Origin of the sequence: Algibacter pectinivorans, from assembly GCF_900112595.1 — a bacterium.
Classification (GTDB): Bacteria; Bacteroidota; Bacteroidia; order Flavobacteriales; family Flavobacteriaceae; genus Algibacter_B; species Algibacter_B pectinivorans.
Genome location: NZ_FOMI01000007.1, coordinates 187,091 through 238,293 on the forward strand (window position 1 = coordinate 187,091; position 51,203 = coordinate 238,293).

General features: G+C 33.2%; 48 protein-coding genes and 1 tRNA gene (1 of these 49 cut by a window edge). 30 read left to right on the forward strand and 19 right to left on the reverse strand.

The window, feature by feature from the left end; translation table 11 throughout:
* From dnaN to BMY96_RS11740, 3 genes are all read left to right on the forward strand, one after another.
* Positions 1-628: the 3' portion of a DNA polymerase III subunit beta gene (gene dnaN, locus BMY96_RS11730; protein ID WP_092852374.1), read on the forward strand. Its footprint begins 491 nt before the window's first position; only the last 628 of its 1,119 coding nucleotides appear in the window; its start codon lies beyond the left edge, outside the window; it ends in the stop codon at positions 626-628.
* Positions 629-1,027: 399 nt separating this feature from the next.
* Positions 1,028-4,873 (forward strand): Eco57I restriction-modification methylase domain-containing protein, encoded by a 3,846-nt coding sequence (locus BMY96_RS11735; RefSeq protein WP_092852376.1) that lies wholly within the window; start codon positions 1,028-1,030, stop codon positions 4,871-4,873.
* A gap of 228 nt (positions 4,874-5,101) precedes the next feature.
* Entirely contained in the window at positions 5,102-6,013 is a 912-nt protein-coding gene (locus BMY96_RS11740) for an Abi family protein (RefSeq protein ID WP_092852378.1), read from the forward strand.
* A 217-nt stretch (positions 6,014-6,230) separates the two neighbouring features.
* Here the strand turns inward: BMY96_RS11740 and BMY96_RS11745 are convergent, their stop codons facing one another.
* Positions 6,231-6,569: a DUF4870 domain-containing protein gene (locus tag BMY96_RS11745; RefSeq protein WP_092852380.1), complete on the reverse strand. Its 339-nt coding sequence runs from the start codon at positions 6,567-6,569 to the stop codon at positions 6,231-6,233.
* Between the two features lie 99 nt (positions 6,570-6,668).
* On the reverse strand, positions 6,669-7,511 hold the full coding sequence (locus tag BMY96_RS11750) for a universal stress protein (RefSeq protein ID WP_092852382.1): 843 nt from the start codon (positions 7,509-7,511) through the stop codon (positions 6,669-6,671).
* Between the two features lie 167 nt (positions 7,512-7,678).
* Here BMY96_RS11750 and BMY96_RS11755 point away from each other — a divergent pair, with 167 nt between their 5' ends.
* The 4 genes from BMY96_RS11755 (at position 7,679) to BMY96_RS11770 (ending at position 11,067) form a co-directional block, all read left to right on the forward strand.
* Complete coding sequence (locus BMY96_RS11755; RefSeq protein ID WP_092852384.1) at positions 7,679-8,434, forward strand: DUF3108 domain-containing protein; 756 nt, start codon at positions 7,679-7,681, stop codon at positions 8,432-8,434.
* A 10-nt stretch (positions 8,435-8,444) separates the two neighbouring features.
* Positions 8,445-8,807 (forward strand): FUSC family protein, encoded by a 363-nt coding sequence (locus BMY96_RS11760; RefSeq protein ID WP_092852386.1) that lies wholly within the window; start codon positions 8,445-8,447, stop codon positions 8,805-8,807.
* A 128-nt stretch (positions 8,808-8,935) separates the two neighbouring features.
* Positions 8,936-9,988, forward strand: coding sequence for a M28 family peptidase (locus BMY96_RS11765; protein WP_092852388.1), 1,053 nt, complete (start codon positions 8,936-8,938; stop codon positions 9,986-9,988).
* A gap of 62 nt (positions 9,989-10,050) precedes the next feature.
* The gene (locus BMY96_RS11770) at positions 10,051-11,067 is read left to right on the forward strand and encodes a M28 family metallopeptidase (protein ID WP_092852390.1); all 1,017 of its coding nucleotides are present in this window, start codon (positions 10,051-10,053) and stop codon (positions 11,065-11,067) included.
* Positions 11,068-11,122: 55 nt separating this feature from the next.
* Here the strand turns inward: BMY96_RS11770 and BMY96_RS11775 are convergent.
* A tRNA-His gene (locus tag BMY96_RS11775) sits at positions 11,123-11,198 on the reverse strand.
* Positions 11,199-11,384: 186 nt separating this feature from the next.
* Entirely contained in the window at positions 11,385-12,101 is a 717-nt protein-coding gene (gene bshB1 / locus BMY96_RS11780; protein ID WP_092852392.1) for a bacillithiol biosynthesis deacetylase BshB1, read from the reverse strand.
* Positions 12,102-12,459: 358 nt separating this feature from the next.
* On the opposite strand from bshB1, the gene BMY96_RS11785 reads away from it, so the two are divergent.
* The 3 genes from BMY96_RS11785 to BMY96_RS11795 all read left to right on the forward strand — a co-directional run bounded on the left by BMY96_RS11785 (position 12,460) and on the right by BMY96_RS11795 (position 16,736).
* The gene (locus tag BMY96_RS11785) at positions 12,460-14,301 is read left to right on the forward strand and encodes an SLC13 family permease (protein WP_245750623.1); all 1,842 of its coding nucleotides are present in this window, start codon (positions 12,460-12,462) and stop codon (positions 14,299-14,301) included.
* 38 nt (positions 14,302-14,339) lie between these two features.
* Positions 14,340-15,965 (forward strand): phosphoenolpyruvate carboxykinase (ATP), encoded by a 1,626-nt coding sequence (gene pckA, locus BMY96_RS11790; RefSeq protein ID WP_092852396.1) that lies wholly within the window; start codon positions 14,340-14,342, stop codon positions 15,963-15,965.
* Positions 15,966-16,061: 96 nt separating this feature from the next.
* Positions 16,062-16,736, forward strand: coding sequence for a DUF2490 domain-containing protein (locus tag BMY96_RS11795; protein ID WP_092852398.1), 675 nt, complete (start codon positions 16,062-16,064; stop codon positions 16,734-16,736).
* Between the two features lie 47 nt (positions 16,737-16,783).
* On the opposite strand, the gene rlmF is transcribed toward BMY96_RS11795, so the two are convergent.
* From rlmF to BMY96_RS11815, 4 genes are read right to left on the reverse strand one after another with little or no spacing between them, the layout of a single operon-like run.
* Positions 16,784-17,722 carry a 23S rRNA (adenine(1618)-N(6))-methyltransferase RlmF gene (gene rlmF, locus BMY96_RS11800; RefSeq protein ID WP_349267212.1) on the reverse strand — a complete coding sequence of 313 codons (939 nt, stop codon included), beginning with the start codon at positions 17,720-17,722 and terminating at the stop codon, positions 16,784-16,786.
* Positions 17,723-17,770: 48 nt separating this feature from the next.
* The gene (locus BMY96_RS11805) at positions 17,771-19,636 is read right to left on the reverse strand and encodes a YfiR/HmsC family protein (protein ID WP_092852402.1); all 1,866 of its coding nucleotides are present in this window, start codon (positions 19,634-19,636) and stop codon (positions 17,771-17,773) included.
* A 44-nt stretch (positions 19,637-19,680) separates the two neighbouring features.
* Positions 19,681-20,055, reverse strand: a complete 375-nt coding sequence (locus BMY96_RS11810) for a response regulator (RefSeq protein WP_092852404.1) — start codon at positions 20,053-20,055, stop codon at positions 19,681-19,683.
* Between the two features lie 11 nt (positions 20,056-20,066).
* Positions 20,067-20,471, reverse strand: a complete 405-nt coding sequence (locus tag BMY96_RS11815) for a response regulator (protein WP_092852406.1) — start codon at positions 20,469-20,471, stop codon at positions 20,067-20,069.
* A gap of 196 nt (positions 20,472-20,667) precedes the next feature.
* Here BMY96_RS11815 and BMY96_RS11820 point away from each other — a divergent pair, with 196 nt between their 5' ends.
* Positions 20,668-21,327 carry an HAD family hydrolase gene (locus tag BMY96_RS11820; protein WP_092852408.1) on the forward strand — a complete coding sequence of 220 codons (660 nt, stop codon included), beginning with the start codon at positions 20,668-20,670 and terminating at the stop codon, positions 21,325-21,327.
* Between the two features lie 51 nt (positions 21,328-21,378).
* On the opposite strand, the gene BMY96_RS11825 is transcribed toward BMY96_RS11820, so the two are convergent.
* The 3 genes from BMY96_RS11825 to mscL are packed head-to-tail and all read right to left on the reverse strand — an operon-like array spanning position 21,379 to position 22,973.
* Complete coding sequence (locus BMY96_RS11825) at positions 21,379-22,272, reverse strand: DUF2167 domain-containing protein (RefSeq protein ID WP_092852410.1); 894 nt, start codon at positions 22,270-22,272, stop codon at positions 21,379-21,381.
* A 42-nt stretch (positions 22,273-22,314) separates the two neighbouring features.
* Positions 22,315-22,476, reverse strand: coding sequence for a hypothetical protein (locus BMY96_RS16015; RefSeq protein ID WP_175473563.1), 162 nt, complete (start codon positions 22,474-22,476; stop codon positions 22,315-22,317).
* A 44-nt stretch (positions 22,477-22,520) separates the two neighbouring features.
* Positions 22,521-22,973: a large conductance mechanosensitive channel protein MscL gene (gene mscL, locus BMY96_RS11830; RefSeq protein ID WP_092852412.1), complete on the reverse strand. Its 453-nt coding sequence runs from the start codon at positions 22,971-22,973 to the stop codon at positions 22,521-22,523.
* Positions 22,974-23,222: 249 nt separating this feature from the next.
* On the opposite strand from mscL, the gene BMY96_RS11835 reads away from it, so the two are divergent.
* From BMY96_RS11835 to BMY96_RS11845, 3 genes are all read left to right on the forward strand, one after another.
* Positions 23,223-23,825 (forward strand): transcriptional regulator, encoded by a 603-nt coding sequence (locus BMY96_RS11835; RefSeq protein WP_092852414.1) that lies wholly within the window; start codon positions 23,223-23,225, stop codon positions 23,823-23,825.
* Positions 23,819-24,541 (forward strand): DUF3307 domain-containing protein, encoded by a 723-nt coding sequence (locus BMY96_RS11840; RefSeq protein ID WP_092852416.1) that lies wholly within the window; start codon positions 23,819-23,821, stop codon positions 24,539-24,541. Before BMY96_RS11835 ends, BMY96_RS11840 begins: the two co-directional genes overlap by 7 nt.
* Positions 24,542-24,863: 322 nt before the next feature.
* Positions 24,864-25,859 (forward strand): methyltransferase domain-containing protein, encoded by a 996-nt coding sequence (locus BMY96_RS11845; RefSeq protein WP_092852418.1) that lies wholly within the window; start codon positions 24,864-24,866, stop codon positions 25,857-25,859.
* Positions 25,860-26,213: 354 nt separating this feature from the next.
* Here the strand turns inward: BMY96_RS11845 and BMY96_RS11850 are convergent, their stop codons facing one another.
* Together BMY96_RS11850 and BMY96_RS11855 are read right to left on the reverse strand one after the other, a co-directional pair.
* The gene (locus BMY96_RS11850; RefSeq protein ID WP_092852420.1) at positions 26,214-29,486 is read right to left on the reverse strand and encodes a cytochrome c biogenesis protein CcsA; all 3,273 of its coding nucleotides are present in this window, start codon (positions 29,484-29,486) and stop codon (positions 26,214-26,216) included.
* Between the two features lie 267 nt (positions 29,487-29,753).
* Positions 29,754-30,152 carry a group III truncated hemoglobin gene (locus tag BMY96_RS11855; RefSeq protein ID WP_092852422.1) on the reverse strand — a complete coding sequence of 133 codons (399 nt, stop codon included), beginning with the start codon at positions 30,150-30,152 and terminating at the stop codon, positions 29,754-29,756.
* 258 nt (positions 30,153-30,410) lie between these two features.
* On the opposite strand from BMY96_RS11855, the gene BMY96_RS11860 reads away from it, so the two are divergent.
* From BMY96_RS11860 to BMY96_RS11900, 9 genes are all read left to right on the forward strand, one after another.
* Positions 30,411-31,178, forward strand: coding sequence for a Rossmann-like and DUF2520 domain-containing protein (locus tag BMY96_RS11860; protein ID WP_092852424.1), 768 nt, complete (start codon positions 30,411-30,413; stop codon positions 31,176-31,178).
* Complete coding sequence (locus BMY96_RS11865; RefSeq protein WP_092852426.1) at positions 31,159-31,689, forward strand: KdsC family phosphatase; 531 nt, start codon at positions 31,159-31,161, stop codon at positions 31,687-31,689. Before BMY96_RS11860 ends, BMY96_RS11865 begins: the two co-directional genes overlap by 20 nt.
* Positions 31,690-31,697: 8 nt before the next feature.
* Entirely contained in the window at positions 31,698-32,015 is a 318-nt protein-coding gene (locus BMY96_RS11870) for a hypothetical protein (protein WP_092852428.1), read from the forward strand.
* A gap of 3 nt (positions 32,016-32,018) precedes the next feature.
* Complete coding sequence (locus tag BMY96_RS11875) at positions 32,019-32,930, forward strand: geranylgeranylglycerol-phosphate geranylgeranyltransferase (protein WP_092852430.1); 912 nt, start codon at positions 32,019-32,021, stop codon at positions 32,928-32,930.
* Positions 32,931-33,087: 157 nt separating this feature from the next.
* Positions 33,088-33,681 (forward strand): Maf family nucleotide pyrophosphatase, encoded by a 594-nt coding sequence (locus BMY96_RS11880; protein WP_092852432.1) that lies wholly within the window; start codon positions 33,088-33,090, stop codon positions 33,679-33,681.
* An 18-nt stretch (positions 33,682-33,699) separates the two neighbouring features.
* The gene (locus BMY96_RS11885) at positions 33,700-34,662 is read left to right on the forward strand and encodes a septum formation inhibitor Maf (protein ID WP_092852434.1); all 963 of its coding nucleotides are present in this window, start codon (positions 33,700-33,702) and stop codon (positions 34,660-34,662) included.
* Between the two features lie 94 nt (positions 34,663-34,756).
* The gene (locus tag BMY96_RS11890) at positions 34,757-35,305 is read left to right on the forward strand and encodes a mechanosensitive ion channel domain-containing protein (protein WP_092852436.1); all 549 of its coding nucleotides are present in this window, start codon (positions 34,757-34,759) and stop codon (positions 35,303-35,305) included.
* A gap of 18 nt (positions 35,306-35,323) precedes the next feature.
* Positions 35,324-36,403, forward strand: coding sequence for a magnesium/cobalt transporter CorA (corA, locus tag BMY96_RS11895; RefSeq protein ID WP_092852438.1), 1,080 nt, complete (start codon positions 35,324-35,326; stop codon positions 36,401-36,403).
* A gap of 269 nt (positions 36,404-36,672) precedes the next feature.
* The gene (locus tag BMY96_RS11900) at positions 36,673-39,285 is read left to right on the forward strand and encodes a reprolysin-like metallopeptidase (protein WP_092852440.1); all 2,613 of its coding nucleotides are present in this window, start codon (positions 36,673-36,675) and stop codon (positions 39,283-39,285) included.
* A gap of 263 nt (positions 39,286-39,548) precedes the next feature.
* On the opposite strand, the gene BMY96_RS11905 is transcribed toward BMY96_RS11900, so the two are convergent.
* On the reverse strand, positions 39,549-40,445 hold the full coding sequence (locus BMY96_RS11905; protein WP_092852442.1) for a hypothetical protein: 897 nt from the start codon (positions 40,443-40,445) through the stop codon (positions 39,549-39,551).
* Between the two features lie 797 nt (positions 40,446-41,242).
* Between BMY96_RS11905 and BMY96_RS11910 the strand changes: the two genes are divergently transcribed.
* Positions 41,243-43,063, forward strand: coding sequence for a DEAD/DEAH box helicase (locus BMY96_RS11910; protein WP_092852444.1), 1,821 nt, complete (start codon positions 41,243-41,245; stop codon positions 43,061-43,063).
* Positions 43,064-43,219: 156 nt separating this feature from the next.
* Positions 43,220-43,996 carry a carboxypeptidase-like regulatory domain-containing protein gene (locus BMY96_RS11915; protein WP_092852480.1) on the forward strand — a complete coding sequence of 259 codons (777 nt, stop codon included), beginning with the start codon at positions 43,220-43,222 and terminating at the stop codon, positions 43,994-43,996.
* Positions 43,997-44,157: 161 nt separating this feature from the next.
* Here BMY96_RS11915 and BMY96_RS11920 read toward each other — a convergent pair whose 3' ends face one another.
* Together BMY96_RS11920 and BMY96_RS11925 are read right to left on the reverse strand one after the other, a co-directional pair.
* Positions 44,158-44,532: a VOC family protein gene (locus tag BMY96_RS11920; protein WP_092852446.1), complete on the reverse strand. Its 375-nt coding sequence runs from the start codon at positions 44,530-44,532 to the stop codon at positions 44,158-44,160.
* A gap of 38 nt (positions 44,533-44,570) precedes the next feature.
* Positions 44,571-45,230, reverse strand: a complete 660-nt coding sequence (locus BMY96_RS11925) for a TrmH family RNA methyltransferase (protein WP_092852448.1) — start codon at positions 45,228-45,230, stop codon at positions 44,571-44,573.
* A gap of 99 nt (positions 45,231-45,329) precedes the next feature.
* On the opposite strand from BMY96_RS11925, the gene BMY96_RS11930 reads away from it, so the two are divergent.
* Both BMY96_RS11930 and BMY96_RS11935 read left to right on the forward strand, forming a co-directional pair.
* Entirely contained in the window at positions 45,330-46,013 is a 684-nt protein-coding gene (locus tag BMY96_RS11930) for an SIR2 family NAD-dependent protein deacylase (RefSeq protein ID WP_092852450.1), read from the forward strand.
* Positions 46,014-46,119: 106 nt separating this feature from the next.
* Positions 46,120-46,566 (forward strand): KTSC domain-containing protein, encoded by a 447-nt coding sequence (locus BMY96_RS11935; protein ID WP_092852452.1) that lies wholly within the window; start codon positions 46,120-46,122, stop codon positions 46,564-46,566.
* On the opposite strand, the gene BMY96_RS11940 is transcribed toward BMY96_RS11935, so the two are convergent.
* Entirely contained in the window at positions 46,563-47,798 is a 1,236-nt protein-coding gene (locus BMY96_RS11940; protein WP_092852454.1) for a glycosyltransferase, read from the reverse strand. The two genes, BMY96_RS11935 and BMY96_RS11940, sit on opposite strands and share 4 nt — an antisense overlap.
* Before the next feature lie 149 nt (positions 47,799-47,947).
* Positions 47,948-48,421 carry a heme-binding domain-containing protein gene (locus BMY96_RS11945; protein WP_092852456.1) on the reverse strand — a complete coding sequence of 158 codons (474 nt, stop codon included), beginning with the start codon at positions 48,419-48,421 and terminating at the stop codon, positions 47,948-47,950.
* A gap of 37 nt (positions 48,422-48,458) precedes the next feature.
* Between BMY96_RS11945 and BMY96_RS11950 the strand changes: the two genes are divergently transcribed.
* The 3 genes from BMY96_RS11950 (at position 48,459) to BMY96_RS16020 (ending at position 50,817) form a co-directional block, all read left to right on the forward strand.
* Positions 48,459-49,031: an adenylosuccinate lyase gene (locus BMY96_RS11950; RefSeq protein WP_092852458.1), complete on the forward strand. Its 573-nt coding sequence runs from the start codon at positions 48,459-48,461 to the stop codon at positions 49,029-49,031.
* Between the two features lie 256 nt (positions 49,032-49,287).
* Entirely contained in the window at positions 49,288-50,631 is a 1,344-nt protein-coding gene (purB, locus tag BMY96_RS11955; protein WP_092852460.1) for an adenylosuccinate lyase, read from the forward strand.
* Between the two features lie 9 nt (positions 50,632-50,640).
* Complete coding sequence (locus tag BMY96_RS16020) at positions 50,641-50,817, forward strand: hypothetical protein (RefSeq protein ID WP_175473564.1); 177 nt, start codon at positions 50,641-50,643, stop codon at positions 50,815-50,817.
* 38 nt (positions 50,818-50,855) lie between these two features.
* On the opposite strand, the gene BMY96_RS11960 is transcribed toward BMY96_RS16020, so the two are convergent.
* Positions 50,856-51,203: integrase core domain-containing protein (locus BMY96_RS11960; RefSeq protein ID WP_139205251.1), on the reverse strand; the 348-nt coding region annotated here is incomplete at its 5' end.

Consider the following 51,203-nt stretch of genomic DNA (forward strand, 5'->3'; position numbering starts at 1 on the left):
GGGTTTAACCTTTGTTGCTACCGATGCGCATAAATTAGTAAAATACACACGTGGCGATATTAAAGCCAACCAAGTAGCAGAATTCATTATGCCTAAAAAACCTTTAAATCTTTTAAAAGGAATTTTAGCAGCTAGCGAAGATGATGTAACTATAGAGTACAACGAGAGTAATGCAAAATTCACTTTTGAAAACTCCGAGTTAATTTGTCGTTTAATTGATGGAAAGTACCCAAATTACGAAGCCGTAATCCCAAAAGAAAACCCAAATAAATTAGTAATAGACAGAAACCAGTTTTTAAACTCTGTGCGTCGTGTTAGCATATTCTCTAACAAAACCACACACCAAATACGTTTAAAAATTGCAGGAGCAGAATTAAATATATCTGCCGAAGATATTGATTACAGCAACAAAGCAGAAGAGCGTTTAACTTGCGATTACCAAGGCGACGATATGCAAATTGGTTTTAACTCGCGTTTTTTAACCGAGATGTTAAACAACCTAAATGCAGATAATGTACAACTAGAAATGAGTATGCCAAATCGCGCAGGTATTTTAACACCTGTTGATGGATTGGATGAAGGAGAACACATTACCATGCTAGTTATGCCAGTTATGTTAAATAGCTAAATTCCAGATAACTCAGGAAACTCATAATACAAAGCAGCAATCTTAATTAGTTTGCTGCTTTTTTTTGTCCCGCAAACCGCCACTGCAAACTACAAACTAAATAATTTGGGCGTTACCTAAAGGTCGGGCTTTCCACTATATCTTTTTTAAGTCGCATAGCAAGAACAAAACACATGGCTATCAATTAAATGCGTGTTTAAAGTAAAAATTAGTCTATATAACTCTTAAAAAAGGATGCCGTTTCAATCCCTAACGCGGGTAAATCCGCTAAAGTCGATTACAAAACTATATAGTAGTTATTCTAACTTGGCAAGTTTTATAAATTAACTTTTAAATATTACTAATTCCTACAAAAAGATTTCTATTTTTAGGGGTTCATAAATAACGTCAACTACCTTTATGCCATTATATCAGTCTTCAGTATTAAAACAACACATCACTTTACAAGACAAAGACCTAGTCGATAAAGCTTATAAAAAATACACTAAGTATTTCCTTAGTCCAACCATTCAAGACAATATACGTAGCTCTAAAGAAGAAGAGTATCAAGGCATATTTTTAACCGAGTTATTTGTAAACATTTTAGACTACACCTTAAAACCCAATGCTAATTTTAATTTAGTAGCCGAATATAAAAACCAAAACAACGCACGTAAAGCAGATGGTGCCATCTTAAATAACGATGTTGCCATTGCAGTAATAGAACTAAAAGGCACAAACACCAAAGATTTAGAGAGCATACGCAAACAAGCATTCGATTATAAAGCCAACCAAAAAGGCTGTGTTTATGTAGTAACTTCAAATTTCGAAAAACTAAGATTCTATATAAACGATGCTACCGAGTTTGAAGAATTTAACCTATTCCAACTGTCGCCCGAACGCTTTGCATTATTATACTTATGCTTACAAAAGGAAAACATTATTAATAATGTACCCCTAAAAATAAAAGAAGCCTCGGTAGTTGAAGAAGAACAGATAACAAAACAATTTTATAAAGACTACTCACTGTTTAAACGCGAGTTATATCGCGATTTAGTAAAACGCAATGCTAAAACCTTAAAAAACCAAGCATCATTACGAGCAGAAACCAAGCAATTGCTAGAAGAATTATCAGAAGACGAAAAAGCAGAACAGCTTAAACTGGAAAAAAACGTAAAGCTAACCCTCTTTAAAAAATCGCAAAAACTAATAGACCGTTACCTATTTATTTTCTTTGCCGAAGATAGAGGTTTGCTTCCACCAAACAGCACACAACAAATATTAGACAAATGGCATGACGATGTCGATTTTGGCGACGACAGGCCGCTTTACACACTCTTTAAGCAATATTTTAACTTCCTAGACCAAGGACGTGCAGGTACCGCTAAACGTGCCGAAATTTACGCCTACAACGGTGGTTTATTTAAAGAAGACAAAACACTAGACAGTTTAGAAATAGATAGTCATTTACTGTACAAACACACCAGTAAACTAGCAGCCTACGATTTTGAAAGTCAAGTAGATGTAAACATCTTAGGGCATATTTTTGAAAACTCACTAAACGAAATTGAAAGTGTAAATGCCGAAATTGAAGGAGCCGATTTCGATAAGCAAAAATCTAAACGTAAAAAAGACGGTGTTTTCTACACACCAAAATACATTACCAAATACATCGTAGAAAATACTATTGGTAAATTATGTAACGAAAAGAAAACCCAACTCGGTTTTAAAGAAGAAGAGTATTTTAAAGGCCGAAAAATTAAGGGTAAAAACAGACCCGAAGCCACCATTAAAAAATTAGTTAATATTCTAGACGATTATAGAAATTGGCTATTACAACTCACCATTTGCGACCCTGCTTGTGGCTCTGGCGCTTTCCTTAATCAAGCTTTAGATTTTTTAATAAAAGAGCACACCTATATAGACGAGCTTAAAACCAAGGTATTAGGTGGCGGTTTTCAGTTTCCAGATATAGAAAACACCATTTTAGAGAATAATATTTACGGCGTCGATTTAAACGAGGAGTCTATAGAAATCGCAAAACTATCCCTTTGGTTACGTACGGCACAACCACGCCGAAAATTAAACGATTTAAGCAGCAATATTAAATGCGGAAACTCATTAATAGACAGTAAAGCCGTTGCAGGCGATAAGGCATTTAACTGGCAAGAGCAATTTCCTAAAGTATTTAAAAAAACAGATAAAAAAATATACCACGTAACAACAGCCATTCATGATAGTAGAACCTCTAAAAGAATGGAAAAATATAAAGTACGCGAACGCAGAGATATGGGTACAAACCCGTACCCAAATGTTATTTACTTTACACCAGAAGACGATTTTTTAATAAGTAAAACCATTGCCAGCATTGTAAAAGAAGACGATTTAAAGGTACTAGCCTATAATATTTGTGCAGACCATATTCATTTATTACTGGCATGCGACCTAGAGGAAATACCAGCAATAATGCAAAAAATAAAAGGGCGCACGTCCTTTGAGCGTAACAAGTTTTACAAGGAGAATTACAAGGGGCTTAAGCCCCTTGCGGAAGATAAAGAGGCAAAAAACAAACCCTTATGGCAACAAAAATACAGTGCGCCAAAAGAGGTTACCACAACCCAGCAATTATACAACACCATAACATACATACAAACCAACAGAGCTAAACACGAGTTACCAGAACACAACAGCGATGTACAAAACATAATAGATACTTTAACCTGTACTGAAGAAGAAGCCTTTAAAACCGAACACAAAGGTGGTTTTGATGTGGTTATTGGAAATCCGCCGTATGTAAGGCAAGAATTATTTAAAGAGATAAAACCATATTTAGAAAAAAATTATAAATGCTATAATAGTGTAGCAGATTTATACACCTATTTTATTGAAAAAGGAATCAAATTAATGAACGAAAAAGGATTGTTTTCTTTTATTCTACCTAATAAATTTCTAAAAGCAACTTATGGTAAAAACATAAGAATAGTAATGAAAGAAGATGCAAACTTAGAATTGCTATTAGATTTTGACGATTATCCTGTTTTTACTGATGCCACAACCTATCCAATTATTTATGTTTTAAATAAAAACCCAAATTATAAAGCCAAAACTTTTTTGTATTCTGAAATTAATAAAAGAGAAAACACAAATGATCCAATAACAATTTTAAAATCTAAAATGTTCGAAATATATAATTCTAGTTTGGAGTCAAATGGGGTTTGGAACTTTATATCTAAAAATGAATTTGAGTTATTCGAAAAACTTCATAAACATAAAAACTTAGCTGATTATGTTAACAATAAAGTGTTTTTAGGTATTAAGACAGGAAAAAATGAAGCGTTTATTATTGATGAAAATACTAAAAACAAAATAAAAACCGAGAATGAAAATGCTACAAAATTAATTAAAAAAGTAGCTACAGGAAAAGAGGTATATAGATATAGATTAGTCGATTCTGATAAGTATATGTTGTTTACACAATATGATATTGATATTCCAAATAAGTTTCCATCAATACACAATTGGTTGAAAACTTTTGAAAAGGATTTACAAAAGAGAGGTGATAAAGGAAAAAACTGGTGGAATTTAAGACCTTGTGACTATTATAAAGAGATTCAAAACCCCAAAATTATTTGGAGAAGTATTACTAATGAATGTGGTTTTTATTTAGATAGAAAGGGTGATTTATTACTCACTAATAACAACTATTTTATTGCAAATTCAACAAAAGGGTTAATAGCTTTGTTAAACTCTAAAGTTTCTTTTTTTATCCTAAAAAACATTTGTACTTCTTTACAAGGTGGCTTCTATGATTTTAGAAGAGATAAAGTTATGACTCTTCCAATCCCAAATACTATTATTGAAAATGAAAGCTCTTTTGAAAGTGAAGTTAACAGAATTTTAGATTTTAATGAAAGTAAAACACGATTAAATGATAAATTTCAAAACTACCTCACACAAAAATTCCAACTAGAAAAACTATCCAAAAAACTCCAAAACTGGCATGAGTTAGAGTTTGGCGAGTTTATAAAAGAGCTTAACAAAGCCATAAAAGCCAATAACAAACTACGTGTTAAAAAAGGTTTGGAGGAAGTACCAGTATTAACCAAAAAAGATGAGTTTGAGTGGCTAGACCTTTTTGAGGACAACAAACAAAAAGCACAAGCCTTACAAACCCAAATTAACCAAACCGATAAAGAGATAGACCAAATGGTTTACGAGTTATATGGCTTAACTGATGATGAAATACAAATAGTAGAAAACTCTTGAGATTAACGTCAATCTGCCTAAAAAATAAAAATAGGTGAGCCAAACGGGTATTATTAAGCATAGTTAAAACGTATAAACATGTTAAATTATAGTAGAAATATGGTAAATTATAGTACTTTTGCACCAACAGTACACACCACGCTACCCTTAAGAACAGCGTCCCAGGGTGTGTCTTTTGCTTTATATAGGTTTTTCTCCTCGTTAAATTATATGTTTAAATTTTAATATATGTTTGACAAAACACCTTTTACACTTACCCAACAAGTAGCACAACTTAAACAAAGAGGCTTAATAATTAAGCACCCGCGTATTGCTGAAAAATACCTTATTAATATTAGCTATTATAGATTAGGTGAGTATTGGTATGTCATGCAATCGGATAAAGAAAACCATACATTTAAACCCAACAGCAAATTCGAAGACGTTATAGCTTTATACAATTTTGATGCAGAATTACGATTATTACTTTTTGATGTTATTGAAAAAATAGAAATTAGTTTACGTACAAAATTGATTTATCATCTATCTCATGAGATTGACCCTTGGTGGTTTCAGAATTTCGATTTATTTAACGATAGTAAAGCCTTAGTTAAAACATTATCTAATTTAGAAAATGAAATAACACGAACTAAAGATGAATCTATAAAAAACCATATTAAAAAATATAAAGATGATAAAAGGTTTCCTCCTGCATGGAAATCTTTAGAACAAACAAGTTTTGGAGGATTATCAAAATTGTATGGAAATTTAAAACATACTGTAAACTCGAAAGATGTTATAGCTGTAGAGTTTGGAGCTGTTAATCATACGTATTTACCTAGTTGGCTGCAATCTATTGCGGTTATTCGCAACTATTGCGCACATCATTCTCGTTTGTGGAACAGAAACATACCAGGTACGGTTAAATTACTATCAAAACCACCAAATCCTTGGATAACAGAGCCTAATAACGTACCAAAACAACATGAGTTTTCAAAACTTTATGTACATATGTGTTTAATGCGCTATATGCTAAACACAATTCTTCCAAGAAATGAGTTTGCATCTAGATTAAATAACCTATTTGAAAAATACCCTAATGTAGACCCGAATGCCTTAGGAATGAAACCTAAATGGCAAGAAGAACCATTATGGAAATAATTAACCCACTCCCAAACCCTAGCAAGCACACCCGCGTTAAGGATTGAACGGCATGTTTGAGCTCCCGACAAAGGAGGAGCGAGTAGTGAAAGCCTGCCCCCTTTTTTGGGGTAACCTGCCTACCGGCAGGCAGGCGCCCAAATAATTATTAAACTAAAAAACGCCCACTAAAAAGTGAGCGTTCTACTTATCTCGTTCAAAATACTAACTAATAAAATTAAGAGATAAAAGTAAATGTTAATGGATAATGTACTGCTTCGCCTCTACTTGCTCTTACTGCATTAACTATTGGGAAAATTATAGATACAATACCTAAAACTGCAAAGCCTAACAGACCTAAACCAAATAATAAAATTAACGGTACGCAGATTATGCACCAAACTATTAAACTTAATTGAAAGTTTAGGATGTTTTTACCATGAGTATCCATGTGGTACACTTTGTCTTTTTGTGTAAGCCACAGCACTAACGGTAATAGTAAACTACCAAAACCGGTTATTAAGGTTATTAACTGACTTAAATGTGTAATGACTAAAAGTTGATTGTCTTGTTTCATGATGATTAATTATTGATTGATACTTATATGACGACGAAAACCAAAAATTGTTACAGCATGAATGCATAAAACAGAAAACAGCCTATTTTTAGAGCTACTTTAGTCTTTATGTTGCAGTACTAAAAGGGGAATATCTATTTTAAAGGCGAGCCTCTCCACGGTATGGGTGGTAAATAAACGTTCTAAAAAGGAGTGTTTTTTATTAACTATAGCAAGAATATCTATATGGTCTGCTTTTATAAATGTGCTAACATCTTTAAATAGCTTACTACTTGTTGTATTTAGGTAGTGGTGTGTTAAATTGTTAAAAAGGCTTGAAAAGAAATCTGTATTATCTTGAGCACGATACAGTAAATTATTTTTGTCGGAAAGATGAAGCACATCCAAAGCAGCGTTATTATGGTTTACAAATTGGGTTAAAACATCTAACTCGCCAGTTTTAAACTGTTTTGAATTTGTGGTTATAAATGCCAAACGATCTATGCCGTTATAGCTATAACCATTGGGAATAGCCAATACAGGAACCAAACAACGTTGCATTACACGTACCGTATTACTACCAAAAAGCACTTTTTCTAGCCCTGAAGCTCCTTTAGTGCCCATTACAATTAAATCGATACTATGCTTCTCGCTTACCTGGTTTATAGAATCTATAAAATTATCGTAATCGACTATAGAGCGAAATTCATGCCTTTGGTTATTATAGCTTTTTTTAATAGTGGTTAAAATATTAGATATAGATTTTTTAGCAGCATCTATTAAGGTTTTATAAATAGTTGTAGATGAATTTACTGCAATCATATTATCTGAAATAAAGGATGATGCCTTCTGAATGTTTAAAATATAGAACTGACAGTCTTCATTTTTAAACAACTTTAAAGCGTAATGAATAGCATTTATAGAGTTTTTGGAGAAATCTGTGGGTAATAATATATGTTTCATGGCACAAAGGTTTATTTCTAAAATTATAGTATTTCTCCCTTAAAAACTATGACAAAAATCAGTAAACGGTAACCATAAAAAAATAATAAATTAGCATAATAATTATTAGCATTGTATTTTCGGCACAATAAATGATAAATAGCTCGTTATAACCAAAACTATATTTTATGATTCGTATCTCTTTATTGGTATTATTTTTTGTTTCAATAACAATAAATGCACAAAATAGCGCTATTGGAACCAATGAAAAACTAGCCTACACAGCATCTTACAACATGTCTGGAGTTTTAACCGATTTGGCCGAAGTTACCATGGAAACCAGCACCGTTAAAACATCGAAAGCCACACTTTTACGTTTAAAATGTAGAGCTTTTACTTATAGTAAATGGGACAGTTTCTTTAAAATTAGAGATTTATACGAAACTTATGTAAGCCCAAAAACCTTAACACCATACTTACATAACCGCGAAATTAATGAAGGTAGTTATTTTAAAAACATGAAATACACCTTTAGCCATAAAACCAATACGGTAAAAACAGTACAAACCAAGAAAAACAACTGGGTAGAGAAAAAAACAGTATCTATTGGTGCAGATACAAAAGATATTATCTCGACATTATACAGTATAAGAACATTCGATTTAACAAACCTAAGTTCTGGAACGAGTAAAATATTTACTATTTTATTTGACCGTGAAGAGGTAAAGGCTAAAGTGACTTATTTAGGAAAAGAAACCATATCTACCGCTTTAGGTAAAAAGGCTTGCTACAAGCTTTCTATGGGGTCTGCCACAAATTCTAAGGTAAATGGAACTATATGGCTATCTGCCGATGCAAACAAGATTCCTGTTTATGTGCAATTTAAAATTCCTGTAGGTACAGGCGAGTTAAAACTTAAATCGGCTTCTGGCTTAAAAAATTAAACGTATAAAAATGAAAAAAGCACTAACCATTTTAGCATTAATAGCGTCAATATTTGCAGTTATTTTTTCGGTTTTACCTATTTCTAACCTCGCTATATTTCCTGCAATAGCGGCTTTAATATTTGGCCTAATAGCCTTTTATTTATCTAAAAAAGAAGGTCAAGTAAAAAAAATAATTCAATTTACATTTCTATTAACTATTGTTGCTTTGGCTCTAACAACATATAAAGCCATTTTTACAACTACCGAAATTGCAGACACCCAAGCCATTGAAGCTAAGGAAGTTAAACTTGAAGAGGAATCTTTAGAAGAGTTAGAAGATTTAGATATTGAAATAGATGAATCTGAACTAGAAGACATTTCGTTTGAGTAGTAAGTAATTTCACTCTAAAATATATATATTTGCCTTAGTTTTTATGAAACTAACAAGCTATTAATTCCCCGCCCCTAACGAAATAATTTGATTGTGAGTTACATGTAATTAATAATGAGTTATTATACATGAAATTTATTGGAATACTCTCTTTTTTCACATTAGTTGGCACGTGCTCTACCCCTAAGTATGTTGTAAAATTACAAAACCTAAAAGACGCTATTGTTTTATCGGACAGCACTTTAGTAATGCAATATGCCAATAGCATTACTAAAAACGAGCTTAAAACACATTTATATAAGTTTACTTCCGATGATTTTGAAGGGAGAAAAGTTGGCGAACCCGGACAAAAACTAGCAGCCAATTATTTAAAATCATATTATATTAAGGAGCAAATAAAATCGCCTTTAGGAACCAATAATTACTACCAAATTATCCCGGAAAGTTTTTTTTCTAATAAACACAAAAGTTCCGAAAATGTTTTAGCTTATATTGAAGGTAGCGACACCCCTGAAGATATTATAATTATTTCTGCCCATTTAGATCATTTAGGTGTTAATGAAGATGGTAAAATAAATTCTGGTGCCGACGATGATGGCTCTGGAACCGTAGCGCTTCTAGAAATGGCACAAGCCTTTAATTTAGCAAAGTTAGATGGCAATGGCCCTAAACGAAGTATTTTATTTTTACATTTAACAGCCGAAGAAATAGGCAAAAGAGGCTCTGAATATTATACCAACCACCCCGTTTTCCCTCTGGAAAATACCATAGCCAACCTAAATATAGATATGATTGGTCGTGTTGACGACTTACATAAAAATAATACAGATTATATTTATTTAATAGGTGACGATAGGCTGAGTCAAGAACTTCATTTTATTTCTGAGAAAACTAATAACACCTTTTTTAATATAGACTTAGACTATAGGTATAATGCATTAAACGATGCCAATAATTACTACTCCAGATCCGATCATTATAATTTTGCGCTACACAATATTCCTGTTATTTTTTATTTTAATGGCGAACATGCCGATTACCATAAGGAAACAGATACACCAGATAAAATTAACTACCCCTTACTAGAAAAACGCACTAAACTTATTTTTGCTACCGCATGGCAAATCGCCAATCAAGACCGCAGACTTGCTATTGATGCCGAAAATGAATTGTTAAAATAGATTGAAAACCTGCATGTCTATAGATACAATTTTGTAATATCGTACAATAAAAATGATTTAACATGAAAACATTAGCCCTTTTAATTTGTGCTAGCCTACAAATAGCGTCTTGTAGCTCTTCACAAAATAAAAAGAAAACAGAAAAAGAAACTACGCCTGAAACCTACGCGAACACGATAACTGCAAGCGAACTTAAAACAATGCTTTACACCTATGCTTCTGATGATTTTGAAGGTAGAAAAACGGGCGAACCCGGACAAAAAAAAGCTATAGAGTTTATAAAAAGCAATTACCAATCCAATAACATTCCTTCCCCAATTGCTCCAGACGATTATTTTCAAGACATTCCAGGAAGCTATTTTGGCAATAACATTAAAGATTCCGAAAATGTAATTGCTTATATAAAAGGAAGTGAAAAACCAGATGAAGTTATTATTATTTCGGCACATTTAGATCATATTGGCGTATCTGGAAATGGCGATATTAATAATGGTGCAGATGATGATGGATCTGGAACCGTGGCTATTTTAGAAATTGCTGAAGCTTTTAAAGCGGCCGAAAAAGAAGGTCATGGTCCAAAACGTACCGTTGTATTTTTACATGTTACAGGCGAAGAAATTGGACTTTACGGGTCGCGTTATTACTCTGATGAAGACCCTATTTTCCCTTTAGAAAACACAGTAGCCAATTTAAATATAGATATGATAGGTCGTGTAGACCCAAAGCATGAAGCTAGTGGAAAAAACTACTTATACCTTATTGGATCGGATAAATTAAGTAAGGAGTTGCATACTATATCTGAATACGTTAATAAAAAACATTTCAATTTAGAATTCGATTATACATATAATGATGATAACGATCCTAATCGATTTTATTACAGATCGGACCACTACAACTTTGCAAAAAACAACATTCCAGTAATTTTTTACTTTAATGGTACACACGCCGATTACCACAAACCATCGGACACGCCAGATAAAATAAACTATGAGTTTTTAGAAACCCGAGCTAAACTTATTTTCCATACGGCTTGGGAGCTTGCTAATAGAGAAGAACGCATTAAGCTGGACCAATAGTTAAATGAATCCCACAAAAAAAGCCTTTCAATTTCTTGAAAGGCTTTTACTTTTTGGGTGGAAGACCGGATTCGAACCGGCGACCCTTGGTACCACAAACCAATGCTCTAACCAACTGAGCTACAACCACCATGTGTTTTTTATCAAACTTTAAAAAAGTTTTTCAAAAAGGATTGCCCTAACTATAGCGTTAAAACCCTCCTTGCAAGTACATTTTTGTAATGCGTGTGCAAATGTAATTGATTTCATTCTTTATAACAAAGACTTTTTTTAAAATTTTTCGTTAAAAATGAAAATAATTTGCTCTGGAATTCTAACTACTTTAAATCGAACAAACTATCAACGGCTGCATAGCGCTCTACCGTAAATCCTTCGGCATGCTCTACGCCTATTAATCGGCCTAAATCTCTAGACCTATAAATTATACTATCTGTAAAGTTCTTACTAGATATCGGGGTCTGTGGCTCTTTACTATTGGCATCAAAAAACTGAGTTTTATATGCCAATACAGCATCCATTTTTTTATCTATATAACCCGTAACATCAACCGCTACATCAGGTTCTATATGTTTCCATTGTATATAATGATATACTTGCTTTGGTCGCCATGGCTCTTGTATAACGCCATCATCTTTGGTTTCAATTTTAACTAAACCACTTAAAAAACAAGCATCACTAACTAATTTGCTGCCTTTACCATGATCTATATGCCTATCGTCAATAGCATTACATAATATAAGTTCTGGCCTATACTTTCTTATCATTTTAATAATAGCCAATTGGTGCTGTTTATCATTAACAAAAAACCCATCAGCAAATTTTAAATTAGTACGCATACTAACTCCTAATATTTTTGCAGCATTAAAAGCTTCTTCATCCCTTATTTCAGCAGTACCTCGTGTACCTAACTCGCCTCTAGTTAAATCTATAATGCCTACTTTTTTACCATTACTCACTTCTTTGGCTAGTGTAGCACCACAACCTAGTTCTACATCATCAGGATGTGCTCCAAAGGCTAAAATATCTAATTTCATCTGTGTTTATTTATTGTTTTTATTGTTACCTATAGTATCCATATAATCATTCTTCTAAAAAGCGAACTATTAATATGCATGTTTAATGTATCAATTAAATCTTTTTAATCCCATTTAAGGTTTCTATAAATCATTTAATTCATCTAAAACATAGAATATCGTAAAACTCTGCATAGCGAAAACGTATTCGTTAACATTTTTTGTAACTAATACATTATAAATATACCAAATACTTAAAAATAACGCCTTTACCCAAAGCATGACATTCGTCATAATTCTTACAGGATAATCACAGTAATTTTACTCTATAATTATTACGAACCCTATAGCAGTCAAAGCTAATAAAGAATTACAAGATATGATCTATTTAATGCTAACCATTTTAATTATTACTATTGGTCTCTTTGTTTGGGGAAAATTTACACCAGATATTGTTGCATTAATTTCGATGTTAAGTTTATTCTTAACAGGAATTTTAGACACTAAAGAAACCTTAAGTGGCTTTAGTAATCCTACTGTTATCATGATTGCTGCCTTGTTTATAATAGGAGAAGGTATTGCACAAACAGGCTGGACCGCTTTAGCAGGTAAAAAGTTTGTAGAATGGGCAGGAAAAAGTGTACCAAAACTATTAGTAATCATTACACTTGGCGCAGGTGTTTTATCTGGTTTTGTTAGTAATACTGGTACAGTTGCCACCTTAATGCCACTTACCATATCATCTGCTTGGAGCATAGGTACTTTACCTTCTAAAATGTTAATGCCTGTAGCCTTTGGATCTAATACAGGTGGTTTACTTACTTTAACAGGAACACCGCCAAATATTATAGCTAGTAATGCTTTAGTTGAAGCTGGTTTTGATGGGTTTTCATTTTTTGAAATCGCTCTTATAGGTTTACCATTACTTATTGTAGCTCTACTCTATTTTAGATATATAGGCTACAACCTATTGCCAGAAAACAAAACCAACAACAAACCTGTAAATATAGAGTCTACACTGCATAATTGGATTGAGGCTTATAAAGTACATAATGGATATTACAGATTACGTGTAAGATCAATATCACCTTTACTAAACACTAAAATAGATACTTGGAATCTTGAGAAAAACTTTAACATTTCTATTATTAGAATAAAAAGAAGACACCCAAGTGTATTGAAAAAAGTACCGCAGTTTATAGAATTTCCAGATACTAATACAGAATTTCTATATCATGATATTATAACTGTAAAAGGAGAAACCGAAGATATAAACCGATTAATGATTACGTTTAGATTAGGACTTTTACCTCTTGAGCCTATTACAGACGAGCTTAAAAATAACTTAATTAATCAGGAAGTTGGTATGACCGAGGTCATTGTAAACCCTAACTCTATGTTAGTGGGGCGCAAGTATAATTTAAGCAAATATTTTAACCGATTTAATTTACAATTACTAGCCATTTCTAGAAACAAACAGCCCATTCTAGACAAAGAGATTACAGTAAAATCTGGCGATGCGTTTTTAATAAGAGGTACCTGGGAACATATTGAAGATTTAAAAAAACAACATGAAAACTTAGTCATTATTGGAAGTCCAGAAGGCATGGCTAAAAACGTGGAAAATCTAAATTACAAATCATTTATTGCATTAGGTGCTTTAATGCTCATGATAATATTCATGGTGTTTAAAATCGTGCCAGGATCTATTGCCGCTTTACTTTCTGCGGGTGTCGTTTTGCTAACGGGTTGTGTTCCTATCTCTAAAGCTTATAAAGGCATTAGTTGGACCAGTGTTGTTATGATTGCTGCTATGATACCTATGGGTATTGCGCTTCAAAAAACAGGAACCGCACAATTAATAGCAAGCGGACTTGTAGAGTATTTAGGCGCCATACATCCTATACTTTTATTAGGCGGTGTGTTTTTACTAACTACAACGTTTAGCCAAGTTATAAATAACTCTGCAACTGCAGTATTAATGGCACCAATAGCCATACTAGCAGCAAGCTCGTTAAACCTATCACCAGAACCCTTTATGATTGTTGTAGCTATAAGCGCATCAACGGCCTTTTTAACGCCTATAGGAACTACTACAAACGCTATGGTAATGACAGCAGGCGGATACAAATTCATGAACTATTTAAAAGTGGGCGCACCATTGCTATTCATTTTTTTCATAATCAGTTTAATACTAGTGCCAATAATATGGCCATTTTAAATAAAAATAATTAATAGGAACCTTTAAAATCAATAAAAATGGAAACAACAGTAACAAAAAATCCAAGCTTAGAGCAATATGGATTAAAAGACGTGACGGTTAACTGGAATTTATCACCAGAGGAATTACAAAAAATCACAGTTGATAAAGGTATGGGGAAAGAAACAGCTAACGGCACCCTAGCCATAAATACTGGAAAATTTACAGGACGCTCGCCACAAGACCGTTTTATTGTAAAGGATGATTATACAGCGGATAAAGTATGGTGGGGAAAAACCAACAAACCCGTTTCTACTGAAAACTTTAATAAATTAAAAGCCGAAATTACTAAATACCTATCCGGAAAAGAAATTTATGCTAGAGATGGCTACGTTTGTGCAGACCCAGAATACAGAACAAATATTAGAACTGTAACCGAATTACCATGGTCCAACATGTTTGTTTATAATATGTTTTTAAGGCCTAGCGAAAAAGAGCTAGAGAATTTTAAAGAAGATTGGCTAATTCTATGTGCTCCAGGATATGAATGTCCAGATCCAAAAGCTTTTGGAATTCGACAAGGTAATTTTTCAATACTAAACTTTACTCAAAAAATAGCGTTAATTGGAGGATCTGCTTATACAGGAGAAATGAAAAAAGGTATTTTCTCTGCACTTAATTTAATTTTACCAACAGAGCGTAACGTATTACCAATGCACTGTTCTGCCAACGTAGGTAAGTTTGGTGACACTGCTATTTTCTTCGGATTATCAGGAACAGGAAAAACAACTTTATCGGCCGACCCAGAACGTAAGTTAATTGGAGATGACGAACATGGTTGGACTGAAGATAACAATATATTTAATTTTGAAGGAGGTTGCTACGCTAAAGTAATAGACCTATCTGAAGAAAAAGAACCAGATATTTTTAGAGCTGTTAAACCAGGTGCTATTCTTGAAAATGTGGTTTTTAAAGATAATGGCGAACCAGACTATCTTGATAGTAGTATCACTCAAAACACACGTGTAAGCTACCCTATTCATCATATTGATAATATTCAAGAAACGCTATATGCTAACAACCCGAAGAATATTTTCTTTTTAACCTGTGATGCCTTTGGTGTTTTACCTCCAGTATCTAAACTAACGCCTGGACAAGCTGCTTATCACTTTATATCTGGATATACCGCTAAGGTAGCTGGAACAGAAGCAGGAATTACCGAGCCTGTGCCATCCTTCTCTGCTTGTTTTGGCGAACCTTTTATGCCACTACACCCAACAGTTTATGGCGAAATGCTGAGTAAAAAAATGACCGAAGCAGGAGTAAACGTTTGGCTAATTAACACAGGATGGAGCGCAGGACCTTACGGTGTTGGATCTCGTATAAAACTAAAATACACCAGAGCAATGATTACTGCTATCCTTAATGGCGAATTAGACAATGTAGACTACGAACAAAACTTTATTTTTGGTTTATTTATGCCTAAATACTGTCCTGGTGTACCTTCTGAGATTCTAGATCCAATGAACACTTGGTTGCAAAAAGGAGCCTATGTTGGAAAAGCTATTCATTTAGCACACTCATTCCACTTAAACTTCGAAAAATTTGCGCAACACGCATCAGATCAAATTATAGAAGGAGGACCACTAATTGATGAACACCATCATTTAAATGAACACTTTTAATAGGTTCTTATTTAGTAGTAAAAGGAGCTCTAAACATTTGAGCTCCTTTTATTTTTTACACTATTTCAAATTTTAGTTGTTATAAAAGCATATGTTATGAAGTATTTACTAATTATAATACTACTAAGTATTTCTGTTTGCAATGGTTACTCACAATCTAACCAAGAAGAAAAAACAGGCTCATGGTTTACTTATGCCGGTACACATCGAATATCCGATAAGCTTAGCATTTGTACTCTCTCGCAAGTTTGGATGTTCGAAATAGCAGAAAATTTTAATTTCATTCTTCTTTATGGCGGTTTAAATTATCATGTCTCCCCAAAACTCACAACTACTTTAGCATACGGATATGGAGATATTGATGGCGGCTTTTACACCGATAAACCACATACGTACGAGAATAGAATATTTGAACAAATAACATATAAACATAAAGTATCAAACCTACCTGTAGATCATCGATTTAGAGTGGAACAGCGCTTTTTTCATAAATACGATTTTAAAAGTACATCTCACCGTTTACGCTATAGATTAGGGACTAAGTTAAGCTTAAATAAGCGTTTGTTTTTTAGAGTACATAATGAGTTTTTAGCAACACTACAAGATGATATTCTTCCGGAAAATAGACTTTATACGGCATTAGGAATTAACATATCACAATCTTGCAACGTCCAATTGGGCTATCTAAACAGAAAAATAAATGGTTTAAACTTACATAGATTGCAAGCTGGACTATATATTAAAACAGACCATAGAAAGAAAAGACAATGAGCTAAATCGAATTAAAATATAGTATGCGCTAAGTTTACTTCACAAGCTTAATTAAAAGTCCACGCTACTATGCGGGATATTTTATTGCCTTGTCCCATATTTATGGTTTTAATATTGGTAGCGCCTAATTTTTTTAACGAGGCGTACATGCCTTTTACCAAATCTTTTTTAGAAACTAAGGTTGTAAACCATTCGCACTGGTCTTTAAACAATGAACTCTCATATAAATACGTATGTAAAAAAGCTTTTTCGCCTCCTTTGTACCATAACTCGTTGTGTGTTCCTGCAAAGTTTCTTACCGGTTTTAAAGCTTCCATTTTTAAGCCTTTAAGTTTTCTAGCATTAGCCTCTAATGCTTCGGCTTCCGATTTATAAAACGGCGGGTTACAAATAGATATTGAAAACCTATCCGAATCATTTAAAACACCCTGAAATATATGTGATGCATCACTTTGATATCTTAGTTTTACAGCATTGTCAAGTTTATTTTTAGCAATAATATTTTGAGCGTATTTTAAGGCCATCTTATCGACATCTGTAGCTACAAAACTCCAATTGTATACTGCATATCCTAAAAGCGGATATATACAACTCGCTCCTGTTCCAATATCTAAAACCTGAATATCACCTTTAATTTTTGAAGCCTTCAATACATCAAAAACATGATGAACATAGTCCACTCGTCCTGGAATTGGCGGGCATAAATTAGTGTCTGGAAAGTCCCAAAACGCTATATTATAATGCTTAAAAAGTAATGCTGTATTGAGCGCTTTTACAGCCTTTGGGTTTGCAAAATCTATAGTTTTTGTATCGTACTTATTTATAAAAACAAAAGGTGTTAATTCTGGAAACGCCTCACATAAAACATCTAAATTGTATCCAGATTTATGCTTGTTATTAGGATGTATTTTGTCTGAATTCTTGATAGCTTTAGTTTTAAGGTGTGGGTTTATGAAGGGGTTTATGTGTATTACAAAGTTATGAATAACTAATAATACAGCATATTTTCAATAGTTTATAAATTTGGCTTAATTTTAAACGTCTTTAGGAATAGAAAAATTAAATGTTGTACCTACTCCTTTTTCTGAGGTAAACCAAATTTTACCCGAATGAGCCTCAACAATTTTTTTACAATGCGCTAAGCCAATACCAGAACCTTCATACTCTAAACGCGAGTGTAAACGCTGAAAAATATCAAATACACGGTCTTGATATTCTTTAGCAATTCCAATACCATTATCGGTAATTGAAAAGACCCAAAATTTTTGATCTTTCATTAACACACTATCCGTTTCATGAACCTCCTTACATACTATATCTATTACCGGTTTAGTATTTGGTTTTCTAAACTTTATGCCGTTAGTAATTAAATTTTGAAATAACAAACGTAATTCTACTTCGTTGCCATTTACTATAGGCAAATTATTATATTTAATTTGGGCACCCGAATTTTTAATTGTGCTTTGAAGATCATGAGTTAATATATCTAAAAGCGGCATACAATTAATATCTTGGTACTCTTTAGAACGTCCTAATCTTGAATATTGTAAAAGTTCGTCTATTAATTTTTTCATTCTTACGCTACCTTCTTTAATAAAACCCAGCATTTGTACACCGTCTTCATCAAATTTACTTTCGTATTCTTCTTTAATAATATCAATAAAACTAGATATCGTATTTAAAGGTTCTTGTAAATCATGACTTGTAATGTAGGCAAATTGCTCTAGCTCTTTATTCTTTAAGGATAATTGTCTAGACTGCTCATTTATTTCAATATGTTGAGCGTTTAAACGAATATTTAACTTCTTATTTTTTATATATGCTACCAACAAGGACATACTTAATATAAGTAATAAAGTAGACAAAATAGAAAGTACAATATTTTGTTTTCTTTGTGTATCAATTATAATATTCTTTTCCTTTAAAATAGCTGCCTTTTTTTGAATGTCTGCGCTTTGGTCGTTTAATATTTTTTGCTGGTATTGTATGCGCACATTAATTGAGTCTATTTTATTTTTTTGCTGATTTAATCGTGTAATCTGCTCGTTTATTTTACGTTCATTTTCGCGTTCTATAGATAAAATTTCTTCTAATTTTTTATTCTTTAATTCCCCTTCAAGAAATAATGAATTTATAGAATTATCTTTTTCGGCTAGAGCCTCTTCCTTCTTATTTAGACTATCTATGTGACTTCCTATAGTTTTTATCTGCTCTTTTATAATCTTTTTTTGTTGATCGTTTTCTCTACTAACTACATACAGCTTTTGCTCCGCCTTCTTATAAAGTTTTTCTTTAAGTTCTGTTGATGTTACAGCGTAACTAGCTAGGGTAGAAACCATTTTAAGGCTAGCCTCTCTAAAGTACATTCTATTAATATCGTAGCTATAAGTATCTCCTACTTGTACCATATTAATCATAGAAGAGTTGGTTGGGTAGCCCTCTGTAATTATTAAAATTTTATTGCCTCTTGTAGCCTCGAGAATATCTTTAAGTAAATATTCGTAAGCTGTATTAACATAAATAACATTGAATTTTTGTATTTCGTTAATACCCAAAATTCTTTTTACATCAATAAGCTTATCAAAAAGACGCTTTTTTTCTGAGACTTTATTAAGGTTATTAAAAATAGCCTCGGTACCCAAAACACCAATTTTAAAAGTTTCAATTTTGTCTAAATTAGGCCACCTAACTTGCTCCGATAAATTTAAAATCATAAAGGAGCGTTGATCCTCAATAGGCACCTCTGTACTAGATTTATGAGATTGACAAAAAGACGAAAAACCCCAAAACACAATAAACGAAAGACAAATATAGAACTTTGAAATTTTCAAACTAAAACGACAAGTTCTATTTAAAAATAAAGCTACTAAATTTATAAAAATTTTAATTATAACTTTCATTAAATCACTAATTGGAGAATTATTTATAAAAGCTTTTTTAATTTCTAGTTTTTTAAAATTATATGAATATCTGTTTGAGTTAACACCTTGGTATTTAAAACTTTTACGTAGTTATATTGCGATAATTTAGTTAGTTTATCTTCAGATAAAACGACACTCATCATTACATAAATTTTAACTGTATTAGCTTTTCCTTCAAGCCAATTTTCGTATTCTTCCAAAAACTGAAAGCCATCCATAATAGGCATATTAATATCTAAAAAAATAAAATCTGGTAAACTATTATTTTGTATATATTCTATAGCCTTTAAGCCATTTTCTAAAACCTCTATATCATAATTAACTTTATGTCGTTTTAATATAATTTGGTTATAGAAATTTGTTGCTCTATCATCGTCTACAAGAAGTATTTTGCCCATATTCTTAAATTCTAAATTTTTTGTATTACAGAACCTAAAGTTTGTGCATTTAAAGGCTTTCGTATAAAATCTAACAACCTATCATTACTCTCAAATCTTTTAATATCTCCCGGATCATCAGATGAAGATAAAATAATCACCTTAATTTGATTTACTACTTTTTCATCTAAATTATAAAATTCTTCTAAAAATTCCCAACCGTTCATAGCTGGCATGTTAATATCTAAAAAAATTAAATTTGGAATATTTTCACAATTATTACAACAATTTTCTAAAAATTCCATAGCCTCAAAACCACTATGTTTTAGATAAATTGACTCTATATCTCCATATCCCTTAGCTAAATGTTTATTTAAAAAATTTGTAGCTTTATCATCATCAATAAATAGGATCTTTATTTTTCTTTTGTCACTCATTTAATTTCTAAAAATGATATTAATATTATAAATGTTTTCTGTCATTTAGAAAAGGCAATTTAGTACTTTTTTTCGACATAATACACTTTTTTTACGTCAAAACACCATATTTATAAATATTTAAATGAATTTTACCTTTTTGATTGATGATTAGGCTTTTAAATAACAATCTAATATCTTCGCAAAAAATTATTATATGTTAAAAGCTGTTATTTTTGATATGGACGGCGTTATTATAGATAGCGAACCCATGCATAATAAAGCCTATCATGATATGTTTAACGAGGTTGGCATTGAAGTTTCAACAGAACTTTATGAATCTTTTACAGGGCAATCTACCATAAATATTTGCAAACGATTATGCGACCACTTCAACTTAAAGGAAGATCCAGAAACTTTAGTAGCTTTAAAACGCAAGTATTATAAACACTTTTTTTATAGTAATTCCGATTTAGGTCTTATTGATGGGGTTTTAGATTTGATTAAAGATTACCATAAAAACGGATTGACTTTAGTTTTAGCATCGTCTGCAGCTATGACTAGTATTAATCAAATTTTTGATCGTTTTGATTTAAACCAGTATTTTATAGATAAATTAAGTGGTGGCGATTTAAAACAATCTAAACCACATCCGGAAATTTTTATAAAAGCCGCTGCGGCTTCTGGTTTTAATAAAGAAGAGTGTATTGTTATTGAAGATTCTACAAATGGTATTACAGCAGCAAAAGCAGCGGGAATATACTGTATTGGTTACGACAGTTTCCACTCTAAAAACCAAGACTACTCTAAAGCAGACATGGTAATTAAGGATTTTAAAGATATAAGTTACAATAAAATATCAAGTATATTTAACTAAAAAAAAGAAGCACTTATAGTGCTTCTTTTTTTACGTATTATTAAATTGATTTTAGGCATCTTCTTTTCCTGCACCAAATAATTTCTTTCTAAAACCACTAAATAAGGCTACAGCTCCAATAGCTATAAATTTCCAGAATTTTAAAATAACGGCAAAAAAACCTGCTTTGGCTAAAATTTTTCCTGCTATTAAACCGCCAATACCGTAAGCAGCAACTTTATCTATATCTGGATTAAAATCGCTGTATCTATTGCCTGGTGTAAATTCTACACTATGTAAAATATTATCTCTATCGGCGTTAAAAGTATCTAACATATCTATTTCTCCAATAGCGTTTAAGTTTAAATAGCCGTTTCTACCTAGAACACGAATGTTATAATTAAGAGTATTAACATCATAATCTTCAAACTTTAGTTCTTTTGCCCAATGCAATTTTTTATTGTCTTGGTCGTAATAAGGTGGCGATGCCCAACCTACTAATTCCATTGTTGGGTAGCCTTGTGCTGTACGTTGCGGATTAGCTGCCTTAATGTCTTCCTGCATTTCTTCCAGCAAATCGTCATAATCTAAATCTTCGGCATCTTCATCTTCAATATAACCTTCATCGGCATATTCAATCTCTACGGCATAAGTAAATTCATCATGCATGGGTGTCATATCTTCCGGAAACAACAATCCAAGAGGCTCGCTAGGTGGGTTTCCCCATAAATCGGTTAATACACGCTTACTTTGTTGGCTATCTAAAAATTTAAATCCTTTTGGAACATTAAGTATGGCTAAACCATTATTTAGTACAACCTCGCCATATTGGTAGGTAAAGCTATTATTAATACTATCTAAAGTTTTCTGGTAACTTTCGGCATCAAAGGTTGTTGTGTCTGTTTCTTCTTGAGCATTAATTTGAATAACAAAAAAACACAAAAACGCAGTAATAAGTTTGTTCATAATTTTGAATGATTAGTTATTTCTAGGCTTCAAAAATAGTTTTTATTCTGTATTATCCGATTTTTCTTTCATCTTTTTAATAATGTTTTTAAGCTTTTCTTTCCTTAATTGCTGTTCAGTTTTCTTTTTATTTTTTTTCTGAGCCATCAATTTAGAATGCTTCGCTTTATTTTTTGTATTCTTTTCTCTTCCTGTTTTTGCCATGATATTACATCGGTATTTTTAGAGTTTTAAAACATTAAAGGTTATTAATTGGCACTATTATTTTGCTTTAATAAAGCATTTTGTTCTTGCATGAGCTCGTTAAGGTTAGATAATAGCTCAATATCCTTTGGTGTCACTACAGTTTTATCTTTGGCATCATGCGATTTGTTTTTAAGCCTATTCATAAACTTAACCACTATAAAAACAGTAAATCCTATAATTAAAAAATCTAAAAACGCCTCACTTAATGCACCATAGCCAATAGCAACTTCTTCGGTTACAACGGTACCACTAGCATCTGTTACAGCTTCTCGCAAGATAAAACGTTTGTTAGCCATATTTACACCATCGGTTAATAAAGATAGTGGCGGTAAAAATACTTTTTTAACCATAACATCTATTACTTTATTAAAGGAAGCTCCAATTATTATACCTATGGCCATGTCCATCATATTACCTTTAACGGCAAACTCTTTAAATTCTTTAAATAATTTCATATAATTTTTTTTAGGTTCTACAACAAAGATATTAGATTGTGCTTTTCTATATTACTCCTTTCAATATAAAAAATAGCCTAAATGCATTATTCTAATAGCTCTATTTTATTAATAAAAAATAATCTAAAAAGCTAATAATTTAAAATATTATCTAATTAACTAATATTAATAATTATTAGCTTAAAAGATAATAATTTTGTAATTTCAAATAATAAGTAATACATTTGAGTCTAATATGTTACAATTTTTATGACCAGTATAATAACAGGCGATATAATAAATTCTAAAAAAAGCGATCCTAAAAAATGGTTGCAAGCACTTAAAACTATTTTAGGTAGTTTTGGTACAACCCCATTACATTGGGATGTTTATAGAGGCGATAGTTTTCAACTAGAAATAAAACCCGAACACGCCCTACACGCCTGTATACTCATTAAAGCTACCATAAAACAATTTGAAAATATAGATGTTAGGCTTGCTATTGGCATAGGCGACAAAACCTATAACTCTCCCAACATTACCGAATCTAACGGAACTGCCTTTGTAAACTCTGGCGAGTGTTTCGAGGGATTAAAAAAAACAACACTAGCCATAAAATCGCCTTTCCAACCCTTTGATGCTGCCGTAAATATTATGTTAGAGTTGGCGCAATTAACCATAAATAACTGGTCTAGCACCTCAGCAACACTAATAAAAACAACCTTAGAAAACCCCAACCTTAACCAAAACCAAATAGCCCATATTTTAAACAAAACCCAAGGCAACATTAGCCAAGGCTTAAAACGCGCTGGTTACGACGAAATTTCAAAACTATTACACTACTACACCACCCAAATACAAAGTCTATGTTAGCATTAGCCATAAAATTTATACTTGCACACGTCATTGGCGATTTCCTGTTTCAGCCCTATAAATGGGTACAACACAAAGAAACCCACAAACATAAATCCAAATATTTATACTGGCATATCATAGTACATTTGTTAGCGTTACTCGTTGTGCTTCAGTTCAACTTTAAATATTCGCTAGCCTTACTCATTATACCAATTTCGCATTATCTAATCGATATAATAAAACTTCACCTTAAAACAGAAACAAACCACCGCTTACTGTTTGGGCTAGACCAATTAGCACACCTTATAGTGCTAGCACTCGTAATAAAAATATACGAACCCTACCCCATCCAAATCGACAGTCTATTTACACCAAAAATCCTGCTATTTATAACTAGTTTACTGTGCATCACTAAAGTATCGTCCATTATCATGAAAACCATAATTTCAAAATGGGATTTATCAGAATACAATAAAGAAGCCTCTCTAGCCGATGCCGGAGCCTATATAGGCATTCTAGAACGCCTATTTGTATTCATGTTTATCATAACAAACCACTGGGAAGGAGTAGGCTTTTTAATAGCCGCCAAATCCGTATTCCGTTTTGGCGATTTATCAAAAGCCAAAGACCGCAAACTCACCGAGTACATCCTAATAGGTACACTATTAAGTTTCGGGTTAGCTATAGCCTTCGGAATAAGCTACGAATACGTTTTAACTTTAATAGAAAAATAAATTAGGGCGTTACCACACCCTTCGTCTGCGCTCAGGGCAAGCGGTCGGGCTTTACGTTATATCTTTTTTTGCCATTTATGGCAGCAAAAAAAGGATGCCACTACAATCCCTAACGCGGGATACAATTTGCCATAGGCAATCATCCATCTGCAGATAACAAGCCCATTTTTAAATACTATAAAAAAAATCTAAGCTAAAATAAAGAAGAACAACACACTAGATACTTTTTTTATATATTTATACCGTAATTAAACTTATTAAGTATCATAATAATTTACAACTATCATTTATAAAATACACACTAACCAACTACCTTAAATAAATGAAACTTATTTCAAATCTATTAAGAAAGACTCTATTATACATTAAAAACCATAAGGCTTTAAAAAATATAATCTATGATGTAATTAATGTAGATGAATTTACCGACTTCTATTCGCACGAGCGTATGCTAGCCGATTCAAGAAGAGTAAATAGTTATAAGATTGCTATAGATAAATATATAAAAGAAGGAGATACAGTAATAGACCTAGGAACAGGTACAGGTATATTATCATTTTTAGCAGCCAAACAAAAACCTAAAAAGATTTACGCTATCGATCAATCAAAATTTATAGAGGTTGCCGAGAGAATAGCAAAACACAATAAAATAGAAAATATTGAATTTGTTTATAAAAACAGCAGGCAATTTAATCTTGCAGAAAAGGCAGATGTCATAGTACAGGAGCAAATGGGACTAATCTTGTTTGAAGAAAATATGCTAACAAACATTTTAGATCTTAAAAAAAGAGTTTTAAAAAAAAATGGCCTTATTCTTCCTGGTAAATTTAGCTTTTTTGTTGAGCCCGCATTTATATCGGGTATTAACACACCTCCATTTATATACGAACAGAAAATACACGGTATTGATTTTAGTTTTTTAAAACAAGAATACGCATCTAGCATCTTTAAAAAGCAAAAAAATGATTTAAATTATCAAACAACTACAGCTTTTAAATACTTTCTATGTAACCCAGAACCAATAATAACTTTCGATTTAAACACAATTAACACCGAAAAAGAAATTAAAACATCCTATAATATTACCAAGGAAGTTACTAAAGAAGGCTTTAGTAATGGCTTTATAATCTATTTCAATGCTATTTTCGATGCCGAAAACATACTATCTACAGCTCCTGATTTAAATGAAACTAGCTGGGAAAGAATGTTTTTCAGAACGGAAAAAAGACACTATAACATAGGAGATAAAATCAATTTTTCTTTAACTATGGAAAATCTTGTAGATAGGTCCACATGGAGTTTAATGGTAAAAAACTGAATTTAGTATAAATAATAAGGGCACAACCAAATGCTATTATTAATTAAAACAACACCGATATACTAAACATTATAAAACACTAAAATGCCATTTGCTTAAATAACAAATATTAGCACTTCGTATTTAAGTTATTATTTGCGGATTATTAAATTCAAAATTTTAAGTTAAGGGATTGGATTGTATATCCATAAAAATCGTAACACAGCTTAGACTTAAGCATGTATTTGTACCAAAAAACTATATAAATCTTAATAGCGTCAATGATTTATATTTTCAATTCCGACACGCTTAATTTCTCAAAACATTAAACACCTACAAGGTTCTGCAAACCTCGCAGGATTAACAATAAGCGTATTATTTCTTATAATACTTAGCATAGCCACGGTAGGCAAAAAATCCTAACACAGCCACTATACCACAAGCAATACTAATAAACTTAACACTTACAATTTGATCGCCACTAGCATAACTATGTAATCCTGCTAAGTAGAAATTCACACCAAAGTAGGTCATTAAAATACTAGCAAAAGCCACTATAGAAAGTAGGTTAAAAAGCCAACGCCCACGAAGTCCAGGAACCAAACGCATGTGTATTACAAAAGCATAAATCATAATACTAATAAGCGCCCAAGTTTCTTTCGGGTCCCAGCCCCAATAACGCCCCCAACTTTCGTTAGCCCACATACCACCTAAAAAGTTTCCAATGGTAAGCATTACTAAACCAACCGTTAAGGCCATTTCGTTAATAATGGTTAACTCCTTAATATTTAAATCCATTTTGGCTTTATTAGCCTTATTGGTGAAAATCATAAGAATTAAAGATACAGCTCCTAAAATCATACCTAAAGTAAACGGACCATAACTTGCCACAATTACAGCAACATGAATCATTAACCAATAGCTATTTAACACAGGCTGTAGGTTTGCAATAGCAGGATCCATCCAATTCCAATGTGCTATCATTAATATCATAGCAGTAACAAAAGCTGATGCTGCAATGGTAAGATTAGAAGATTTCATTTTAAAAATCCCAGCGACCTTTGATGCAAATGATGAAGCTTCTTGGTTAGCATCTTTTTTATAAACCTTACTTATCCCGGTAATTAACCCAAACAACATAGTAGACCACGCAACATAAATCATAGACTCGTAAGCATCACTCCAAGGGGCGTGTCCAGAAATATACCAACGTGTAATTAAACCTGCCGTGTGCAATATAAACAAGCCTATTATTAAAAATTTTAAAACGGAAACTGCAACATTTACAAACTTCCTTTTATCGTTAAATATTTGTACAATCAACAACACAAACAACAAACTACCCGCATACATATACCAACTAAAAAGCTTCTTAAAAATGTCGTACTTATTGTAAAGCACCTCGGTGTTTACTTTTTCGTCACTAAGCATAACATCGCCACCATAACGGTGTTGTGTTTTACTAAAGGCTTCTAGTAATTTATTAGCTTCGGTAAAATCGCCAGTACGTTTTGCCTGGTTTAAGGTGTATAAATAGGCTCTAAACCCATTGTTTACAAAGTTAGAGTACAAGGAATCTTTAATTACAGACCTATCCTTTTTGTAATCGAAATTCGAAATCCATTTATTGTTATCATCATCAGGAATAGGAAAAATCTTTAAAGACATCCCTTCTATGGTGTTGTACAATAAATTAACACGTTGGTCTGTTTCTTTAAATTCCTTTTGAAAACCGTTGGGCACTTGTGCTTTATAGGCTTCATCTAAAAACGGGGCTAATTTATATTCTCCTCTATCTGAAAAGAAATCTGCTAAAGGAACATATTTTACATCTTTATTAACCCCTATAAGCTTTCTTATAGAATCACTTTTTTTAGGTTTTAAATAAATAATAGGCACATTATACCAAAGCATTGGGCTTTCTTGTATAGATAAAAATACTTGGTTGGCATCAAAATCCTCGTACGTATCGCTTTTACTTAACTTTCGTAGCAGTTCTGAAGCATAGGTATTAACAGGCATCATACGACCGCTTAAATCCTGAATAACTAAATGGCCAAACCTATCGGCATGTGCTTTAGGAGCTACATTAGCTTTGATAATAGAATCTATTTGCGTTTTGGTAGGTTTTGTAGAATGGTTATGTCCATCGCCCTCATGGTGCTCATGATCTTGAGCCACTACATTTAAGCTAAAGCACAACACCAAAATGGTTAACAATTTTTCCTTTTTAGCCTTAACTTTTTCTAACTGACGCTTAATTTCTCCAAAACGAGAATGTTTAGAAAACAAAATAGCCATTAAACCAAAATACAGTAAATAATATCCTAAATAGGTAATTAAAGATCCCCAATAATCATGATTTACAGAAAGGATGGTTCCTTTTTCGTCTGGATCGAAACCGGATTGAAAAAATCTATACCCATCATGATCTAAAATATTATTCATAAATATTTTATAATCATAATTTTCACTTCTATCATCTATAACTGTTACTTCGCTTGAATATGCCGAATAACCACGCTCTGTACCCGGATAACGTTCTGCTTCAAAATCATTTAATTTTATAGAGAAAGGTAGGTCTAAAACTTTAGAGCCATATTTAAAAGCAAAATCTAAACCACCAACTTGTATTTGTTTAAAGCTACTGTTAGTGCCTTTTCCTCCTAATAAGCCAACTCGTTTTGTTTCGCCATTAGTAGTCACTTTTAAAACCAAACCATCTTCGTCGTTTTTAAGAAATTGTGCTTTTTGAACCACATCAAAAACGCCTTTAACAACAGGTTTTGGAAACACCATTTGCATATCGCCAATTTTATAAAGCGATCTTAAAACTAACGGCTGTAAACTATCTTTTACCAAAAGGCCTTCTGCTCTTGTAGCCATGGTCATGTAAGAACCTTCAAACGGCGATTCTATGGTTAAACCACTATCGCTATAGTTTATATTAATAGCGCCTTTAGCAGGGTTGTTTAAAGTAAAAATAACATTATGAATACTAGCTTGCTCGCCTACTTTTAAAAAGTGATTATGTGCACCGTTACCGCCTGCTTCAACAATTTTTAAGTATTCCTCTCCATTTTCGTCTGGAATTACATCCTCTTCGGCGCTTACAATAAACTTTTCTAACTCGATAGTTACAGGTTGCTCTCCGTATTGTGTATCTATTCTAAAATCGTTTTCTAAGCGTCCGGAAAAATCGACCTCGCTCTCAATAGGCAAACGTTGTGGCACACCGTCAATTTTATAATCGCCATCTATGTATGTGGTAATGTATGTTTTTTGCGAAAGGAAGGTGTTTTCGGTGGCGCCTTCTCTTATAGCCATCATCCCCTCAAAACTGGCATAGCGAGTAATAAACGCTCCTATTAGAATAAAAATAAAAGACCCATGTAAAATAAACGTTGCCCATTTTTCTTTTTTATAAAGCTTGTATCTAAATACATTACCTATAAAATTGATAACAAAAAATACCATAATAGCCTCGAACCACCAGGCATTATAAATTAAGTTTCTGGTGTATGGTGTTGGAGATGTTTCTTGTCCTGCATCTAAAATTGTTCCGGTTGCCATAGCAGCAGCAAAAACAATAAATAATACAGCAGTTAGTTTAGTTGAGAATAAAATATTGGCTAGCTTTTTTTGCATAATCAGAGCCCTTTTTTAAGGTTGTGCAAATTTAAGGATTAATGTTTATTTGGAAGTGTTAAATTCTTCTAAAAGTTTGAGGAATTAACAATAACAGAAGAAGTTAGATATTGGGCTAAAAACCACTAAAATTTTACAGAGACACTCTAGATTAAAGCTATTGAAAAAGCATTAACACGCTCTTACAACTTAATCTTATTTTTTTTTTGACGTGTAAAAGCTGTAAAATTAGCTTACTTAATACCGAGACGGACTAATAGCCATAGCCTATTTAGATCTTGCTTCGAAAATTTTTAAATATAAAAAAGATCCCATTTTACGCGCACGACGTTTGGCGTTTTCGGTTACATCGCCTTCAAAGAGTTCTTCCAGGGTTTCGAACCATAGGTTTAACCATAGCCCAAAGTGTAATTCGGTAATACTATTGTTATTGTCTTTATCTACTTTTACATGAGCTTGTAATGGATCGCCTTTGTATTTATGCTCGAGCTTACGTGTCATGAACAGGCTGGTTTCCCAAAAGGTAGTTAGTCTTTCTAAATGGGCGTCCCAATCCTTTATAACGTCGTTAAAAAAGGGGCCTAAAACATTATGCGCTCTCACTTTTTTATAAAACGAAGTGACTAATAAAGCGACGTCTTCTCGGGTTTGTATATCGGTTTTCATAGTATTGTAAAATTAAGCTATTTTTTTAGGTAGAGTTGATAAAGCTTTAAAATGTTAGATAGATTTATTAAAATGAAAAAGCCTTTGAAACTATAAAATACTCTGGCAAACAAGCGCGCAAGGGATAGTAAAGGAAAGCCCACAGCCCGACGCAGGAGGTGCGAGGACTTGTATTGGATAGCCCGACCCTTTTGGGATGCGCCCAAAAATAAATAATTTGGTTGTCTGTTTTTGAGAATTCATTAGTACTTTTGCAACATGATTTCAGTAGTAATTTTAGGTGCTGGCAATGTAGCCACACATTTATTTAAGGGGTTTGAAAAAACCAACGATGTTTCTGTTGTGCAATGGTATAACCGGAATGCGTCTAGTTTACAACCGTATAGCCATTTGGTTGATGTTACCGATAATTTAGAGGCTTTAAAGGACGCCGATTTATACATTATTGCGGTTAGTGACGATGCTATTTCTGAGCTTTCTAGCAGTTTACCTTTTAAGGATAAATTGGTGGTTCATACTTCGGGGAGCGTTAGTGTTTACGATTTGGATATGAAACTAAAACGCGGTGTTTTATACCCATTACAGAGTTTTAGTAAGGCGGCTAAATTAGATTTTGATAATGTGCCAATTTGCATTGAAACGATTGATAAAAAAAGCTATCCTCTACTTAAAAAGGTAGCTGTAAGTTTGGGCAGCCCTACAAAGCGAATAAATAGCGACCAAAGACGTGTACTGCATTTGGCGGCTGTTTTTGTAAATAATTTTACAAACCAACTGTACCGCATAGGGCATGAAATTACCGAAAGCGAGGGTGCCGAATTCGATTTGCTAAAACCGTTAATTAAGGAAACGGCAAATAAAATTGAGGATATGTCGCCGTTTAAAGCGCAAACGGGTCCTGCTAAACGCAACGATAAAAAGACTATAAAAAAGCATTTAAAACAATTAGATAACGAGCACCATAAAGCGGTTTACGAATTGCTTACCGACTCTATAAAACGTACTCATGGAAGAAAAAAGTTATAAGGAATATTTAGAGCACATTAGCACATTTATATTTGATGTTGATGGCGTACTTACCGACGGTACGGTTACCGTAACCTCTACCGGCGAATTGCTAAGAACCATGAACATTAAAGATGGTTTTGCCTTAAAAACGGCTATAGACCAAGGGTTTAATGTGTGTATTATCTCGGGAGGATCTAACGAAGGTGTACGTATTAGGTTGAGTGGCTTAGGTATTACCGATATTTATTTAGGCGCCCACAATAAAATTGAACAGCTTAATGACTATTTTAGTAAAAAGAATATTAAGGCTGAAAACGTGTTGTACATGGGTGATGATATTCCGGATTATCCTGTAATGGAACTTATTGGTTTACCGTGTTGCCCGCAGGACGCTGTGCCAGAAATTAAAGGCATTTCTAAATACATTTCTCATAAAAAAGGTGGTAAAGGAGCTGTTAGAGATGTTATTGAACAAGTGCTTAAAGTACAAAGTAAATGGAATGGTAATTTTAATGCTAAATATGATTAGTTACAATTTTGGCAAGACAACGAAGAAGACATAGCACTGGTTTTGGATACATTGGTTTTGGCAACAACCAAAGTGTTTTTAACCAAAATACCACAAAAGCGTTTTCTAGCTTAAAGGAAAAGCTGGATAATGAAACGTTTTTACATCACAACGTTCATTTTCTTCATAAAAAACTTACTAAAGCCGAAAAAGAAGCCATAAAAGCACGCATAAGAAAACAAGAAAAAATTAGAACTAAAAAAACCATAGCACTATTTATTATTCTTGCTATTCCTATTTTCTTTTTCGTTAAATTCTTTTTTGATAAACTCGCATCAAACCTTTAATTTTTGAATGTTTTAACCCTTATCCGCTGGAAAAACTTATTGATGATTGCCTTGGTGCAACTCCTCATTAAATATGCGTTTTTGGAACCATTTGGTGTTGAAACCGCTTTAGATGGTTTTGGCATTACTCTTTTAATTATAGCAACAACTTGTATTGCCGCTGCAGGAAATATTATTAACGATATTTACGATGTGGAAACCGATTTGGTAAACAAACCAAACCGCGTAATTATTACCAACCACATTGCTGAAAAAACAGCCTATACCCTATTTATAATTTTTAATGTAATTGGTGTTGGTATTGGCTTTTATTTATCGCATGTTGTAGGTCGTGCTCCGTTTTTTACCATATTCGTACTTATTTCCATATTGCTCTATGTGTATGCTACGTATTTAAAAGGCACACCTTTGTTTGGCAATATGGTTATTTCCTTTTTGGTAGCGTTGAGTATTATTATTGTAGGTGTTTTTGAACTAATTCCAGTAATGACCGCCACGAACCAAAATCTTCAAACCGTTTTTTTTAAAGTGATTTTAGACTACGCTATTTTTGCGTTTTCAATAAATTTATTACGAGAAATGGCCAAAGACATTGAGGATATTGATGGCGACTACAAAGCCGGACTAAACACCTTGCCTATTGCTATTGGTAGAGCACGAGCTAAAAACGTTTTAACAGGACTAAGTTTTCTACCTTTAATAGCTGTTATTTTTTATGTGGTTTCCGATTTGTACAAACAACCTATTGCTGTTGGCTATTTTTTACTATGTATTGTGGGGCCGTTACTATACACATCTATTAAAACCTTTAATGCTAAAACTAAAAAAGACATGCATCATATTAGCCAAATGTATAAAGCTATTATGCTTTTAGGGGTGTTGTCTTTATTACTTTATTTGTTTACCTTAAGCTAGTTATTTAGGCTTAGTGAGTGGCTATTAATCATAAAATTAGGATTTACTAAGTATGCTTAAACCAACCAACCTTTGTTGCAAAAAGATCATTACGATGCACTGAAAACTGAGACTGTGACTGAGACTGATACAAACCGCGACTATAAACAATAAAAATATGTTGAACGAAAAATTAAAACATCATAGACTAATTTTAGCCTCTGGATCGCCTAGGCGACAAGATTTTTTTAAAAATTTAGGTCTCGATTTTGAAATCCAGTTGAAACCTGTTAAAGAAGAATTTCCGCCGAGATTAACGCATTTTGAAATAAGCGATTACCTAGCGCAATTAAAAGCCTTACCCTTTAAAGACAACTTACAACCAAAAGATATTTTAATAACCAGCGATACTATTGTTTGGCACAACAATACAGCCCTTGGAAAACCTCGTGATAGCCAAGAAGCTTATAGCATACTAAAATCTTTAAGCAATGCTACGCACGAGGTTATAACATCGGTTTGTTTTACAACCACAACCTACACAAAAACACTGTATAACATTACTAAAGTGACCTTTAAAGAATTAAGTGATGATGAGATTAATTATTACATAAAAAACTACCAACCATTCGATAAAGCTGGTGCTTACGGCATACAAGAATGGATAGGACAAATTGGTGTTACCAAAATTGAAGGTTCCTATTTTAATGTAATGGGCTTACCTGTGCATCTTGTTTACAAAACGTTAAATGCCATTGCAGAAACAACTTAGCATTGTAAATTTACTATTATGAAAAACCTAAAAACATTTAAAACCATTTTAAAAGTTAAAGCTTTAGTTTTAGTTACATTATGCTTATTCGTTTTATCAAGCTGTAAAAACAACACAGCTAAAAACAACCAAGTGGCGCAAACAAGTAACGAGGCTATTGCCCATTCGCCTAAACAAGAGGCCGCTAAATTATCTCAAGAATTTAAAGATTATTGGTATACTGGCGAAGCCGAAATTTCATCCTATAAATTGGAACAAGCACGCTATGGCGAGTTACGCCAAGGCACAGCCGTTTTAGTTTTTGTTACCGAAGATTTTCTTCCGGATACGCAAGTAAAAGCAGATAATACCAACCCGAATAATATTCCTGTGTTAAAACTAAATAGCACTAAAAACTTTGTTACCGGAATTTACCCGTATTCTATAATGCAAAGTACCTTTTACCCGGTTGCAAATAATGCCCATGCTACAAAAGTTTCTATTTCTATGCAAGAATGGTGCGGACATGTATATATGCAACTTAACAACCGTTCTGGTTTTGAAATTACCTCTCACTCCTATTTTGATGGCGAAGCAGACCAAAAATTTAAAACCGATAAAGCCATTTTAGAAAACGAACTGTGGACAAAACTACGTGTTAGTCCAAAATCTTTACCCGTTGGCGATTTACAGATTATTCCGTCGTTCGAATATTTAAAATTATACCATACCAAGGTAAAACCTTTTGTTGCCAAAGCGACATTAACAGCAAATAGCTATACTCTTACTTACCCAGAATTAAATAGAACCCTAGCCATAACCTTTAATCCAGATTTTCCTTTTGATATTTTAAGTTGGGAAGAAACACAAAAAAGTGGTTATGGTGAAAACGCTAAGACCTTAACTACCAAAGCCACAAAGTTAAACACTATTAAATCGGCTTACTGGAACAAGAAAAGCATAACCGACGAAGCGTTAAGAACCACTTTAAAACTAGAATAGCTTAGCCTAAAATGTTTTAATTATTTTGAATGATTAATAGGATTTAAATTTTTATTTCGAACGTATCTTTGTCCAAAATTTCAACACATAAATTATGTTTATGCAAACTTATCAAAACCAACTTATATTAACAGGCATTGTTTTCCTTTCGCTATTATTGGTCCGCTATCTTACACACCTTACTGTTACCAAAGTGGCAAAAAAGAATGGTATAAACGATGCCAGAATAAAATTGATGCGCCGTTATATTACCGTAACGTTATTAGTTGTTGTATTGTTAATTGAAGCCTTTGTTTTTGGTGCAAAGTTTGAAGATTTAGCGGTTGTATTTTCGTCTGTATTTGCTATTATAGGTATTGCCCTATTTGCTATTTGGTCTATATTAAGTAATATCACTTCGGGTATTATCATGTTTTTTAATTTCCCGTATAAAGTAGGCGATAAAATAGAAATTCATGATAAGGATTTCCCTATTAGAGCTATTATTGAAGACATTAGAGCCTTCCAACTTCACTTAAGACTCGAAAATGGCGACTTAGTAACCTACCCAAACAACCTCATGCTACAAAAAGCGGTAACCCTTATAGAGAAAGATGCTATTGAAGATTTTTCGGTAGATAACGAAGGTTCTAGTGCTGTATAAATTTAATATCTTTATAGGATGATGAAAAAAGTGGCTAAAAAAATAAGAAGTCAAGTGTCCAAGAAAAAAGTTGGGCAAATTCCAGGAAGTGTTATTTATACAGGCGAAAAATCAGATCAAAAATTATTTATTGAGGCTTTCGATTATAATAAAACCAAATGCGAAGTAAAAGAGCTTCAAAACGTTGAAGAATGCTTTTCTTACGAAGAAGGCACCATTACTTGGATAAATATTAATGGCTTAAACCACGTAAATGCCATAGAGCAAATTGGCGAGCATTACGAACTACACCCTTTGGTGCTTGAAGATATTGTAAACATTTCACAGCGCCCTAAAATAGACGACTACGACGATTATATTTTTCTAGTATTAAAAATGCTGTATTACGATAAGGACGAAAAAATTGTATCAGAGCAAGTTAGTTTTATACTGGGTAAAGACTATGTATTAACTTTTCAGGAAGCCGAAGGCGATGTTTTCGACGAAGTTCGCGAACGCATCACCCAAGCCAAAGGACGTGTGCGCAGTATGCCTGCCGATTATTTGTTGTATGCACTTATGGATGCCGTAGTCGATCATTATTTTAGTGTTATAGAAATTCTAGGTAATAAAATAGAAGATTTTGAAACACAAATATTTTCAGGTCATGTAAAGGATGATGTAAGTCAAGATATTCAAAACCTTAAACGGGAAATCCTTAGAGTACGTCGTGCCATTTTTCCCCTTCGCGAAATTATAAATCGTATTGAAAAAACCGATAGCCCACTTATCAATCAAAAAACAATAACCTATTTTAGAGATGTTTATGACCATCTTATTCAGGTTTCAGAAAACATAGACATATACCGCGAAATGATTTGGAGTTTAATGGATATGTACATGACAACCATTAGCAATAAAATGAACGAAGTCATGAAAGTACTTACCATTATGGCGTCTATATTTATACCGCTAACCTTTATTGCAGGTATCTATGGCATGAATTTCGAATATATCCCAGAACTAAAATATAAATATTCCTATTTTATTCTTTGGGGTGTCATGATACTTATGTTTATAGGCATGCTTATTTATTTTAAACGTAAAAAGTGGCTGTAACTTTAAAAATTGAGGAAACTTAGCTTACTAACTATTGTCCATAGTCTAGTTATTAAGCATAATCGCATTCAAAATTTATGTCAACGCATAAACCTTATCCAAAAAATTTCACAATTATAAAACCTAACAGAAATTAAAAATAAAAAAAACTACAATTACCCCTCTATTACACTAGCTGATAGTAACAGTACTTAAAACAAAAAGGGCTATTCTATAAACAACTTAAAGTCTCTTTTTTTTACTAAATTTAAACTCTTAATCCATTATAAATGAAACTCAATTTTCATTTCGTAATTTCTATTTTTATAGCCTTATGCTTTTTTAAAGTAACAGGCCAAAACAACCTGTATTTCAAATTAGAAACTAAAGAGAAAAACAGTAAAATTGCTACTTATAGCTATAGCTACTATGAGTTAAATGCAGCACTAAACAGCCAAAATATTAATACACAACCTAGGATTATTCACTTTCCAAATGCAGTAGGCAAACTAGAAAGATTTAAAATAACAGAGTTATCTATTATGCCTAATTCTATGCAAAAAAAATATCCTCAAATAAAATCTTACGTTGGTTATAGCATTGATAATCCTTCTAATTACTTAAGGTTTAGTCTCTCGCCTTACAAAGGCCTTTCTGGTATCTTATTAGGAAATAATTTATCTGCATTTTACCAAACAGATTCTGAACTAAAAAACAAACTTTATATTTTAAACCCCAAAACAAATAATATATTTTCACCTTTTTCTTGTAAAACGAGTGCAATAAACAATTATTCAAAAGAAAACGCTATCGCAAAAACCAACACTTCAAATAAAAAAACATACACCATAGCCATCTCTACTACAGGAGAGTACGCTGCTTATCACGGTAACTCTATAGAAGAAGTAAATGCGGCAATAGTAGCCAGTTTAACAAATATAAATGCTGTTTTTGAAAGAGACTTAAACTTATCCTTTGTTTTATCTGAATTAAATGATTCGGTAATATACTTAGATAAAGAAAACGATCCATATTCTAATTTTTCGGCCGATTACGGCGACCAGTTACAGCAAAATCTAGATGCAACAATAGGTAGTTCTAATTACGACTTAGGACACCTTTTATCTGCAATAGGTGTAGAAGGTCGAGCAAACTGTATAGGCTGTATTTGTATTAACAACCAAAAAGGAAGGGCTTATTCTTCTAGTAACACTCCAGAAGGTTTTTATTTTGATTTTAGTATACTAGCTCATGAAATAGGACATCAATTAGGAGCTAATCACACTTGGACGTCGGGAGGAAATGAACGTACGGGTGTGCAAGTAGAACCTGGAAGCGGCTCTACAATTATGGGCTATTCGGGTTTAGCTAAATCGGCTAATATAAAACTAGCTAACGATGCCTATTTCCATGGCATATCTATTGAGCAAATAAAAAACACGATTAACACTTCCACCTGTGGAACTGCCAGCACAATAAACGACACTAATTTTACTGTAAACACTCCAAAAAATTTAATTTTACCCATAGGAACACCTTTTAAATTAGAAGCTCTTGCCGATAATATTAATAATTACTCGTACTGTTGGGAACAAATTAATCAGGATGAAGCTCAAACAGTTTATCCTAATCCAAATTTAGGACAATCCAACGCTGTTTTGTTTAGAAGCTTTCCTCCAAATAAAAATCCTACAAGGTACTTTCCTAACTTAAAGGATCTTAGATTTGGATTAAACAAGACACAGTGGGAAAAAATACCCTTAGTTTCTAGAACTATAGATTTTAGAATAACCGTTAGAGATAATAATGTTTTAAACCAAGGAACGACCTTTAAAGACATTAAAGTAACTTTTGACGCTACTTATGGCCCATTCGAGATTATTAATTTTGCTAATGAAAATTTAATACTAGAAAAAAACAGCGAACAAACCATAAAATGGCACGTTAACAACACCAATAAAATAAATGGCGCAGAAACCCTAAACCTATTACTTTCAACTAACGGAGGAATATCTTATGACGAGGTAATAGCCAAAAACATATCAAATAATGGGTCATACACCTTTAAAATCCCTAATGTAAGTTCGCCAAAATGTAGGTTTATGCTAGAAGCTTCAAATCATAATTTCTTTGCCATAAATAAAAAAAATATTGGAATTAATGTAGGGCACTTTAAAAACTGTACAATCTTCAAATCTCAAGAAAATTTAAATCTAGAACTATTTGACGACGCGCAAAATTTACCTTATACCAAAACTCATTCTATAACCATACCTGATTCTGTAATAATATCGGATATAAATATTGGTGTTAATATAACGCACCCAAAAATTGGAGACTTAAATATAACCGTTACAAACCCAAAAGGCTTAGAAATCACACTAAAAACACGAAGAAGCTGTTCCGATGAAAAAGACTTAATTACAACATTTAATGATGAAGCAATTAATTTTAATTGCTTGGAAAGTGACTCAAATAAACACCAAAAATCACTTAATGATGAACTGAAAATTTTCAATAATGAAGAGGCTCAAGGAACATGGACAATAAAAATCACTGATATTGGTATTGAAAACTATGGGGTTTTAAATTCATGGTTTATAGAACTATGTACTCAAGAAGAAAAAGCAATAGTCTTTAACGACAAAGACTTTAAAGACTTTACTGTATTTCCAAATCCAAATAACGGGAGCTTCCATTTAAAAGCTAAAGCAATTCATCCAATTAAAAGTTTAATCGTAGATATATTTAGCACAGGCGGTCAACTTATTTATTCTAAAGTTATACCGGAAACAACATTTTTAAACCAAAAATTTAATGATATAAGACTTCAATCGGGTATGTATTTTTTAAGAATTACAGATTCTAATACAACTTATCTAAAAAAGATAATCGTATATTAAATGACGTAGGCATACAGATTATTTTTCAATTTTAGCACAGGTTTATCAAAATAAAACCTACGCCTTCCTTTAATTATTAGCAACTTATTTAAAAGCTAAACATTACAACAAGTAAACCTATTCATAATACGTTTTTTTTGTGCTATTGAGATTAATTTAATTACTCTAGATAGTTTCTAAAACTAAAAAAAACTGCCCGAAAAATTAATTTTCAGGCAGTTTAAAAAAAAGTTATAAATATGACTAAATCATTTACAATACTACTATGGATTATTTACAAATGATGTTTGAACACTACGCCATAAAATTTCTGCCTCACCACCTTTACAACGGTAAGCCCCCATTCGTAATTTAGCTTGAGTAGACCTCCATGCTTGTGGCACTTGAAAATTAGCAGTCACGCCATTTATACTGGCATTAACATAATGTGACAACGACCTCCCAGGGGCTTGATGAAACCCTGTTGATACAGAAACATAAAAATCGGTATTTTTTCTAACTCTAGTTATTGGTCCATATAATGTTCTACCACCTGAACCTTCTCCTCCTCTCGTAATAATCTCTTCTCTATAAATATCAAAATAATCATCATTACCTACTTTTATTGGCTTAGCTACAAATAAACAAATAGCCGGATCTGGAGATCCACCACCACCGGTATGTTTTCCTTTAGCCTGAATAAAATAAGTTCCATTGCTATTACCTAAGTTTCCATTTGTGTTAGTTGATGCGCCATCACCAACTCTATTAATTCTCACCCAACCTCTAATATTTACGTAATTTCCACTTTTTTTATTACTTACAATTTTACTAGCTCTTTCAATTCTTGTTTGGCTATGGTCAGAACTGGTATTAGCTCTAAGCCTATAATATCCCCACGTATAAGACGTACCAAAAGTTGTTTGGGTATAATTATAAACACAAGATCTGTCGTCTATAACAGTATTAACAGCACTGTTAACATCTCCAGGATAAGTATACATTGCTGTACTACAAGCATCTGTTAAATTGTCGCTTTCCGGGACTAATGTTTCATCTTCAACTGCATTTAAATCTTTTTCTACTACGTCTTGCTCATCATTTGAACACGACATTACAATTGCAGACAATGCTACAACCGATAAGGTCTTGAAATTAATTTGGTTTAATTGGAATTTCATCTTGTTTTAGTTTTAGTTTGTTTTTATTTTTAATAAATTTTATAAAATAAATTTATCATATTCATAACAAAACCAATAATAATATAAGCTTATGAGAAAACTCTCCTGTACTGTCCTGTTTTTCTTTTTATAAATAAAGAGTAATACTCATGGTTTTTAAAAAATTATTTACAGTAAAAAAGTAAATCAAAAAAATAGTTTTGAAAATGGATAATTTTAATAAGTAAGGTATTACTTAAAAGAAAAAAAACACTTCTGCTTAAACTAAAAAAGTTTAAAAAATTATAATCCTTAAAATTTTAATAAATAAGCTTATATTATTTAAATCATTTTGTACTCTTATTTAGCTCTTTATATCTGTTTAAAAATATCGAATAACTCACTTTTATGGCACTACTTTTTAGTTGTAAAACACTATACGAGTTTTCAATTAATAAGCCTATTTATAATATTTGTAGTTATCCTATATTATAACTTCAATTATCACGAAAAACCAAGTCCAACAAAACAATACTTTTTAATTAAATTGAGCTAAAATATTTATAGTCACGAATACCCTTTTTTAATGTCAATCAATGAGTAAAGCAACTTACCCCTAAATAACCCTAAATTTCTAGCCTAAAATTGGAAATTAAAATGGTTTATCGTCAATCAAAAATAATAGTGTATCTTTGTCGACTGAAACTCAAGACGAGTTTTTATTCCTCAGAGTGAGGATGTGTTACTGGAAGTTTAAGTTAAGTATGTCGATTCGCTTCTTTATGTAACACCACATAACAAATCGCATACATAACAAAATGAGCACATTCAAAGATTTAGGTCTTAATGACGATCTATTACAAGCAATTACCGATTTAGGATTCGAAAAACCTAGTGAAGTACAAGCAAAAGCAATTCCAATTTTATTAGAATCTGAAACCGATTTAGTGGCACTAGCCCAAACCGGAACAGGAAAAACGGCTGCCTTTGGTTTCCCGATGTTAGAAAAAATTGATGTTTCTAGCCGCACTACGCAGGGTTTAATTTTATCGCCAACTAGAGAGCTTTGTTTACAAATTACTAACGAAATGAAATTGTATGGTAAATATTGTAAAGGCCTTAATGTAGTTGCCGTTTACGGTGGTTCTAGTATTACAGACCAAGCTAGAGATATTAAACGTGGCGCACAAATTATTGTGGCTACGCCTGGTAGAATGAAAGATATGATTAACCGTCGTTTGGTCGATATTTCTAAAATCCAATATTCGGTTTTAGATGAGGCCGACGAGATGTTAAACATGGGGTTTAAGGAAGATATTACAGATATTTTATCGCATACTCCAGAAGATAAAAACACATGGTTATTTTCTGCAACTATGCCTCGCGAGGTGGCAACAATTGCAAAAAAATTCATGAATAACCCACAGGAAATTACTGTTGGTAAGAAAAATGAAAGTACAAGTAATGTATCGCACGAGTACTATTTAGTAAACGCCAGAGACCGTTACCAAGCTTTAAAACGCTTAAGTGATGCCAATCCAGATATATTTTCGGTAATTTTTTGTAGAACAAAACGCGATACTCAAAAAGTAGCCGAAAACTTAATTGAAGATGGTTATAGCGCTGGTGCTTTACATGGCGATTTAAGCCAGAACCAAAGAGATTTGGTAATGAAATCGTTTAGAAACAAACAAATACAAATGCTTGTGGCAACCGATGTTGCTGCGCGTGGTATTGATGTAGATGATATTACACACGTAATAAACTACCAATTACCAGACGAAATTGAAACCTACACACACCGTTCTGGTAGAACAGGTCGTGCCGGAAAAACTGGAGTTTCAATGGTTATTGTTTCTAAAAGTGAGGTTCGTAAAATTAAAAGTATCGAGCGTATTATAAACCAAAAGTTCGATAAAAAGGATATTCCTGATGGGGCCGATATTTGCGAAGTACAATTAATGTCGCTTGCAAATAAAATTCACAACACAGAAATTAACCACGAAATAGATAAGCATTTAGATAGTATTAACGAATTATTTGCCGATACGGATAAAGATGAATTAATTAAAAAATTCTTCTCTGTAGAGTTTACGCGTTTCTTTAACTACTACAACAAATCTAAAAACTTAAATATTGCCGAAGGCTCTTTTGATAGTGGACGTGATGGCGGACGCGACTTTAGAGGTGGTAAAAACGACTCTACACGCTATTTTATTAATGTAGGTTCTAAAGATGGTTTCGATTGGATGTCTTTAAAAGATTTCTTAAAAGAACAGTTAGGACTAGGTAGAGACGATGTTTTTAAAGTGGAAACTAAAGAATCTTTTTCTTTCTTTAACACAGAAAATGAAGCCAAAGAGAAAGTATTAGCACATTTTACCGACTTTAAACACGAAGGACGCTTTGTAAACGTAGAAGTATCTGAAAATCGTGGTGGCGGTAGACGCGGTGGCGGAAGACGCGACGGTGGTAAACGAAGAGACGACAGACGTGGTGGCGGAAGACGTGACGACAGAAAAGGCGCTTCTTCTGGAAGCCGAAGTGATAGACGCAGAAGCGACGGTGGTGGCTCAAAACCACGTCGTTCAGACTCTAGCGAATTCGGAAGTTCAAGACCAAGACGTTCTAGACGATAATAAAAAAAGGCTTGATGCTAAGTGTCAAGCTTACCATAAATTTGTTAATCCTAGAAAATTAGGAATTAAACTTTTTTGTTAATTTTAAGTCAAAATAAAACAAAACGGCAATGTATTGCCGTTTTGTTTATTACTTTTGGTAAGCAATTTAGGCCTATGAAAAATTATATCTTACTTTTTACCTTTCTTATAACTTCTGCTATTGGTATAGCACAAGAGCAAGGGAAAGTATCAGGTGTAATTATTAATTCTGCCGACGACTCTGTTCTAGAAAGCGTTAATATTGTTAACCTAAACCAAGTTATTGGTACCACTACAAATAAAGCGGGTGAATTCGAAATTACCGCAAAAGCTAACGACACCTTACACCTATCCTATTTAGGTTTTAAATCTATAAAAGTGCGTGTAACTAACGACTGGATAAAGTTTGGAAGCTCTAAAATAGCACTTACCGAGTTAGCTTTAGCCTTAGAAGAAGTGGTTGTAAACCAACTAAGTCTTACCGGTTATTTAGAAGTCGATATTAAGCAAGTACCAGACATTAACACCAACTACCGTTACAGTATTTCTGGGTTACAAGGCTCTGGTTACGAGGCCAGCAAAAAGTCTGGGCTAACCAAGGTTATTGGGTCTATATTTAACCCTGCCGATTTTTTACACCGTATGTTTGGTAAAAAAGAAACCGAACTGCGTAAGCTTAAAAAAATGAAGCAAGACGACGAAATAAGGAACCTTTTGGCCTCTCGTTTCGATCGCGAAATGCTAACCGTTTTACTACAAGTAGAGCGCGTCGATCTAGACGAAATTGTTAGCCAGTGCAACTACTCTAAAGGCTTTATACAAACGGCTAACGATCTACAAATACTAGATGCCATAAGCGAATGTTACGAAGAATATAAGCTGCTAAGTCGCGGTCGTAGCAGAAAAATTTAACTTAATTATTAGGGCGCCTGCCGGCAGGCAGGCTACCACACCCTTCGGCTTTGCTCAGGACAGGCGGTCGGGCTTTTCAATACAAGTCCTCGCACCTCCTACGTCGGGCTGTGGGCTTTCCTTTGCAATCCCTAGCGCGGGTAAACCTGCAAAAGGCAGTGCTAAACCATCGAATGTAAAGCTACTCTATTACCTTCCGAGTCTTCAAAAATAGCCATATTACCCTGTTCTGGAGAAATCTCGGTTTTAGCTTGCAGTATTTTACCGCCAGCACCTTCTACTCTATCCAATTCATTTTGCACATCATCACTCATAAAATAAACCAATGTACCCTCATGACTTGGCGTATAAGAGTCTTGCTTAACTAAAGTTCCTGCAGCACCTTCGGCTCCTTCGGTGAAAGGAAACCAACCCATTAGCATTTCGCCATAATCCTGAATATCTATTTTTACCTGAAATACATTTTCGTAAAACACCTGAGCTCGATCCATATCAGAAACAGGAATTTCAAACCAGCCTACCATATTTTTTTTCATGATTTCTGCATTTAAAAAGTTGATTCCTATAAAGATAACTATTTTTTCAATTGGTAAAACCGCTCTACAATCTCGTCATGGCTTTTAATTGTTTTTTTACACCAATCTAAACGTTTTTCAAGTATTTCCTGTTCGGTAAGTTGCCAATTAATAGCGGTCTTTTTAAGCTTACTTGTTACATGTTGTAAAATAATAGCAGCCGAAACCGAAATATTTAAACTCTCGGTAAAGCCCACCATAGGAATTTTTAAATAGCAATCGGCTTCATCCAAAACAGCTTTCGATAAGCCTTCGGTTTCTCGTCCAAAGAAAAAACAGGACTTTTTAGTGACATCGAAATCATACAGCTCACAATCGTCTGTATGTGGCGTAGTAGCCACAATTTGGTAGCCCTTTTGTTTTAAATCCTTAATACAACTCTTAACGCTACCGTATCGATTTAAATCTACCCATTTTTGAGCACCCATAGCTATTTCGCGGTCAATACGCTTACTGTTTACTTCTTCAACAATGTTTAACTCCTGTATTCCAAACACATCACAACTTCGCATTACGGCGCTCGTGTTGTGCAATTGGTACACATCTTCGGTAGCTACAGTAAAATGTTTAGTACGCTCTTGTAATACGGCGTGGAAACGATTTTTACGGTGTTCGGTTAAATACGTTTCTAAGTGTTCTAAGAGTTTTAGGTCAGTCATATCACAAAACTAATAAACTTTCTATCATTAATAAAAATGAATACTTAGTATCTTTGATTCTGTCCCATCAAAAATAAGAATTACAAAAAGGCACAAACAATGAAACATATAGTAGTACTTACAGGCGCAGGCATGAGTGCCGAAAGTGGCATAAAAACCTTTAGAGATGCCAATGGTTTATGGGAAGGGCACGATGTTATGGAAGTTGCAACTCCCGAAGGTTTTACAGCCAACCCAGAATTGGTTCTAGATTTTTATAACCAACGTCGTCGCCAGTTATTTGAAGTAACACCTAACCAAGCCCATGTTGATTTGGCTAATCTAGAACAGGATTATAAAGTAACCATTGTAACCCAAAATGTAGACGATTTACACGAACGTGCAGGAAGTACAAATGTGATTCATTTGCATGGCGAATTACTAAAAGTAAGAAGCACTAAAAACCATAAAGCAATTCGAGAATGGAAAACAGATTTGGTTTTAGGCGATGTTTGCGAAAACGGACACCAACTGCGACCACACATAGTTTGGTTTGGCGAAGATGTCCCAATGATTGAAAAAGCCGTTAGCATATGCGAAACAGCCGATATTTTAGTTATTATAGGTACATCCATGCAAGTGTATCCTGCTGCAGGCTTAATGCATTATGTTCCAGAAAACACACCAACGTATTTTATAGATCCAAAACCAAGTATAGCGAGCCATAGCAATTTAACTGTAATTAAAAACACAGCTACTGTTGGTGTACGCAAAATGATTGATTTAATAAACACCACTAAATAAAGGCGTTACATAAATAATTTTAATGTATTATGATTAAAATAATTGGCCATCTGTAAACTATAAAGACTATCTTCGCGCACTATTTAAAAAAATACCGAAGTAACAGATGAAGCGCATTAACGAATACAAGAAATTGTTTGAAGTAGAACAAGACATGAGTTTAAAATTTCTTAAATCTAAATACAGAAATTTAGTTAAGGAATGGCACCCAGACAAATTTCAAGCAGGTGATCCTAAAGCTGTTGAGGCTGAAATAAAAAGCCGACAAATTATTGATGGTTACCACTTTTTAGTTAGTATCGCTCCAGAAACTAAAGCTGCTAATTTAGAAGACTTTAATACGACTATTTCTACACCAATAATGGATTGGCAACATAAAGGACTACTTTTAGAAGTTACTTTTTTAGATGGCAATACTTACGAGTTTTTTGGTGTAAATAAAGCGTTGTATATTAAATTTTCGCAATCGGATAAGCAAACACGTTTTGGTAAGCGAAACATTTTTAACTCGTTTACTTACAGAAAAATTAAAAAGAGTGAGGTAACCGCTTAGGCTTTATTCTTCTCTTCAATCCATCGGCTCATAAATTTGGTGCTTTGCATACTATGATGATGCAGCATTTGTCCCGTAAAATTATGTTGACGATGTATATCCAAATTATTAATAGTCGATTCAATTCGCGATACAAACATATTTTTATGTTTTACCGCATTGAATCGATTGTTTATTACAGCAAATCCATTGGTTTGCTTCTCGGTCCAAAACCATTCGTTATTATACAATTGAGTGGCCTTATTTGCGAAGCAATTAGCATCGTCTTCAATAAAGCCGTTAGGTTCAAAATCGCCAAACATCCCTTCTGCCCCAACGGTAGTGGTTACCATAGGCGTACCGTTTTGCATAGCATCGATTAATTTTCCTTTTAAACCCGCTCCAAACCTAATTGGCGCTAAACATACTTTGGCGTTTTGCATAACCGTGTTAACATCGGGAGCAAAACCCTTTACAATAAAGCCTTGCTTTTTATTATTTAGCTGGGTTACTTTTTGAGATACATAAGCACCATAAATATGTAATTCGGCTTGTGGTAGTTCTTTTCGTATTAGCGGCCAAATAGTTTCTTTTAAATAAAGTACGGCATTATAATTAGGCTCATGTAAAAAATTACCAATGCTTATAAAGTGTGCTCTATCCTCAAACTTAGGAAAGGCATTTATATTATTATTAGAAACTTGTTCTAGCATAAATGGCAAATACAGCAACAAGGCCTCGTCCACTTTAAAATCGCTTTTTAGAATGTCTATTTCGGCTTGCGAAATAATTAAGGTTATGTCGCAACGATATATACTTGCTATTTCCCGCTTTGCTGTATCGCTAAATAGGTAGGTTTTATTAAACGGTTTATTATCCTTATAAGCTTGGTGTCTGCCTTTACGTAGGCAATGTAAATCTTCGGTATCTAAAATTTTTAAGGCATTCGGGCAGTGTTCGGTAACGCGCCAACCAAATTGCTCTTCCATCATAAACCTATCGAAAAGCACAACACTTGGGTTTAAGTCTTTTATAAAATCATCGAAAGAAGCGTTATTTAAAGCAATGGAAACTTGTGTAACGCCAATACTGTTTAAGTTAAAAGCGTTGTCACTTTTGGCACAAGGGCTCGCAAAGGTTATGGTATAGTTTTCCGACTGAAAAACATCAATTAGTTGCATCATCCTACTTCCTGCCGCAGAACTTTTGGGTTCTGGCCATACGTAGCCTATAATAAGTAAATTTTTCTTCATAAAAATTTCCAAATCTCAAAATATAAAAACCAAATTTCAACGCAGAACCATATCGCCATGGCATTTGGAATTCATTATTATAATACGAGTAATTTGTGATATTATGCATCCCACTTTCGCTTCCCCTTTGGGGAAGGATAGCTTGGGGCTTACTCCGGCTTAGGCGCTAAACCATATTTTACGCGAACTAATTTTGCCCAATCAATAACCGATTTTATTTGAGCTTCGCTAAGTTTAGCTTCGCTATGTGCCCAAGTATAAGAGTTTAAAGGCATCTCGCCTTCTTCAACCATTTCTATAAGCTCTTCGAACTTATGATCTTTTCGTTTTATGGAATTCCCTTCCCAATTAGACATATTAAAATGCTTTTTACCATCTTCGACATGATGGTTTAGCCAATAATTTACAGGTGTTATATTATTGTACCAAGGATATTTGGTAACATTGCTATGACAATCGATACAGGCATCTTTTAGAATAATTTTTACATCTTCTGGCGGATTGGTTTCTGCCATAAAAGCATCCATAGACGCTAAATCACCTTGGTTTTTTTCTGGCCCAAAAAACTGAGCTATTACAAATACAATTAAAAGTAGAATGAGTATTTTTTTTGTTATTTTCATTTTGCCTAATTTTAGAATTTAAAAATAAGAAAACCTTTTGACTACAGAGCAACTTTATAAGGAATTAAATTACGTAAACCACTCGCGGGAAAAGCGTTTATTTTACGCCAACTTAATGCAAGATAATCCGGAATTGGTTCCTAGGTTATTGGATATCCTTTTTAGGGTTGATGATAAAATTTCGCCGCGTGCGGCTTGGGTTTTCGAGTTTATGTGCAACCATAATATTGAAACCATTGTACCGTATTTAGATGTTTTTACGGAGCATATGCACAAGGTTAAAATAGAATCGGCAGTGCGACCTGTAGCTAAAATTTGTGAGTTTTTGGTTACGGCTTATACCTCAAAAACGGACAATATTATTAAAACAAATTTAACCCAAACCCATATAGAACGTATTATAGAAACCTGTTTTGATTATATGATTAACGATGTAAAAGTGGCTCCTAAAGCTTACAGTATGACTACACTTTTTATGTTTGGAAATAGTATGGATTGGGTACACCCCGAACTTGTGCGTATTTTGCAAGACGATTTCTCGAAACAAAGTGCGGCCTATAAAGCTAGAGCACGCCATATTTTGAAAAAGATTAAACGTAAACAAAAGTAACCGAAACATCCATTTGCTTGAGTTATAGTATAGCTTTAGCAGGTTAACCCGCGTGAGGGATTGAAGCGGTATCCTTTTTTTGCTGCCATAAATGGCAAAAAAAGATTTAGCGGAAAGCCCGACCCTTGGGGCACGCCCAAATATTTAGTTAGCAGAACCGAGATTACTATGAATTTGCTTTAATCTTAGCGTTTGTAACTTCGTACTTCTAACTTTCTTTTCTATCTTTGCAACTTCTTAAAACCAAACAAAAATTATGTCATTATCAGCATTAAATGCCATCTCGCCAATTGATGGTCGATACAGGAGTAAAGTAAGTGAATTAGCGCCATATTTCTCTGAAGAAGCCTTAATAAAATACCGTGTTTTAGTAGAAATAGAATACTTTATTGCGCTTTGCGAAATTCCGTTACCTCAACTTAAAGCTGTTGATACTGGTGTTTTTGAGAGTTTAAGAGCGATTTACAAGGAGTTCTCATCGGAAGATGCCTTGGCTATAAAGAACATTGAAAGCGTTACTAACCATGATGTAAAAGCTGTAGAATATTTTATAAAAGAGAAATTTGATGCTTTAGGATTATCTGAATTTAAGGAATTTATCCACTTTGGTTTAACATCGCAAGACATTAATAATACGGCCATTCCTTTAAGTATTAAAGAGGCCATGAATAATGTTTATGTGCCTGAATATTTAATACTTTTAGAAAAACTTAAAGACTTATCTAAAGACTGGGCAAACATACCAATGTTGGCAAGAACGCATGGGCAACCGGCATCTCCTACCCGTTTAGGAAAGGAAATTGAAGTTTTTGTAGTGCGTTTAAAAGAGCAATTTAACTTATTAAACGATATACCAAGTGCTGCTAAATTTGGTGGTGCAACGGGTAATTTTAATGCGCACCATGTGGCTTACCCAAACATTGATTGGAAAGCTTTTGGCGGACAGTTTGTACAAGAAAAGTTAGGGTTACAACACTCGTTTCCTACTACGCAAATTGAGCACTACGACCATATGGCTGCTTTGTTTGATACTTTAAAACGTATTAATACCATTGTTTTAGATTTAGATAGAGATATCTGGACCTACGTATCGATGGATTATTTTAAACAAAAAATTAAAGCTGGTGAGGTTGGAAGTTCTGCTATGCCACACAAAGTTAACCCTATAGATTTTGAAAACTCTGAAGGAAACTTAGGTATTGCAAACGCTATTTTAGAGCACCTTTCGGCTAAATTACCTGTATCTAGATTACAACGCGATTTAACTGATAGTACGGTTTTAAGAAACGTTGGTGTGCCTTTTGGACATACATTAATTGGTTTTAAATCGACTTTAAAAGGTTTAAACAAATTATTGTTAAACGAAGATAAATTTGCCCAAGATTTAGAAAACAATTGGGCGGTAGTTGCCGAGGCCATCCAAACTATTTTGCGTCGCGAAGGCTACCCTAATCCGTACGAGGCTTTAAAAGGCTTAACAAGAACCAACTCTAAAATAAACCAAGATTCTATATCAAATTTTATTGATACCTTAGAGGTCTCTAATGCAATTAAAGACGAATTAAAACAAATTACACCAAGTAATTACACAGGTATTTAATTTTAAACTATGATAAACGACAAACAAGCTTTAGTACTTACTGGACTTATGGTTGGTGGTATTTTTGTTTTTGGGGTTCTTAAAGCTCTTGATAATTTTGTTGTTTTAACGGTACTTACAATAATCTTTTTTACCATTGTTTTAAGTATATTTTCTAATAGATGGAAAAAGAAAAACAAAGAATAGAATACCAATATGTGACGTCCTGAAATAGCGTTACAGAATTAATAATTTAAAGGTAGAGATTTAAAATCACTACCTTTTTTGTTTTTATATTGTTTTCTTTTGACCTTATTTTGATTGTGCATTTCTTGTGGCGTCAACATATAATTAGATAAATGTGGTCTAAAATTATTATATATTTTTATGGTATTTTGAACTAATTTAGTTTTAATTTCCAAATTGGTATTGTATTTATCAATTGCAAATTCTTGTTTTAACACACCATTAATCCGTTCTGCAATAGCATTTTCATAAGGGTCATATTGTTCTGTCATACTTGGTAGAATATCATTTTTATCTAATAGATTTTGATAGTCATTAGAACAGTATTGTAAGCCTCTATCAGAATG

Bases quoted from the DNA above. Each gene is read 5' to 3' on its own strand.
- BMY96_RS11735 (WP_092852376.1), top strand. From the start codon at position 1,028: ATGCCATTATATCAGTCTTCAGTATTAAAACAACACATCACTTTACAA.
- BMY96_RS11740 (WP_092852378.1), top strand. From the start codon at position 5,102: ATGTTTGACAAAACACCTTTTACACTTACCCAACAAGTAGCACAACTT.
- BMY96_RS11745 (WP_092852380.1), bottom strand. From the start codon at position 6,569: ATGAAACAAGACAATCAACTTTTAGTCATTACACATTTAAGTCAGTTA.
- BMY96_RS11750 (WP_092852382.1), bottom strand. From the start codon at position 7,511: ATGAAACATATATTATTACCCACAGATTTCTCCAAAAACTCTATAAAT.
- BMY96_RS11755 (WP_092852384.1), top strand. From the start codon at position 7,679: ATGATTCGTATCTCTTTATTGGTATTATTTTTTGTTTCAATAACAATA.
- BMY96_RS11760 (WP_092852386.1), top strand. From the start codon at position 8,445: ATGAAAAAAGCACTAACCATTTTAGCATTAATAGCGTCAATATTTGCA.
- BMY96_RS11765 (WP_092852388.1), top strand. From the start codon at position 8,936: ATGAAATTTATTGGAATACTCTCTTTTTTCACATTAGTTGGCACGTGC.
- BMY96_RS11770 (WP_092852390.1), top strand. From the start codon at position 10,051: ATGAAAACATTAGCCCTTTTAATTTGTGCTAGCCTACAAATAGCGTCT.
- bshB1 (WP_092852392.1), bottom strand. From the start codon at position 12,101: ATGAAATTAGATATTTTAGCCTTTGGAGCACATCCTGATGATGTAGAA.
- BMY96_RS11785 (WP_245750623.1), top strand. From the start codon at position 12,460: ATGATCTATTTAATGCTAACCATTTTAATTATTACTATTGGTCTCTTT.
- pckA (WP_092852396.1), top strand. From the start codon at position 14,340: ATGGAAACAACAGTAACAAAAAATCCAAGCTTAGAGCAATATGGATTA.
- BMY96_RS11795 (WP_092852398.1), top strand. From the start codon at position 16,062: ATGAAGTATTTACTAATTATAATACTACTAAGTATTTCTGTTTGCAAT.
- BMY96_RS11805 (WP_092852402.1), bottom strand. From the start codon at position 19,636: ATGAAAGTTATAATTAAAATTTTTATAAATTTAGTAGCTTTATTTTTA.
- BMY96_RS11810 (WP_092852404.1), bottom strand. From the start codon at position 20,055: ATGGGCAAAATACTTCTTGTAGACGATGATAGAGCAACAAATTTCTAT.
- BMY96_RS11815 (WP_092852406.1), bottom strand. From the start codon at position 20,471: ATGAGTGACAAAAGAAAAATAAAGATCCTATTTATTGATGATGATAAA.
- BMY96_RS11820 (WP_092852408.1), top strand. From the start codon at position 20,668: ATGTTAAAAGCTGTTATTTTTGATATGGACGGCGTTATTATAGATAGC.
- BMY96_RS11825 (WP_092852410.1), bottom strand. From the start codon at position 22,272: ATGAACAAACTTATTACTGCGTTTTTGTGTTTTTTTGTTATTCAAATT.
- BMY96_RS16015 (WP_175473563.1), bottom strand. From the start codon at position 22,476: ATGGCAAAAACAGGAAGAGAAAAGAATACAAAAAATAAAGCGAAGCAT.
- mscL (WP_092852412.1), bottom strand. From the start codon at position 22,973: ATGAAATTATTTAAAGAATTTAAAGAGTTTGCCGTTAAAGGTAATATG.
- BMY96_RS11835 (WP_092852414.1), top strand. From the start codon at position 23,223: ATGACCAGTATAATAACAGGCGATATAATAAATTCTAAAAAAAGCGAT.
- BMY96_RS11840 (WP_092852416.1), top strand. From the start codon at position 23,819: ATGTTAGCATTAGCCATAAAATTTATACTTGCACACGTCATTGGCGAT.
- BMY96_RS11845 (WP_092852418.1), top strand. From the start codon at position 24,864: ATGAAACTTATTTCAAATCTATTAAGAAAGACTCTATTATACATTAAA.
- BMY96_RS11850 (WP_092852420.1), bottom strand. From the start codon at position 29,486: ATGCAAAAAAAGCTAGCCAATATTTTATTCTCAACTAAACTAACTGCT.
- BMY96_RS11855 (WP_092852422.1), bottom strand. From the start codon at position 30,152: ATGAAAACCGATATACAAACCCGAGAAGACGTCGCTTTATTAGTCACT.
- BMY96_RS11860 (WP_092852424.1), top strand. From the start codon at position 30,411: ATGATTTCAGTAGTAATTTTAGGTGCTGGCAATGTAGCCACACATTTA.
- BMY96_RS11865 (WP_092852426.1), top strand. From the start codon at position 31,159: ATGGAAGAAAAAAGTTATAAGGAATATTTAGAGCACATTAGCACATTT.
- BMY96_RS11880 (WP_092852432.1), top strand. From the start codon at position 33,088: ATGTTGAACGAAAAATTAAAACATCATAGACTAATTTTAGCCTCTGGA.
- BMY96_RS11885 (WP_092852434.1), top strand. From the start codon at position 33,700: ATGAAAAACCTAAAAACATTTAAAACCATTTTAAAAGTTAAAGCTTTA.
- BMY96_RS11890 (WP_092852436.1), top strand. From the start codon at position 34,757: ATGTTTATGCAAACTTATCAAAACCAACTTATATTAACAGGCATTGTT.
- corA (WP_092852438.1), top strand. From the start codon at position 35,324: ATGATGAAAAAAGTGGCTAAAAAAATAAGAAGTCAAGTGTCCAAGAAA.
- BMY96_RS11900 (WP_092852440.1), top strand. From the start codon at position 36,673: ATGAAACTCAATTTTCATTTCGTAATTTCTATTTTTATAGCCTTATGC.
- BMY96_RS11905 (WP_092852442.1), bottom strand. From the start codon at position 40,445: ATGAAATTCCAATTAAACCAAATTAATTTCAAGACCTTATCGGTTGTA.
- BMY96_RS11910 (WP_092852444.1), top strand. From the start codon at position 41,243: ATGAGCACATTCAAAGATTTAGGTCTTAATGACGATCTATTACAAGCA.
- BMY96_RS11915 (WP_092852480.1), top strand. From the start codon at position 43,220: ATGAAAAATTATATCTTACTTTTTACCTTTCTTATAACTTCTGCTATT.
- BMY96_RS11920 (WP_092852446.1), bottom strand. From the start codon at position 44,532: ATGAAAAAAAATATGGTAGGCTGGTTTGAAATTCCTGTTTCTGATATG.
- BMY96_RS11925 (WP_092852448.1), bottom strand. From the start codon at position 45,230: ATGACTGACCTAAAACTCTTAGAACACTTAGAAACGTATTTAACCGAA.
- BMY96_RS11930 (WP_092852450.1), top strand. From the start codon at position 45,330: ATGAAACATATAGTAGTACTTACAGGCGCAGGCATGAGTGCCGAAAGT.
- BMY96_RS11935 (WP_092852452.1), top strand. From the start codon at position 46,120: ATGAAGCGCATTAACGAATACAAGAAATTGTTTGAAGTAGAACAAGAC.
- BMY96_RS11940 (WP_092852454.1), bottom strand. From the start codon at position 47,798: ATGAAGAAAAATTTACTTATTATAGGCTACGTATGGCCAGAACCCAAA.
- BMY96_RS11945 (WP_092852456.1), bottom strand. From the start codon at position 48,421: ATGAAAATAACAAAAAAAATACTCATTCTACTTTTAATTGTATTTGTA.
- purB (WP_092852460.1), top strand. From the start codon at position 49,288: ATGTCATTATCAGCATTAAATGCCATCTCGCCAATTGATGGTCGATAC.
- BMY96_RS16020 (WP_175473564.1), top strand. From the start codon at position 50,641: ATGATAAACGACAAACAAGCTTTAGTACTTACTGGACTTATGGTTGGT.